Origin of the sequence: Pannonibacter carbonis (assembly GCF_003012935.1) — a bacterium.
Taxonomy (GTDB): domain Bacteria; phylum Pseudomonadota; class Alphaproteobacteria; order Rhizobiales; family Stappiaceae; genus Pannonibacter; species Pannonibacter carbonis.
This window is the reverse complement of the sequence record NZ_PUDR01000007.1, coordinates 57,672-114,410: the sequence shown is the minus strand read 5'-3', so window position 1 is coordinate 114,410 and position 56,739 is coordinate 57,672. Positions and strand designations below refer to the sequence as shown.

The window sequence follows — 56,739 nt, the reverse complement described above, 5'->3', positions numbered from 1 at the left end:
TGTTTGCCGCCGAGAAGGCCGACATGGGCACGTTGGAGCGCTTTGCCTTCTATGAGCGTGCGAAGAAGGCCTATGCCATCGTCCTGACCAGCGAACTGCGGCCCTACGGCAACTTCGTCATCCGCAAGGGCGTCATTTTCGGCTGATCCAGACACAAATCGGGCTGACAGGCGGCGGTCACCACCTGTCAGCTCAAAGACAACTCCTGGGCAACGCCCTGCAACCTGGCCAGTGCGTCCTCGATGCTGTCGCAGGCCTCGCCGGCGGGCCGGCCCAGATAGGGGCAGGTGATCACGGCAATCGCATCGCCGTTGGGATCGAGCACCGGCACGGAAATATCCCGCACGCCCAGCAACTGGCCACTGTCGCCGATGCGGTATCCGAGGGAGCGCACCTCGTCCAGTTCGGCGGACATGCGGTCGAGCCTGGCAAGATCCGCCGCACTGCTCAAGGCGCCAAGCGTTTCGGCCCGTCGCTCCGGGCTCTGGAAGGCGAGCAAGGCATGGCCGGACCCTGTCCCCAGAAGATCCAGCCTTGCGCCGACCCGGACCCGGAACTCCCAGCTGTCCATCGGGCTCGCCTGTGCCACGACCACGGCTGCGGCGCGTTCCGGCACCGCCATGTGGCAGGACTGCCGGCTGTCGCGGGCGAAAATGTCGAGCTTGGGCGTTGCCTGCGCCACCAGGCGGCGCAGGGGCGGATGCCGGTTGGCCAGGACAAACAGCTTCATCGACAGGAAGTAGCGATCGCCACCAGAGGACCGCACGACATAGTCGCGTGCCACCAGGCGTTCGAGCATGCGGTAGATCTCCGAGGGGCTGCGCCCCATCGCCTTGACGATCTCCGCCCGTGTCAGGCCGCTGGGTTGTTCCGACAACAGTTCCAGAATGTCGAGGCCCTTGTCGAGAGCCGGTGCGCGGTATCGGTCGCCAGTCACATCCACGTCGCTCATCAACTCTCTCCCAAGGCACCAGCCCCCGCATACCGGCGATTTGCCTGAAATCTCAATGCCCTTTGCGCGAGACGGTGAAGCTTGTCAAATTTCGGCAACACAGACTTGCATATCAGTTCATTCGTGAATAGAGTGTTTGTATATAAACAAGTCGTCGGATGCAAACCGGCGTCGCGGGATGGAAACAGGCGGGACCTCTGATCGGGAGTCCCGCCGGGACAGGGAGGTTCGAGATGCAGCAAAATGGCCAGCGTCTTTCCGGCAAGACGATCCTGATCACCGCCGCAGGGCAGGGTATGGGCCGTGCTGCGGCACTGGTTCTGGCTGCTGAAGGCGCCCGCGTCATCGCCACAGACCGGGATCAACGTCTGCTGACCGGCCTTGTCGGCATCGAGAGCCAGGCGCTTGACGTCACAGATCTGGCGGCGATCACGGCGCTCGCGGGGGAACTCGGACCAATCGACGGTCTTTTCAATTGCGCAGGTATGGTTCACCACGGCACCATCCTCGACCTGACCGAGGAGCAGTGGCAACAGGCGCTCGATGTCAATGTCACCTCAATGGTGCGCATGACCCGTGCGTTCCTGCCGGGCATGCTTATGCAGGCCGAGATCACCGGCACTGCGTCGATCCTCAACATGTCGTCGATGGCCTCATCCATCAAAGGCTTCATCAACCGCACGGCCTATGGCGCCACCAAGGCGGCCGTCATCGGTCTCACCAAGGCGGTCGCTGCCGATTTCGTGAAGCAGGGCATCCGATGCAACGCGCTGTGCCCGGGCACCGTCGATACACCGTCGCTGCGCGGGCGTATTGCATCGGCCGCCGATCCGGTTCAGGCGGAGAAGGACTTCATCGCCCGCCAGCCCATGGGGCGCCTCGCCACTGTCGACGATATCACGCCGCTGATTGTCTATCTGCTCAGCGATGAAAGCCGGTTTGTCACCGGTCAGGCGGTTTCCGTCGATGGCGGCGTGACGATCTGAGACAAGGCAGGCCAACCCGGTCTGCTGCACCAGATCCCACGACGCGGACGGGAGGCCGCTGATGGACAGACTAGATGCACATTGCCACTTCTGGCAGCCGGCGCGGGGCGACTACGGCTGGCTCGACACTGGTGGGCCGGAACTGGATCCGCTCCGGCGCGAGTTTCTGCCACCCGATCTCGCTTCACTGAATGGCGCGCGCCGTGTCATTGCGGTCCAGGCTGCCCCGAGCGAGGCCGAAACGCACTTTTTGCTTGGGCTGGCCCAGACCGCGCAGCAGGTCGTCGGTGTTGTCGGTTGGGTTGACCTGACCCAGGCTGAAGCCACCGGCAGGCTTGCCGCCCTGGCGCGAAATCCGCGCTTCAAGGGCGTGCGGCCCATGCTGCAGGATATCGCCGATGCGGACTGGATCGACACGGCGCCGGCACCGGAGGCCATCGCTGCCCTGGTGCGCCTTGGTTTGCGGTTTGATGCGCTGGTCAAGACGCGGCATCTTCCGGCCCTTCTGCGCTTTTGCGCTCGCTATCCGGAGCTTCCCGTCGTCATCGACCATGCGGCCAAACCGGATCTCCTCAACGGCATATCGCAGACCTGGCACCGGGACATGGCGCTGCTTGCTGCCGACGGAAAACTGCATTGCAAGTTGTCCGGCCTTGTCACCGAGATGTGCCCGAGCCGGCTTCTGAGCGTTGGCCTCGCCGTCGAAACCCTGAAGCCTGTGCTGGGCCGCTTGCTTGACTGGTTCGGGCCGCGACGGCTGATGTGGGGATCCGACTGGCCTGTCATTACCCTGGCTGTCAGTCACCGGTTCTGGGAAGAGGTCACGGAGCGGCTGCTCGCCGACCTGTCCGCAGCCGACAGGGCCGAGATCCTTGGTGGAACGGCTGTCCGCTTCTATGGACTGGAGGAGGCGGTTGATGCGTGACCTCGTGTGCATGGAACGTATCGAGAAGCGCTTTCCCGGCGTGCACGCGCTGAAGGGTGTCGGCTTTGATCTTCGGGCGGGTGAAGTCCATGCGCTCATGGGCGAGAACGGTGCGGGCAAGTCGACCCTCATGAAGATCCTGTCCGGGGTGTATCAGCCCGACAGTGGCCGCATTCTGGTCGAGGGACGCGAAGTTGTCCTGCCGTCGCCCAAAGCGGCGCAGGACAGGGGCATCGGCATCATTCATCAGGAACTGGCTCTGATGAAGGACCTGACGGTGGCGCAGAACATCTTCATCGGCCGCGAACCGCGCCTGTCCTTCGGGCGGATCGACGAGGCACGGCAGAACCGCGAAGCGGCAGAGTTGTTTGCATCGCTCAACATCGATATCGACCCGCGCCGGCCGGTGGAGGGCCTGTCGATTGCCCGCCAGCAGATGGTGGAGATCGCCAAGGCATTGTCGGCCCGCTCCAAGGTGCTGATCATGGACGAGCCGACGGCCGCACTGACGGACAGCGAGATCGCCGAACTTTTCACGATGATCGGGAAGCTCAAGTCTGAGGGTGTCGGCATCGTCTACATCAGCCACAAGATGGACGAGATCCGCCGCATCTCTGATCGGGTGACCGTGATGCGCGACGGCGAATATGTCGGCACCGTCGAGGCGGCAGACACGCCCATCGCCCGGATCATCGAGATGATGGTCGGGCGCAAGCTGGGGGATGAGACGGTCGACGTTCCCGATCTGCGCGATGCCGAAACGGCGCTTGAAGTGGTGGGTCTCACCCGGGGACGGGAGATCCGAGATGTCGGCTTTTCGCTCAAAAAGGGCGAAATCCTGGGCTTTGCCGGATTGATGGGGGCAGGGCGCACGGAAGTTGCACGGGCCATCTTTGGCGCCGATCCGCGCGAGGGCGGGGAGATTTTCGTCCATGGCCGCAAGGTGGATGTTCGCTCGCCTGCCGATGCCGTGAAGGCTGGCATCGGCTATCTCTCGGAGGACCGCAAGCATTTCGGGCTCGCCCTTGGCATGGATGTCTCTGACAACATCGCGCTGGCCAGTCTGTCCAGCTATGCCAATCGGGTCGGCCAGCTTGACGAGGGCGCGATGCGGCGGACGGCCCGCGATTTCATCGCCCGTCTCGGTATCCGTACGCCGTCGGACCGGCAAGAAGTCAGACTCCTATCCGGAGGCAACCAGCAGAAGGTGGTCATCGCCAAGTGGCTGCTGCGGGACTGCGACATTCTGATTTTCGACGAGCCGACCCGCGGCATCGACATCGGCGCCAAGTCGGAGATCTACCGCCTGCTTGCCGACCTTGCCGCAGAGGGCAAGGCGATCATCGTCATTTCGTCGGAACTGCCGGAGATCCTCAGGGTCTCGCACCGCATTGCCGTCATGTGCGAGGGCCGGCTGACCGGCGTTCTCCCGGGCGGGGCCGGCACCACCCAGGAACAGATCATGCAACTTGCCACCGACCGCAGCGGTCTGGGGCAGGCCACGCGTCAGGAGGAACCCGCGTGAACACTTCGCCTCAGAACAGCAAGGCTTCGGCCCCCCCGGCTTCTGTCCCGGCTCCTGTCCCGGCTCCGGCCCGTCTCGCGGGCGGTGCGCAGCAGAAACTGCTCGCTTTCGCCAGCCTGATCGTGCTGCTTGTCGGCTTCTCGCTCGCCTCGCCGAACTTTTTCCAGGTCTCCAACATCATGGCGATCCTGCAGGCGACATCGGTCAACGGGGTGCTTGCGGTGGCTGCGACTGCGGTCATCCTGACAGGGGGTATCGACCTGTCCATCGGTACCTTGATGACATTCTGTGCTGTCATTGCCGGTGTGGCGCTGACCTGGGCCGGATTGCCGCTGCCGCTCGGCGTGCTTGCGGCCATCGGCGCAGGGGCTCTCGCAGGTCTGGCCTCTGGAACCTTCGTCGCCAGGATGAAGATCCCGCCGTTTATCGCCACGCTCGGCATGATGCTGGTGCTGAAAGGCCTGTCGCTCATCATCACCGGCGCCCGGCCGATCTATTTCAACGACACGCCGGGCTATACGGACATTTCGCAGGGCTCTCTCATCGGCATGGTTCTTCCCGGCCTTCCTGTGCCCAATGGCGTGCTGGTGCTGTTCCTGGTCGCCGGCGGCATGGCCTTCGTGCTCTCGCGTACGGTTCTGGGTCGCTACACCTATGCGCTGGGATCGAACGAGGAGGCGGTGCGTCTGTCCGGGGTCAACACCAATGCCTGGAAGATGGCCGTCTATGCCTTGGCCGGCGCGATCTGCGGCATCGCCGGGATCCTTATCTCCTCGCGCCTCAATTCCGCCCAGCCCGCGCTCGGCCTTGGCTATGAACTGGATGCCATTGCTGCCGTGGTCATCGGCGGCACCTCGCTTTCCGGCGGGCGGGGCACCGTGCTCGGGACGCTCATAGGGGCGTTGATCATGTCGGTGCTGACCAATGGCCTGCGCATCCTGTCGGTTGCCCCCGAATGGCAGACCGTCGTCACCGGCGCGATCATTATTCTAGCCGTCTACGCCGACCAGCTTCGCCGCCAACGCGGCTGAGACCCAGAAAAGAAGGCCAAAGGCCCGAACCACCCATCATCTAAAGTGGAGGAAAGCATGATTACCCGTCGCATGATCCTCGGCACCTTGAGTGCCGCAGCCCTGCTGGCCAGCACCGGCTTCACGCTGGCCCAGGACAAGATGTATATTCCGCTGATTTCCAAGGGCTTCCAGCACCAGTTCTGGCAGGCCGTGAAGGCCGGTGCCGACAAGGCGGCCGCCGAGTTCGGCGTCGAGGTGACCTTTGAAGGCCCGGACAACGAGACCATGGTCGACCGCCAGATCGACATGCTGTCCGCTGCCCTTGCCAAGAAGCCGGCGGCCATCGGTTTCGCCGCCCTCGACAGCCAGGCAGCTACGCCCCTGCTGAAGCAGGCGGAAGCGGCCAAGATCCCGGTGATCGCGTTTGACTCCGGCGTCGACAGCGACATTCCGGCCGCAACCGCTGCCACCGACAACAAGGCCGCCGCGGCGCTTGCGGCTGAAAAGATGGCGGCACTCATCGGCGATGAAGGCGACGTTGCACTCGTCGTGCATGACCAGACCAGCCGCACCGGCGTTGATCGCCGCGACGGCTTTGTCGAGTGGATCGCGGCGAACAAGCCGAAGATCCAGATCGTGGCCATCGAATACGGCGGCGGCGATCATCTGAAGTCGACCGAGATCACCAAGACCCTGCTGCAGGCGCATCCGAACCTGAAGGGCATTTTCGGGTCGAACGAAGGCTCGGCCATAGGCGTGGCCAACGGCGCACGCGAGACTGGCAAGAAGGTCGTCATCATCGGGTACGACTCTGGCGCCGCCCAGAAGCAGGCGATCCGCGATGGCCTGATGGCCGGTGCGATCACGCAGAACCCGGTCGGCATCGGCTACGAGACCGTGAAGGCCGCCGTCATGGCCGCCAAGGGCGAGCCGATCATTCCGACCATTGATACCGGCTTCTACTTCTACGACAAATCCAACATCGACAGCCCCGAGATCGCGGCTGTCCTCTACGACTGATCCCAAGTCCGGAGCCGGACCTTGCGTCCGGCTCCGGTCCCTATCTGACGGAGACTTCCCATGAAATTGCTGCGTTATGGCCCGGCCGGCCAGGAGCGTCCGGGCTTGCTCGATGCCGAGGGCCGCGTGCGTGATCTCTCAGCCCATGTCGATGACATCGCTGGCGCCGTGCTGCTGCCGGAAGGCCTGGCAAGGCTTGCCGTGCTCGACCCGAACAGCCTGCCGCTTGTTGCCGGAACGCCCCAGGTGGATCTGCGTCTTGGTGCCTGCGTCGGCCAGATCGGCAAATTCATCTGCATCGGCCTGAACTACGCCGATCACGCAGCAGAAACCGGTGCTGCCATTCCTGCCGAGCCCATCGTCTTCAACAAGTGGACCTCGGCGGTTGTCGGTCCGGATGATGCCATCGAGATCCCGCGCGGGTCGCAGAAGACCGATTGGGAGGTCGAACTTGGCGTCGTCATCGGCAAAGGCGGCAAATATATCGAGGAGAAGGACGCCCTTGATCACGTTGCCGGCTACTGCGTCGTCAACGACGTGTCCGAACGCGAGTTCCAGATGGAGCGCGGCGGTACCTGGGACAAGGGCAAGGGCTGCGATACGTTTGGTCCCACGGGCCCCTGGCTTGTGACCCCTGACGAGATCGGTGACGTTGGCAACCTTGCCATGTGGCTCGAGGTCGACGGCAAGCGTTATCAGGACGGGTCCACCGCAACCATGATCTTCGGCGTGGCCCATATCGTCTCGTATCTCAGCCGCTTCATGTCGCTGCAGCCCGGCGATGTCATCTCCACCGGCACGCCTCCGGGGGTCGGACTTGGCCAGAAGCCGCCGGTCTATCTGAAGGGCGGCGAAACGGTTCGCCTCGGCATCGCAGGTCTTGGCACTCAAACCCAGAAGGTGGTCCGGGCATGACCAAGATCACCGGCCTGAGGACGGAAGACCTTCGCTTCCCGACCAGCCAACATCTGGACGGGTCCGACGCCATGAACCCCGATCCGGACTATTCCGCCGCCTATGTGGTTCTGGAAACGGACGGACCGCATGAAGGTCATGGCCTGACCTTCACCATCGGACGCGGCAACGAGATCTGCGTTGCCGCCATCAACGCCTTGCGGCCGCTGGTCGTGGGGCTCGACATGGACTGGGTTGCGGCAGACATGGGCCGCTTCTGGCGGCACATCACCTCCGACAGCCAGCTGCGCTGGATCGGTCCCGACAAGGGCGCCATTCACCTCGCCACCGGAGCTGTCGTCAACGCGGTCTGGGACCTCTATGCCAAGATCGAGGGCAAGCCGGTCTGGGCGCTCATTGCCGACATGAGCCCGCAAGAGCTCGTGCGGTGCATCGACTTCCGTTATCTGACCGACTGCATCACGCCGGAATGGGCGCTGGAGTTCCTGACCCGGCAGGCGGAAGGCAAGGCAGAGCGGCGAGCGATCCTCGAGCGGGAAGGCTATCCCTGCTACACCACCTCGGCCGGGTGGCTCGGCTATGATGACGAAAAACTCGCCCGTCTTTGCCGCGAGGCTGTCGATGCCGGCTTCCGCTACATCAAGATGAAGGTCGGGCGTGATCTTCAGGATGACATCCGACGGCTGACCATTGCGCGTGAAACGGTCGGTCCGGACATCAACCTGATGATCGATGCCAACCAGGTCTGGGAGGTCGATCAGGCCATCGACTGGGTCGGCAAGCTCGCCTTTGCCAAGCCGTGGTTCATCGAGGAACCGACCAGCCCGGATGACATCGAAGGCCATCGCAAGATCCGCGAAGGCGTCGCGCCGATTGAAGTGGCAACCGGCGAGATGTGCCAGAACCGCATCATCTTCAAGCAGCTCATCATGCGCGGGGCCATCGACGTGGTGCAGATCGACAGCTGCCGTCTCGGCGGCGTCAACGAGATCCTCGCCGTGATGCTGATGGCAGCCAAGCACGGGCTGAAGGTCTGTCCGCATGCCGGCGGTGTCGGCCTTTGCGAATATGTCCAGCACCTGTCGATGATCGACTATCTCTGCATTGCCGGCACTCGCGAGGGCCGTGTGATCGAGTATGTCGATCACCTGCACGAGCATTTCATCGATCCCTGCGTCATCCGCGATGCGGCCTACATGCCGCCGCAGCTGCCTGGCTTTTCGATTGAAATGAAACCATCCTCGATCGAGGCGTATCGCTTCGGAGGCAACTGATGGACCTTGGACTGACAGGCAAGATCGTGATTGTCACGGGCGGAGCGTCAGGCATTGGCGCCGCCGTCAGCGAGGTGCTGGCCGAGGAGGGCGCCGTTCCGGTCATCCTCGCCCGCCGGGATCCGGATCCGGCCTTTCTGGAAAGGCTGCAGGCGCTTGCGCCTGACGTCTGGTTCTTCAAGGCGGAACTGTCGTCGGACGACGCCTGCCGTCAGGCGGTCGATGCGGTGCGCAAGCGGTTTGGCCGCATCGATGGTCTCGTCAACAATGCCGGGGCCAATGACAGCGTCGGGCTGGATGCCGGTCCCGACGCCTTCCGCGCCTCGCTGGATCGTAATCTGGTGCATTACTACACCCTGATGCATCTGGCGGTCGCGGACCTCAAGGCAACGCGAGGGGCCGTGGTGAATGTGTCATCGAAAACGGCGGTGACGGGGCAGGGCGACACATCGGCCTATGTCGCGGCAAAAGCGGCGCAGCTTGGTCTGACGCGGGAATGGGCCGCAGCGCTTGCGAGGGATGGCGTGCGCGTCAACGCGGTTCTGCCGGCCGAAGTGATGACACCGCTCTACGCCAACTGGCTGCAGACCTTTCCGGATCCCGCCGCCGAGGAGAGGCGGATTGCTGCGCGCATCCCGCTGGGACACCGTATGACCACCGCGCGGGAAATCGCCGATACGGTCGTCTTTCTGTTGTCGCACAGGGCCAGCCACATCACGGGCCAATGGCTCTATCCAGATGGCGGCTATACCCACCTGGACCGGGCGCTGGATCGCTGATCCCGGCTCTGTCTCAAAGGGCAGAACGGGCCAGCCCGGGCATTCGGGCTGGCCTCGCTGCCGCATCAGCTCATCCGGGCTGCCCGGAAGGCTGCGGTGGCCTCGCCCATCCAGCCAAGACGCGGACGGGCAACGAGGCCATAGTTGTAGAAGTTAAGCCCGTCCGCTCCGGCCGTCGCACCGGCGATGGCGGCATGGCACAGGGCTTCCGCCGACGGGACGACGGACTGGAACGCAGACAGGCCAAGGATCAGTTTGGCGTCCGCGCCAAGACGGTTGCGCATGGCGCTCACAGTGGCGCCGGTCTCTTGCGGCGTCTGGCCATAGAGGCACAGGATCATGCCATCGCAGGCCGAGGCGAGGCGGTCGAAATCGACGCCGCCGCGCCAGGCCGCCGGACCGTCGACAAGGAGCACCTGGCTGTCCGGATGCGCAAGCTGCCGCATCTCGGTGATGAGGCTAATCACCGGATCCTGCCGCCAGACCAGATAGTCATGCAGCGCGGGAACGGAGGCGAAGGCGTCGATGCCCTTTTCCGGGAACTCGGGAAAACGGCTGACCGGCGTATCCCGGTCGCAGGCCGCGCAGATGATGTCGACAACGGCCTTGCGGGCCGCCTCGCCATCGACACCGGCCGCCTCAGCCCGGCCAAGGCAGTAGCGGCAGAAGCAGACCGAGAGCAGATAGGATTCGTCTGCCGTCAGGCTGACCCCGTCCTTCTCATGGTGGAAGCCGTGCTCCACTTCGAGGAAGCCAGGCGTTTCCAGCTCGATCCGTGCCGGGCGGAACCGGTGGGTAATCTCATGCACCATGGTGCGGGCATAGAACCGCGCCGCCGGGCTCGACGGGCACAGTCCGAACGCCAGCCGGTCGCCGAAGGCCGTGGTAAGGGCGTGGCCGGGGTAGAGGCTGGCCAGACGTGTATTGTGCAGGCACACCGTCCATGCGGACAGGCCGAGACCGGCGGCATCCTGCGCGGCCGACAGGCGCGCGACGAGGTCGGTGTCACGGGTGATGGCCGCCTGCCGGGGCGCAATCTCCGCGTCATTCCAGAGCGCGGCATCGGGTGCGTAATAGACCGTGCCGTCTTCAGGAAAGTAGATCTTCCGCCGGTTCGACCGCGGCTGGATGAAGCGTCCGGCGTGATAGGAGGTGGCAAGGCTGACATGGTTGGCGCCGGCAAGCGACGCCAGTTCGCCGGTCACATGCTCGACCCCGAGGTCGAGCATGTCCCAGGCATAGGTCCAGACGGAAACGTCCATGCGTGTCAGGCCTTCGGCATCAGGGGAACGATGGCGCTGAACCGGGCGAAGTCCTTGACCTTTTCCGGGCTCCACGCCGCTTCCGCGATGGCCGGAAGGCGCGGGAAGACCTGGTGGTTGAAACGTTCGCGCGAGGTGAGGTGCTCGCTCCAGATGCAGGCCTGAATGCCCTTGAGCTTGACCGCCAGATGCGGATCATCACCCTGCGCTTCGTAGCCATAAGAGGTCTCGACCGAGGTAACTCCGGCCCAGCTTGCGCCCGGCTCGTTCCAGTCACCCGACTGGACCATGTCAAGATAGTAGGTCTGGCCGGGGGACGACACGACGTCATAGCCGAGGGCTGCGAGTTCTGCGGTCTTCTCGCGCAAGGTCCATGCGAACAGGAGGCTGCGATCCGGCGAGACGCCGCCGCCATGGGCGACCTCTTCCCAGCCACCGGTGATGCGGCCATGGGCTGAGAGGAAGGCATGTACGCGCTTCAGGTAGTGTGCCTGCAGGCCATCGGTGCCGTTGATGCGCTCGCGCACCATCAGTTCCTGTGCCTTCGGCGATTGCAGCCAGGCTTCGGGGGCCACTTCGTCGCCGCCCACGTGGATGACTTCGAACGGGAACACGGCCAGCAGTTCTTCCAGAACCGTCTGGGTGAAGGTCCAGGTGGCGTCGAGCGCGGGGTTGAGCGCGTTGTTGCCGTAACCCTGGATCGACCAGTAGCTTTCCGGCTCATCGGGATCGACCAGATCCGGCAGCGAGGCGATCGCGGCGGCGCAATGGCCCGGCAGATCGATTTCCGGCATCACTTCCACGCCGACCGAGCGGCCATGGGCGACCACGGCGCGGGCCTGATCCTGGGTGTAGAACGTGCCATGGTCGAAGGGACCATGGCCGAGCTGCGGCAGGACGGGCCGGTTCAGGCCCGTGTGCGCGCCGATTTCGGTCAGCTGCGGCAGGCGCTTGATCTCGAGGCGCCAGCCTTCATCGTCGGTCAGGTGCCAGTGCAGGCGGTTGAGCTTGTGCCAGGCCAGGATGTCGACAAAGCGCAGGATGTCGGCGAGCGGATAGACCTGCCGCGACACGTCGAGATGCGACCCGCGCCAGACGTGACGCGGTGCATCCTCGATCCGGCCGGTATGCGGGAAGGCGAAGCGGTCTGCGTCCTCACGCGCGGCCATCATGCCCTGTGCCAGTGTCACGAGACCGTGGCGCAGGCCAAGATCGGTGCCGTAGGTCAGGACAATGTCCGAGCCGTTGAAATCGATCTGATAGGCTTCCTCGGCGAGAGCGGCGTTGGCGGCCAGGCGCAGCACGGCCGCACCTTCCGGTGCCATGAACACGAAGGGATTGGCGCGCAGGGTGAAGAGACGGCGGGCGAGGGCGTTGACGCCGCCAACCACGCGCTTCTCGGCGACCGAACCGCCTTCAAGCTTCAGGTGAACCGGTGCCTTGGCCATCCAGGACGCAACGGCGACGCTGGCCGGCTGCGGCAGGACGCCAAGCGTGAAGTTGGAGCGTTCCGCGCGGGCAGCCTCAAAGCCGGCGATCTGCATGTCGGCGACCGAAGCCTGTTCAGCAGTGCCGTCAGCGAAGATGACGAAGGCGCTCTTCGGGCCGTCGTTGGAATGCAGCGCCTTGCGGCTGAGCGAGGTCTCGACGAAGCGCCAGCTTTCGCCAGGTGCCAACGTCAGACCGGCCGGCGGGGCGTATTCATGGTAGTTGGCCTGGCGCCGGGTCATGGTGCCGTTCTGGCAGACCGACGGGCGAATGGTGCGGGTGATCGAGGTGTAGCCAACCGAGAAATCCGACAGGGGGCTGTCGGAGAGATTGGTCAGGGTCACGGCCAGCTCCCGGCCGTCGTTGGCGGTATCGGTCCAGATCACATCAAGATGGTACTTGGTCATGGCTGTCCTGGAAGTCTGCACGCGGGGTCTGGCTGAGCCATCCCGCTGATGGCGTCGGGAAATGGGGTGAGGCGTCGATATTTGACGTTACTGGTCCGGGGGCGGACCGGTGGGTGCATCAGCGCAGCAGGCCGCGATAGATGCCGGGCGTGGAATTGGGGATCTCGATTGCGCCGCAGGTCTTGACGTAGAAGTCGACCGGCCCGGCCGCACCGATCACGGCATAGGCAAAGCCGTCTGACTTCAGCGCATCAAGGGCGCGCAGCAGCAGGTGCCGGCCGATGCCGCGCCCCTGTTTTGCAGGATCGATACCGGTGGGACCGAAAAAGCCGCGCGCGGTGACATCGTGGCAGGCAAAGCCGGCCAGTTCGCCATTCTCGATGGCAATGAGGATGCGGGCGGGCCTTGCGGCCAGGGCAACGGTGCATTCGCTGACCCAGCCGGGGCTGAAGTGCTTGCCGACAAAGGCCGTCACCACATGGTGTTCCGGCGGCAGGGCGGGGCGCACGACCAGGCCCTCCGGCAAGGCCGGGGGCGTGGGCAGGGCGTAGAGAGGAACCAGCAAGTCGGACATCGCGCTCAACTCTCAGTGAAGGGCAAAGAAATGGCCGTTACCGGCGGTTGCCATTTCAACCACATCGCGGGCCGCGTCCGTCCGCACGACTGCCGAGCGCTCTGCGAAGCCGGTGGTGTCGCTGCCAAGACGCACCGCTGGATCGGGCACGGCAGCGCGCAGAAGCTGGGTGTAGGCATGGCGCGGCGCACCGACGACCTCGGCTGTCGGGCCCTGCTCGACGATCTGGCCGCGGAACATCACGGCAGTTTCCTCCGCCAGATACTGCGCGGTCGCAATGTCATGGGTGATGTAGAGGAGCGCCAGTCCGCGCTCGTCCTTCAGCCGCCGCATCAGGCCGAGCACCGACTTGCGGATCGAGACGTCGAGCATCGACGTCGGCTCGTCTGCAACGATCAGGCGGGCATTCACCGCAAGTGCGCGGGCGAAATTGACGCGCTGACGCTGTCCGCCCGAGAGCTCGTGCGGATACTTGTCCGGCGTCGACTTCGGGTCGAGTTCAACGTCGCCGAGAAGCTCAAGCATCGCCTGTTCCGGATCGCGGTCCGGTTGGTGCAGCCGCAGCGGACGGATCAGGTGGTGACGGATGGTGTGGGCCGGATTGAGCGCCGAGAACGGGTCCTGGAACACCATCTGCACCGAGCGCTGATAGGCCTTCTCCAGGGCCCGGCTGTGGTTCTGCTCGATATCCTGTCCCTCGAACAGGATGCGTCCGTCGGTCGGGGCATAGTGGCGCACGATCAGACGGCCAACCGTGCTTTTGCCTGAGCCGCTCTCGCCGACGAGAGCCAGCGCCTTGCCGGGCTGGATGGTCAGGGAAACGCGGCGCAGGGCCTCGACCCGGCGGGCCGGGCCAAACACGGGCTTGGTGATGAAGGTCTTGGAGACCTTCTCCAGCGCCAGGATGGGGGAGGTGTCAGCCATGGGCCAGCCCCTTTTCGGGTTGGGCGCTCAGGATCGGCATGGCCTCCCACAGGGCGCGCGTGTAGTCGTGGCGCGGGTCATTGACCATCTGCGCCGTTTCGCCGATCTCGACGATCTCGCCGCGCAGCATGACGGCGATCCGATCGGCGATCTGTGCCATCAGGGCCAGATCATGGGTGATGAACAACACGGAGAAGCCAAGCTTTTCCTTGAGCGCCACCACCTGTTGCAGGATTTCCCGCTGCACGATCACATCAAGCGCCGTCGTCGGCTCGTCCATGATGACCAGGCGCGGACGCAAGGTCAGCGCCAGTGCAAGGACAACACGCTGGCGCATGCCACCTGACAGCTGGTGCGGATAGCTGTCGAGCCGGTCAGCGGCGATGCCGACCATCGCCAGCATCTCCTCGGCGCGGGCGCGAATGGCCGCCTTGTCGGTGACGCCGTGGGCTTTCAGCATGTCGTTGAACTGCTGGAACACGGTCAGCACCGGGTTGAGCGAGTTCATCGCGCTCTGGAAGACCATTGCGGCCTTCGACCAGCGGAAGGCCCTGAGGTCCGCATCGCTCAGCGCCAGCACGTCCTCGCCATCAAAGCGGATCGAGCCTTCGGAAATGAAGGCCGGCGGCTTGTGCAGGCGCATCAGGGCGAAGGCGATGGTGCTCTTGCCGCAACCGCTTTCGCCGGCGAGCCCGAGGATTTCTCCCGGAGCGATCTGGAACGACACGCCTTTCACGGCGGTGAAGGCACCCGTCTGGGTCAGATAGTCGACCTTAAGGTTGCGGACGTCGATCAGCGCGGTCATTGGGCGGCCTCCTTCAGCCGGGCACGATCCAGTTCGCGCTGCAGTTTCAGTGCCTTGCCAATGGTGCCGAGCGTACGCAGGCGCGGGTTGGAGATCTCGTCGACGCCGAAGTTCATCAGCGACAGGCCGACACCGATGAAGACGATGGCAAGGCAGGGCGCTGCAACTTCCCACCAGGCACCGACCGTGATCGCCGACGAGGTCTGGGCGTTGTAGAGCATCGTGCCCCAGGAGAGGTTCAACGGGCTGCCAAGGCCCAGGAACTCAAGCGTTGCCTGGGTGATGATGGTGAAGATGATCGAGCCGATGAAGTTGAAGCAGATGATCGACAACAGGTTCGGCAGCATCTCGACCAGGATCATGCGCCAGGCCGGTTCTCCCAGCATGCGCGAGGCTTCGATGTAGTCGCGGGTCTTCAGTGTCAGCCCCTGGGCACGGGTCACGCGCGCGCCCCAGGCCCAGGAGGTCAGGCCGATGATCAGGGCGATCGACCACGGGCTGACCTGGCCAAGGAAGGCGGCCAGAACGAGCAGCAAAGGCAGCTGCGGCAGGACCAGAACCACATTGGTCATGAAGTTGAGAACTTCATCGACGACCCCGCCGAAATAGGCGGCGGTGATGCCGATGATGGTCCCGTTGATCGTCACGATCAGGCCGGCGACAAGGCCGACCATCAGCGATGTGCGGGTGCCCCAGACGAGCTGGGCGAATACGTCACGGCCCATACGGGTGGTGCCCAGCCAGTGATCCCAGGAGGGCGGCTGGTGCGGACGGGCGACACGGGCGAGTGGTTCATAGCCCGCGATCACCGGCGCCAGGAGGGCGATCATCACATAGAGCAGCACGATGGCGAGGCCGAAGGCCGCCTTGCGATTGCGCAGGAAGGAAGTGAGGAAACCGGTCATCAGGCTTTCCGAAGGCGCGGGTCAAGGAAGATGTAGGCGATGTCGACCGTGAAGTTCGCGGTCAGCATGGCCAGCGTCATGATCAGCAGCTGTCCCTGGATCAGCGGGAAGTCGCGCGCCAGGATGCCGAGGTAAAGCAGGTTGCCGACGCCGGGGTAATTGAACACCACCTCCGTCACCAGGGACCCGCCGAACAGCGCGCCAAAGGACAGGGCAAGCGCGGTCACCGACGGCAGCAGCGCATTGCGGGCCGCATAGGCGTAGCGGACGCGGGCATCCGACAGCCCCTTGGCCTCGGCCATGTGCACATGGTCTTCGCCAAGCTGGCCGATCATGTTGTTGCGCATCGTGACCAGATAGCCGCCCGTGAAAACGAGGCTCAGGGTCAGGACCGGCAGGATGGCGTGGGTCGCGACGGAGGCGATGAAGTCGACCGTGAAACCGCGATCCAGCGAGGGATCATAGGCGTAGCCGGTCGGCAGGATCTGGTTGCCGATGGCGAAGATGTAAAGGGTTGTCAGGGCAACCACCATCGCCGGGATTGACTGCATCGCCAGGGCAAGGGGCGACAGCACCATGTCGACGCCCTGGCCGCGGCGCCAGGCGGCAAGGATCCCCAGCAAGGTTCCGACCGAAAACGAGATCGCCAGCGCGGAGCCGGTCAGCAGCAAGGTCCAGGGCAGGGCCATCAGCAGCACATCGGTGACCGGAAGCGGGTAGAACTTGATCGAGGTCCCGAAGTCCCAAGTGAAGATGCTGGCGAGGTAGTTGCCATACTGGATGTGCAACGGCTCGTCGATGAAACCGAACGTGGCCTTCAGGGCTTCGCGCGCTTCGGGCGGGATCGTGCCATCGGCATGGGACAGCATGATGTCCGTCGGGTCACCCGGCATCATGCGCGGGATCATAAAATTGAAGGTCGCGGCCACCACGAAGGCGACAAGATAGAACGCGAGCCGTTTCAGCAGAAAATTCATGAAGCTGGTCCAATACACCGTCGCGCCCCGGCGCCGGCCTGGGGCGAGGGAAGCCGGCCAGGGGGTTCCTGTGGGGAATGCCGGTTGCCTGCCGTGCGTTCTGGCGCCTGCCTTCGGCCGCACGGAAAAAGGGGGCGGCCGAACAGGCCGCCCCGCAGAGGCATCAGGTCAGTTGACCGGACGCAGGGAGAGCAGGTGCAGCAGGCGCTCCGGCTGGTTGTCATGGACAACCGGGTTCGCAACCGGGTTTTCGGCGCTGAAGAAGCCGGTGAAGCGCTTGGTGTTGTACTGATACCAGCGCGGGTTGTTGAACACCGGGATCACGGGCAGGTTTTCACCGGCGATCATCTGGACCGTGTTGATCAGTTCCTTCTGCTTGGCCTGATCGGTGGTCTGGGTGAAGCCATCAAGGGCGGCCGACAGTTCGGCGTTCTTGAAGCGGCCGGCGCCAAAGCGGGTCACGCCCTGGTTCCGCTCGTGCAGGATCGTGTCAAAGTGCGTGTAGGGCGTCGGGCCGACGAAGGCCGAGTTCAGGGCCATGTCATACGTGCCCTTGATCAGGGCTTCGTTCCAGACGGCCTGTTCCGGCGTGCCGACCGAGGCCTTGATGCCGACCGCATTCAGGCCTTCGACGGCGATCTGTGCCGCGTTGACCCAGTCGGTCCAGCCGTTCGGGACGATGATGTCGAAACTGATCGGCTTGCCGTTCGGAGCCTCGACGAAACCGTCGCCGTTGGTGTCCTTGAAGCCATGCTCGGCCAGCAGGGACTTGGCGGCTTCCGGATCGTTCTGCATGTACTTGCCGAACTTCTCGTCCACGGCCGGGTTGTTCCAGGCGTGGTAAGCGCGGCCAAGACCGGACGGATACTGGTTGATGGTCGGGTAGCCGTAGCCGGCGATCTCGACCATCGCTTCACGGTCCAGCGCCATCGACAGGGCGCGGCGGAAATTGACGTCGGAGAAGGCAGCACGGTTGCCTTCGTTCGGCGATTCCGGGTTGACGTTGAACATCACGAAGGAGCCAGCCGGCAGCCAGTACTTGTGGTTGGCCGGGTCCTTGGCGACGTAGGTGTTCTCGATGTCCGGCAGGAACGAACCCATCCAGTCGAGGTCACCACGGGCAGCAGCTGCCAGCGCCTGATCGTTGTTGGCGATCTGCGGGAAGCGCATGCAGTCGACCTTCAGCGTCGCGGCATCCCAGTAGTTCGGGTTGCGGCACTGCAGATATTCCTGCTCTGTGAAGCGGCGGAAATCGGTCAGCGGGCCCGTGCCGACCGGCTTCGGATTGGTGAAAGACACCGGATCGGCGACCTTGGACCAGATGTGTTCTGCCACCACCGGAACGCGAACGATATCGTCCGCTGCCAGGCTGTTCACCTTCTTCAGGTTGAACTTGACGGTGAGCGGATCGATCACTTCGATGCTTTCGATGAGCTTTGCCATCGAGCGGGTGTCGAGAGCCGGGGTCTTCAGCACCATGTTGAAGGTGAAGGCGACATCATCGGCATTGAAGGGCTCGCCATCCGACCAGGTCACGCCATCACGCAGCTTGAAGGTCACCGACTTCAGGTCGCTGCCATACTCATAGCCGGTCGCCAGACGGAAGTTCGGCTCGCCGCTCTTCAGCGAGTTAAAGATCACCAGGGGCTCGTAGACGAAATCCTGGATCGAAGGCAGGCGGGTCGATTCGTTGAACGGGTTGTAGTTTTCCACCCAGGCGGTGCGCTGGACCGGAAGCGCGGTCAGCACGGCATCGGCAGCCAGGGCGGCGCCGGACGCGGAACCCAGAAGCGTGGCCGACATGAAGACGCCAGCCAGACGTGACTTGATCATTTGTATCCTCCCGAAGCAGGCGACTTCTCCGCGCCTGCAGTCTTGTGATGCCGCCTCGGATCGGAAGCAGGTGGTGGGACGAACGTCCGTCACTTCCCCGACACCGCTCCTCGCCAGCGATGCAGCACCGGCATCTTGCGCTCTGCAACAGGGTCAAAAGCCACCCGAAATTTCGTAAAGTTCGTCAAAATCGGAGAGCCACGAGATTGTGCCAGTCGAGGAAGTGGCAGTTATCTTATTATTTATCAGATGGTTATGAACTGCACTGAGGGCTCAGCGGGGGGGTTGCCGTGATCTATCCGGGATGAGGGTCTGCTGCGGCGGCTGCACTGTCACACCGGCGATGATATAGGCTCTGATACTGATCGATTGCTAAGCGTGACCCGGACCCGACATGACCTTTCTGCCGCAGGGCTTCCAGACCCGTGTCATGATCACGCTGATCCTGGCCTCCGTCCTACCACTGGCGCTCGGGGGCTGGGTCTTCTTCAATCTCGTCAACCGCAACATCACCGAGGAAACCTATCGTCAGGTCGCCTTTGCGCGTGATGCCAAGGGCAGCGAGGTGCTGCAGTACCTCGCCTTTGCCCGGCGTGAGGCCGAGAGCATCGGCCAGTCCGCCAATGTCCGCTATGCGGTCGGAGATTTTTACGGCTTCTCCTTCGCCTTTGGCCAGATGGCTGCCACGGAGGCCCAGTCCGGAGCAAGACTGCGCTTGCTGTTCGGTGTCGAACCCGGCGGGTCAACCATCATTCCGCCGCCGGCGCCCGTGGGGGAAGACATCCTGCTGCGCGAGGCCCTGGAATACGCCAATGCGCATCGACGGTTTCATCCCTCCTTTGCAGAATTCATCAGCGGGTCCGAGTACGACAATCTCTACCTCGTCAATACGCGTGGCCGGGTTGTCTATTCGGTCTCGAAGGACAGCTATCTCGGGCATGATCTCAACGGCATGAGCGGGCCGCTGGCCGATCTCTATCGCCGCCTCCGGGTCAATCCGCAGTCAGAAGCGCTGCTGCTCTCCGATTTTATTCGCGATCCGCTGACCGGGCAGTTCGTTGCCTATCTCGGGATGAATGTCAGGCTCTACGCCACGTCGAATGCGACCGTCTTCTTCCGTCTTCCGGCCGATGGGCTTGGCCGCCTGATGCAGGCGAGCAATGTGATGACGCTGATTTCCTCGACGGGCGAGGTGATTGCCGCGACTCGGGGAACTGGCATCAGCACTGCAAGCCCGGTGGTTGTGCCGGAGCAGATGCGTGCACCTCAAGGCATCGAAACGCTGGAAAAGGGCCTGATCGGGGTTCCGACCCTGTCGGCCTGGAAGCGGTTGATGGATCCAGCCCCGGGTTGGCTGGTCGTGGCCGAATCTGAACAGGCGCGCGCCTTTGCCACCTCGCGGCGGCTACGCGATGCGCTGCTGATCATCGGCATCGCGGCCATTGCAGCTTTGGTTCCGGCGGCTCTTGCGTTGTCACGCTCGATGACAAGTCCGATCCGCCGCCTCGCCCGCTCGGCAACGGCGGTTGCCAATGGTGCCCTTGAGGAGCCGCTGCCCGAGTATGCGAAGCCACTCGAGTATGCCGATCTGTCACGTGCGGTCAGTCAGATGCGGCGCTCCTTGCGTGACCAGCTCGAACTGATCAGCCAGAAAAACGCCCAGCTGGAACAGCATCTGAGCCAGATCGAGGAAAAGAACGCCGAGCTCGAGGAAGCGGACCGGATGAAGGATCGCTTCCTGGCGGCGACCTCGCACGAGCTGCGCACGCCCCTCAACGGCATCATCGGCATTTCCGAGACGCTTGGAGCCGGTGCGATGGGCGAGTTCGCCCCGGCGCAGAAGAGCCAGCTGCATCTGATCGCGCTGAGCGCCCGGCGTCTGTCCCGGCTGGTGGACGACCTTCTCGACATCTACCGCATCCGGGAAGGGCGGATGCGTCTGGACCTGCAGCCGCTCGATGTGGCGCAAAGCCTGCGCAACGTGCTGCAACTGGCCCGGCCGATGCTGGCCGGCGAACCGGTCACGTTACGGGTCGATGTTGACGCGGATGTGCCGGCGGTCCATGCCGATCCGGTGCGGTTTGAACAGATCCTCTTCAATCTGATCACCAATGCCGTCAAGTACGGCGGTGAAGGCCGCATCGAGATCACGGCCCGGATGCGCGAAATGGTTGACGGAAACCGGGTGGATATTGCGATCCGCGATTTCGGACCGGGCATCTCGCCTGACAGTCTTGAACGGATCTTCCATCCGCTGGAGCAGATTACCGGGTCCGGACCGCGCGCCGCATTGCAGGAAGGCATGGGGCTCGGGCTAACGATCGCCCGCAATCTCGCCGTCCTGATGGAGGGCACCATCGAGGTGACCAGTACGCTGGGCCAGGGATCGACCTTCACCGTCAGCCTTCCGGCATCCGATCGTCCGGCCTTGTCGACTGTGCGGTCCGAACTGCATGAGGTGATGGCGAGTGCGGACGGGTTGCTGATCGGGGCACAAGCCCTTGAAGACAGCAGCGCTCCATCGATCCTGCTCGTGGATGATGAGCCGATCAACCTGCAGGTCCTGCGCAATGTGCTGCTGCCGCGTGGCTACAGGGTCATCGATTGCGACAATGGGCCAGAAGCGCTGCGTCTCGTTGAGCAATACCAGCCTGATCTTGTCGTGCTGGATGTGATGATGGCGGGCATGAGCGGTCTGGAGGTCGCCCGCCATCTGCGCCGCCGGCACTCCTTGCTTGATCTGCCGATCATCCTGCTGACGGCGCGCGGGCGTACCCGCGACATGATCGCCGGTTTCGAGGTCGGCGCGAACGACTATGTCGTCAAGCCCTTCGTCAAGGACGAGCTCGTCAGCCGGATTGCCACGTTGCTGGAGGCTTCGCGCGCCAAGCGCCGCGCAGAAGAAAACAGCGAACTCAAACAGGAAATCGAGCGGCGGATCCAGGTGGAGGACGCGCTTCGGCTGTCGCAGCGCCGGATGGGGCAGTTGCTCGAGGCGCTCGAGGACGGGCTCATCTGCGCCAATCCAAAGGGTATTGTCACCTTCGCCAATCCGGCCGCAGAAAACTGGCTGGGCGAGAGCGCGGTGAGCGGCCAGACTGCGCTGGCTGACCTGCTGCCGGGCACCGCCTTGTCTGAGTTGTCCGGCCTGACCGGTGACGATGACACGCGGCGGATCGAGACCGAGATCAACGGGCGACGGCTGGTGCTGAATGCCTTTGCGCTTCTGCCGGACGCCGGCGGCGGCATTGCGTTGCTCGTCAGCGAATCCGGCCGCGAGGCGCCCGGCCTTGTCACATCCATTCGCGATGCCGTCGACAGTTCGCTGCCAGCTCTCGCCAGTCCGGTTGACGATGACATTGATGTCGTCAATCCCGATCCGTACCGAGGCCAGATCGTGGCGGTGATGGGGGAGGTGCTCAGCCTCTGGAAGCAACTCACTGGCAAGGGCAAGGTCGACTTTGCCGAGGTCAGCGGCATCTGGCGCGTCAGTCTCGATAAGTCGTCGCTGCAGACGCGCACGCTCGACAAGTATCTCATGCTCGAGACATTGCCGGTCAATCCGCGTTGGCGCGATGTGCTGCGCTCGGCCGATTTCCTGCTGGAACAGGCAGGAAGGGAGGGCGCGCTGGACACGCCCGCGATCCGTGAGGCGCGGGAACGTCTCGCCCGCGACCTCGCCGTGCTTCGCAAGATGGTACCTGCCGGATCCTGAATTTCAGTCCGGCAGCGCCTGCCAGGCGACACCGCCCGCCGGCAGTTCCATGCCATTGAAAACAACAGGATCCGGATTGTAGTTGAAGTAGAACCTGTGCGTCTGCGTGTCGCGCTGGCGCAGGCCCTCCGGCATCGCGGTCGTCGTGATCTTGGCCCGCGCAGTAGCCTCGGTCAGAACCCGGTTCAGAGCCGCTTCATCCGGCCAGCCAGCGAGATAGGTGAAGCAGCCTCCACGGACCACGGCTGGCTCGCCGTCGCTCGCCCGTACGACGACCTCCGCGCTGCCCTCCAGCTTCTCGCGCCAGCCAAGGAACGAGCCTCCCCCTTCCAGCGGGACCGGGGCAAAGGGCGGCAGGCTTTCGACCCGCGAAATCCGGCAATCGAGCCCGGGCAGGGCCGGAGGCAGCGGCACGGGGATCGCGAAGTCAGCCGTCTTGGAGTTCGTCCTTGGTCCGGCCACGACGTCGGCGCCGCTGGCCACAAGCGCGTTGGCGAGCGTCTCTGGCAGGGTGAAGAGACCGGGCACAAGGACAAGCCGGTATCCGGCAAAATCTTCCGTGCTGGCCGGAACGATGTCAACCGACAACCCGAGCTGACGCAGACCGCGATACATCGCGAAAGCCAGCCGGAAATAGTCAAAGTCCTTGCCTTGTGGCTGGATCTGCCAGGCCCAGGCGCTCGGGTAATCGAACACCAGTGCCACGGGTGCCTTTTTGATGTCGGTCGTCGGCATTGCCTTCAGCTCGGCAGCCACCTCTTCGGCAGCATGGAACGCCGGGGCAGGGGCGCTGTCGGGACGCAGCATCCCGGCATGCATCTGCTCCTGCGCAAACGGAGCCTGACGCCAGCGGAAATAGCAAACGGCCTCCGCGCCATGGGCAAAGGCCTCCCAGGCCCAGAGCCGTGCCATGCCGGGCAGGGGATCGGGATTGTAGGGCGCCCAGTTCACAGGGCCCGGCTGCTGTTCCATTACCCACCAGCGGCCGTGCCCGACACTGCGGTAAAGATCGTGGTGAAACGCCTGAAAATCGGGATGCCCCTGGCGCAGGAAGCGCCGCTTGAAGGTGTCGTCGACCTCCATCCGGTCGGACAGGAAGCCCAGGGGATAGCTGTCCCAGCTGGCGATATCGAGGTCAGCGCCGACGTCGAAATGATCGAAGTCGACGATCCGGCCCATGTAGTTATGGGCAATCGGCGCTTCGGTGTAACGGCGCAGGATGTCGACCTGCAGCCGGTTGAACAGCACCACCTGATCGGACGAGAAGCGGCGGAAGTCCATCACATGCGCCGGGTTCGGCTCGGTGACGGTCAGGTTCGGCAGGCCGACGTCCTCGAAACTGGCATAGTCCATCGACCAGAACACATTGCCCCAGGCCCGGTTCAGGGCCTGCGGCGACTGGTACTTGCGCGCCAGCCAGTTGCGGAAAGCGGTCAGCGCAGCTTCTGAATAGGAGACAGTCGTGTCGTGACAGCCATATTCATTGTCCGTCTGCCAGGCTGCGACATGCGGATTGTCGCCATAACGCTCGGCAAGCAGGGTGACGATGCGGGCGCATTCTGCTTTGTAGCCTTCATGCGAGAAGCAGTAATGCCGGCGCGATCCGAAACCGCGTGGACGACCCTCGGCATCGACGGCCAGCATGTCCGGGTGTTTCGTCACCATCCAGCGCGGCGGCGTGGCTGTCGGCGTGCCGAGCACCACTTTCAGTCCAGCCTGACCCAGGACCGCGATAGATCGGTCCAGCCAGTCCCAGTCCAGCTGTCCGGGCTCCGGTTCGATCCGGCTCCAGGCGAACTCGCCGATGCGCACATAGGTGAGGCCAACGGCGGCCATGCGGGCCGCATCTTCAGACCACTGGGTTTCGGGCCAGTGCTCGGGATAGTAGCAAACGCCAAGGCGGCGCAGAAGGTTGTCGGTCACAGGATCACCTGATGCTCTTGCTGGCCGCGCGCGACATTGGCGGCGGTGAAGGTCATGCCGGAAAGCGGAGCCGCAGCGCGGCCCGATGCGGTCAGGCCCTGCCGGGCGGATGCGCAGAAAAGGGTTGTCAGGTCCGGGCCACCAAAGGCCGGGCAGGTGGTGTGCGGCGCATCAACCGGAACGGTCCGCACCAGCGATCCGTCGGGCGCATAGGCGGCAACCCGTGACGAGCCCCATTCGGCCAGCCACATGAGGCCGTCGCGGTCGATCACCGCTCCGTCCGGCTCGCGGCCGGCGGGACCCAGATCAAGGAACACCTCCGGTTCCGAATTGGGCCAGCCATCCGCGTCCAGTGTCACGCGCATGACCTTGGCGACGGCGGAATCGGTGAAAAAGGCGGTGCGGCTGTCCGGAGCAAAGCTGATCGCGTTGGAGATCGTGATCGGCGCAAAGAGGCGCCGCAACTCGCCGCGATACCAGCGATAGATCGCACCGGCATCCTGTTCGGCGTTGCAACCCATGGTGCCAATCCAGAAACCGCCCTGGGGGTCCGCACGGCCATCATTCGAGCGCGTCACGGCATTGTCGGCCTCCAGCGGGCAGACATGGGTGTTGGTCCCGGAATTGAGGTCATGGATGAACAGCTCGCGCGCGCTGGCGATCATCAGCCGGTTCGCGTCGATCCATCCGGCCGCCGACACGAAAGTGTCGAAGCGCACGGCCTTTGTCTCGTCGTCCGTCTGTGTGTAGAGCGTGCGGCCGGTGATATCGAACCAGTAGAGCTGCTGGCGCAGCGGATGCCACAGCGGACCTTCTCCCAGTTCACAGACGGTTGCATCGAAAACGGATGTCATGCGGGCTCCTGGGTCTTCGCGGCATCGAAGGCGATCACCATGTCTCTGGCGCGCTGTTCGATTTCGGCAATGGCGAGGCCTGGAACATACAGCGATGTCCCGATCCCGAAACCGGTGATGCCGACCTTCATCCACTTGGCGAAATTGTCCGGACCAGCACCGCCAACCGCATAGAGCTGTGTCTCCTTCGGCAGGACAGCCCGGATCGCCTTGACGCCTTCGGGGCCAAGCAGTCCGGCGGGGAAGAGTTTCAGCCCGTCCGCTCCGGCTTTCAGCGCAGCAAAGCACTCGCTCGGTGTCATCACGCCGGGAAACGACAGCAGCCTTGCGGCCTTGGTGGCGCGGATCACGTCCGGGTCGCAGTTGGGCGACACGACAAGCCGTCCGCCGACATCGGCAAGACGCTGCACATCAGCCGCCTCCAGCACCGTGCCCGCCCCGATCAGGGCGCTGTCGCCGAAGTGCTTGACCATGGCCGCGATGCTGTTGAAGGGCTGCGGCGAGTTCAGCGGCACTTCGATGCGGGTGAAGCCGGCAGCGATCAGCCTTTCGCACACAGGCAGGCTTTCGGCCGGCGTCAGGCCGCGCAGAATGGCAATCAGCGGACGCATCACGCAGGTCTCCGGATGTCTTCGAGAATGGACTCCCTCGCCAGCGACAGTCCGGCAAGTGTCAGGTTGGCTCCGTCGACGATGCGCGGTTCGTAGCCCGCAATGACAAGCGCCGCCGCATAGAGCGCGCTGAGGCCGGGGGCACCCACGAGGGTGACCGGACCGTCGAGCCTGGACCGGAGTGCAGCCAGTTCATTGCCAATGAGCAGACCGGACAGCCGTGCCCGCGCCGCCTCGGCGGCCATTGCGTGCAGCAGCCCTTCCGCCCGCAGGCGGAACAGCCCGGCGGCAAGGCCTGCCGGTGCCTGCAACGCTTCCTCGACTGCCGCTTCAAAACTCGGCTGGTGCCAGTCGGATGTCGTGCCAAGGCCATGGCGGAGCACCGAGTGGCCGCTGATCAAGGCATAGAGCTCGCCTGTCATGAAGGTCGAGAACTCCAGCACCTTGCCGGCGCGCACGTTGGCCCATTTGGTGTGGGTTCCCGGCAGGCAGACGGTGCCCGAGAGGTCAGGGTCGGCAACCAGAAGGCCGGCTATCTGTGTCTCCTCACCGCGCATCACGTCCGCCGGCGCATCCTGGCGCAGGCCCGGCACCACCCAGACCGCGATCCTGGGATCGTGGCTGACCCCGCGCACCACATGGGCGGCACTCAGCGGCGGGCAGGGAACCGCCACATAGGGAGCCTCGATCCAGCCCTGCCGGCTGCCAACCATGCCACAGGCAATGACCGGTGTGACCTTGCCAGCCGAAAGCCAGCCGCCAACCAGCTTCAACAGCGCCGGTTCGAATCCGTCACGGCTCAGGCTCGCCATGCCATCGTCCGATGCGGCTTGCCTCAGGACCTGATTGCCTTGCATCGACCAGGCGCGCAGATGGGTTGTGCCCCAGTCGACGGCGATCCACTCCACATTGGCGCTTCCGGTTGGGGCCGGATCCTGTCTCTCCGTCATCCCGTCACCGCCACACCGCCGTCGATGACCAGCGCCTGACCGGTCATCATCTTCGATGCCTTCGATGCCAGGAACAGGCAGCCGCCGGCGATGTCCTCCGGGTCAATGGTGTCCTTCAGGCACTGGCGCTCGAGATGCGCGGCAAGGCCTTCGGGTGTCACCCACATGTCCTTCTGCTTCTGGGTCAGCACCCAGCCAGGCGCGAGGGCGTTGACGCGGATGCGGTCGGGGCCGAACTCACGCGCGAGACTGCGCGTCATCCCGTTGATGCCGGAATTGGCCGCGGTGTAGATCGGGTAGCCGGCGTTGCCCATCATGTAGCTGATCGACGAGAAGTTGATGATCGATCCGCCTCCGGCTGCCTTCATCCCCGGAACCACGGCCTGAATTGCGAAGAAATAGGCCTTCAGGTTGATCGCCATCGACCAGTTCCAGTAGTCCTCGGTCACGTCCAGGGTTGCGTGACGCTGGTCATTGGCGGCGTTGTTGACGAGGATTGTCACCGGCCCATGCGCCTCGGAGGCCTTCGCAATTGCGCCCTGAAGCGCCGCGATATCGGTGATGTCGCACGGCAGAAACAGTGGGCGGTTTGACGTCTTCTGCTGCATCTCGTCGCAAAAGGCCGATGCATCGGACCGCTGAACGAAGGCAACCTTGGCACCCTGCTTCAAAAATGCCTCTGTCAGCGACGCGCCAATTCCTGATCCGCCGCCGGTGATGAAGACCGAGGCACCAGATAGATCGGGGAAAACAGGAAGGGTCTGCATCAAATCTACTCCAGTTATCAATCCTTGCGAAAGATGCGCCTTACAGGCGCTCTCCTTCCAGCATGTAGAGGGTTCCAGGCCAGGCAACCGGCAGGGTCACGCCCTGGTGCATCAAGGCGGCGCCGGACAAGACCAGTGGCATCTCTTTGAGCGCGTTCGGCCCCCGCGATTGCGGCGGGATATCCTCCGGGTTGAGGAGGCTGATCCGGTAGCGGGCGGCGGGATCGAGCCCGGTCAGGGGCAGCGGGCGCGGTAATGCCTGGCGAGACGTCCCGGTCTGTCCAGCGAACACCACGAAGCGGCTGCCATCACGGGCCAGCTGCTGCTCTGCGGTCACGGCCGGATCCGCGCTGTCGAGCCGCAGGATGTCGGCGAAGGTCAGCCAGTCCCGGTTGGCCTTCCACCATGCGGTCACCGATCGCAGGCATTCGGCCTCCTCCTCGGTGAGCTCGGTGAGATCCATTTCGAACCCCATGTGCCGCTGCGCGGCCGTTCTGGCCCTGAGGCTCATGCTCAGCATGCGGCCGGATGTATGGCAGCGGCGCGGTCCGACATGGCTGCCAGTCACGGCGAGCGGCAGGAACAGGGCCGCATCATGCTGGATCCGGATCCGCTCCAGCGCGTCGTTGCTGTCCGACAGCCAGACGCGTTGGGTCTGGGCGAGAATGCCGGCATCGATCCGGCCGCCGCCCGAGGCACAGCTCTCGATTTCAACGCCCGGATGGGCGGCGCGCAGCCGCGTCAGCAGATCGTAGATGCCCCGCGTCTGGGCCGCATCGACAACGGGCAGCAGGCGGTTGTGGTCCCATTTCAGGTAGTCGATCCGGTGCTCGCTCAGCAGCGTGGACAGGCGGTCAAACAGGTGGTCGCGAACGTCCGCCCGCCCCATGTCGAGCACCAGCTGGTTGCGCCCGCGCGTCTGATCGGCCGGGCCAAGGATCCAGTCCGGATGGGCGCGGTAGAGATCGCTGTCCTCGCTGATCATTTCCGGTTCGACCCACAGGCCAAACCGCATCCCCTGTGCTTCGACAGCGCTGATCAGAGGCGCCAGCCCGTCGGGCCATTTGCGCCGATCGACCAGCCAGTCGCCGAGACTCGTCGTGTCGTCATCGCGGCGTCCGAACCAGCCATCATCGAGAACGAAGCGCTCTGCACCGAGCGCCGCAGCGCGTGCGGCCATGTCGGTGAGGGTTTCGAGCTTGTGATCGAAATAGACAGCTTCCCAGCAATTGTAGTGCACGGGACGGGGGCGGCTCGCCAGCGGCGTCGGCCAGCGGACGATCCGGTCGCGGATATCCCGCTGCATGGTCACGGCGACGCCGTTCAGGCCACGGGTCGAGACGCTGACGATGAGCTCGGCACTTTCGAAGCGCGTTCCTGCCACAAGCTCCGCCCTGCTGGCATGACCGAACTGGATCTGCCGCCGGCCATCCTGCAGTTCCTCGATGATCTGGCGATGTCCGCCGGACCAGGCATAGCTGAAGGCCCTCGCTTCGCCGGAGGTGTTGCGGCAGCCTTGGTCTGCCACCAGGGCAAACGGGGGATGTTCCTGCCCGGAGCGGCCTGTCCGGCTCTCGCGCAGACGGATGCCGGTCCGGATTGCCATGCGCTCCGGCTGCAACTCGCCGATCCAGCGGCCGGAGAAATCGATGCTGTCCTGCGCGCCTCCAGGCAGCGGCAGCACAGGTGCAGCAAGCCAGGTCAAGCGGACCGGTCGCTCCGAAGTCAGCGTAGTTTTCAGCACCAGGACGCCTGTCGGCTCCGTCCGGATCTCGTGGGTCAGCGTGAGGTCGCCATCGCGGCTGACGAGTTGCAGTGCATTGGCCGACGGCTGGGCGTGGTCAAACCGAAAGCGCGGTGCGCGCGGTGTGCCGCCGGCATCCGACACGACCAGTCCGGGTTGCCCCTGCCAGTCATCGGCCGGCATCGGACACAGGGTCAGATCCGGCAGGCGATCAAGCATGCCGCCGGTCAGATCCGCGCGGGCAGCCAGCGCGAACTGATCGAGATCCTCGTCCGCCGGCAGCGGCGGTCCCCAATAGAGCGCGGCAGGAATCGCTCCCTCGCTCGAAAGGACAAGGGTTTGCTGCGGCGTGTCGATGCGCCAGTGGGTCATTTCACAGCCCCGAGTGTCAGCCCGGCAATGAAGTGCTTCTGCATCAGGAAGAACATCAGGACCGGCGGCATGGCGGCGATGATCGAGCCGGCGGATACGAGATGCCAGGCAGCGACCCACTGGCCGTTGAGCGAGTAGAGGCCAGCTGTCACCGGCTGCGTCGCCGCACCGGTGGTCAGGACCGTCGCCCAGAAATAGTCGTTCCAGATGAAGGTGAAGATCAGAACCGACAGGGCAGCAATCGCCGGGCGCATCAGCGGCAGCACCACATACCAGAAGATCCGGATTTCACTGACGCCTTCAACCCGTGCGGCCTCGATCAGCTCATAGGGCAGGGCGCGGATGAAATTGCGCATGAACAGGGTGCAGAAGCCGGTCTGGAACGCGATGTGGAAAAGGGCGAGGCCCAGCGTCGTGTCATAGAGACCCATCTGCAGCGTCAGGTCTCGCACAGGAACCATCAGGATCTGGAACGGCACGAAGTTGCCTGCAACGAACAGGAAGAAGATCAGCACGTTGCCGCGGAACTTGTAAACCGCAAGCGCGAAGCCGGTCATGCAGGAGAGAGCCACGGCTCCGATCACGGTCGGGATCGTCACCTTGAAGCTGTTCAGGATGTAGCTGGCGATCGGCGAATTACGGAACACGGCCGCATAATTGTCGAAGGCGATGGCCGAGGGCAGGCCGAAATAGTTGCCGGCGGCCAGATCCGACGAGGGACGCAGCGAGGTCACGGCAACGCCGAGCAAGGGCAGCAGCCAGACGACCAGCGCGATTGGCAAGGCAACCTGGTAGAGGATCTGCGCCTGGCGGCTGGATTGCTGGATGGGACGGGGAAACATGCTCAGTGATCCTTCTCGTCGCGCCACATCTTCCAGATGAAGCCGGTGATGAAGACCATCATGATGGCGAAGAGCACGACGGCGATGGCCGCGCCATAGCCCATGCGGAAGCCGTATTCGGACAGGGCCTGCTCATACATGTAGAAGGACAGGACGCGCGAGGACCCATAGGGACCGCCGTCGGTCATGATCGAGACCAGGTCGAAGGATCGAAGCGCGCCGATGACGGTGACGACGACGGCGATGAAGGTCGCCGGCCGCAACTGTGGCAGGATGACGTACCACAGCATCTTCCAGCCCTTGGCGCCGTCGAGCCGCGCCGCCTCGATCTGGTCGGGGGCGACATTGTTGAGGCCGGTGAGATACAGGATCATCACATAGGCGATCTGCGGCCACAGGCCTGCGGCGATGATGCCGTAGGTGACATAGTCCTCATCAGCGAGGATGGCCACGCCCTTTCCGGTGACGGCTTCGATGAGTGTGTAGAGCAGCCCGAAATTCGGCGCGTAAAACCACGAGAACATTAGGCCGACGACGACCTGGCTGATGACAAAGGGAAAGAAGAACAGCGACTTGTAGGCCCGAATGCCCCAGACGGTCTGGTTCAGGAAGATCGCGATTGCCAGGCCGAAGGGGATCGCCAGCATGTAGAGAACAAGCCAGAGCAGGTTGTTCTTCAGCGAGATATAGAACGCGTCGTCGTCCAGCAACTCGATGTAGTTTCCGATCCCGACCCAGGTCGCCTCACCAAGGCCATCCCAGTCATAGAAGGACAGGGCCATGGATTCAAAGATCGGGGCGATGACATAGAACAGGAAAAAGGCAGCCCCAGGGGCCAGGAACAGCCAGGGTGCCAGACGTCGCTGGTGGGTCTTGAAGAAGGCCTGCATGGGGTCCTCAGCCGGTCGCGGCGGCAGACCGTTTCCGATCACGGACAACGGGCGCGCTGAACGGGACAGGTGACCCGGACGAAGCGGTGGGGCTTCGTCCGGGCCGGCCGGTTACTTGTAGATGCGCTGGCGCATCTTCTCGAGACGCTCCAGGATCGCATCGCGCCGGTCTGGCTTGATGGTGAACTCCTGGAAGCCTTCCATCCCGGCCTTGGCCATTTCAGCCGGGGCATCGCGGTCGAAGAACTGGGCAAGGCCGGCCGCGCTCGAAACCGTCTCGAAGCCAGCGGTCAGGAACGGATCATCGGCGTCAACGGCAGACTCCTTGTTGACCGGAAGCTGGCCGAGGGTCTTGTTCAGCGCGGTCTGGACGTCGGCGCGGGCCACGAATGCCAGGAACTTCTTGGCATCGGCGACATTCTTGGCGCCGGCAGGAATATGGATCGTGTCGGTCGGGGCTTCTTCGGCGCGCGGGATGCCGGCGGAGATCTCCGGGAAGACCATGAAGCCAAGGCTGTCATTGGTCATGCCGCCGTCCTTGAACACGGCAACGGCAAAGTTGCCCATGACATAATTGGCGGCCTTGCCCTGGACCAGCAGCGCGGCTGCATCCTGCCAGTCAATCGCAGCATGGTTGGCGGTCATGTAGCCCGGGCCGACCAGTTTCTCCCATTCGGTGAACGTGGCCTTGACCCGGTCATCGGTCCACGGAACCTCGCCGGCGGTAAGCTGCATGTGGAAGTCATAGCCGTTGGTGCGCAGGTTCAGGTAGTCGAAGATCCCGGCGATCGGCCACAGCGCCTTGGAGCCAGTGGTCACGCAATCGATGCCGGCGGCCTTGAACTTGGCGCAATTGGCAATGAACTCGTCCCAGGTCTTGGGCACATCGACGCCGACCTGCTTGTAGACGTCCTTGTTGTAGTAAATGCCCCACTGATAATAGGTGTAGGGGACGCCCCACTGCTTGCCGTCGATGGTCATCGAGGCCAGCGACGAAGACAGCTTGTCGGCGAGGCCATTTTCGGCCCACACGTCGCTGACGTCGGTGAACTGGCCAGCCTTGACGAAGGGGGCCATGCGGTTGCCGGCGTACCAGTTGGCAACATCGGGTGCGTCAGCGGTCAGGAAGTTGCGGATGGCAGTCTTGTAGCCTTCGTGGTCGAACATGTTAACCACGACGTCCACGTCCGGGTTTTCCGCTTCGAAGAGGGTGATCAGTTCTTCCATGGCGGCTTTCGGAGCCGGGTCCGAGGTGTCGGTGTTGAACACCAGTTTCCGCTTTTCGGCCATGGCCGAGCCAGACGACATGAGGACGGCAACCGCCAGCGCGGTTCCGCCAAGCAACTTGTAAATCATGCTCTCCTCCCAAGGATGTCACGATATTCGCCGCAGCATTTGCGCGGGTCGGACTTGCAAGTTTGTTCCAAATAATGGAACTTAGTCTTGCATATTGAAAACTATGCTGCGAAGCTTTAAGACTGTCAAGGCGCGAGACCGGAGAAACGGAATGAGCGAGGAAAAAGGCGACGGAACCGTCGGCAAGGCCCTGGATGTGCTGGACATGGTTGCCCGGCATGGGCGCCCTGTGCGGTTCACCGAGTTGCTCGGGCAGGGGGGCTATCCGAAGGCGACCCTGTATCGCTTCCTTCAGACCCTCACCAACCAGGGCATGCTGGCGTATGACCCGGAGGCGCAGGTCTATTCGCTGGGGGTTCGCCTCGTGCGGCTGGCCCATGCCGCCTGGGCGCAGAGTTCGCTCGCCCCCATCGCCCGGCCCTGGCTGGACCGGCTGTCGGAAGAGCTGGGCGAGACGTTGCATCTGGCCCAGCTCGACCAGGGGCAGGTGCTCTATGTCGACAAGCGCAACGCGGCGCGTCCGGTCGACATGTTCAGTCAGGCCGGTAAGGTCGGCCCGGCCTATTGCACCGGTGTCGGCAAGGCGATGCTCGCGTATTTGCCGGACGACAGGCTGGAGCAGGCACTTTCCCGCCAGTCGTTCCATGTCTTCACGCCGGCAACCCTTGCATCACGCGAGGCGCTGGTCGGTGAATTGAAGGCGATCCGGGCACGCGGCTATGCGTTCGATCTCGAAGAGCATGAGCCGGGCATCATTTGTATCGCCGCACCGATCCTGTCCGCGTCGGGCCGGGCCATCGGGGCGCTGTCGATCACGTCAACAACGCAGCGCAACTCATTGGGAGATCTGGAAGCCTTTGCCCCGCGCCTGTGCGAGGTGGCCGCTGCCATCGCCGCCGATGCGCAGGCCTGGCGCTTTCCGGAACAGTAACAACAAGGGACGGGAGGAACACAATGTCCGGCGTGGTGCTTAGCAATGTCGTCAAACGCTTCGGCGAAGTCGAGGTGATCCGCGGCGTGGATCTCACCGTCGATCACGGGGAGTTCTGTGTCTTCGTCGGGCCGTCCGGCTGTGGCAAGTCCACGCTGCTGCGTATGGTCGCCGGCCTGGAGGCGACGTCCGGCGGTTCCATCCGGATCGGCAGCCGGGATGTGACCGCCGCCGACCCGTCCGAACGCGGCGTTGCCATGGTGTTCCAGACCTATGCGCTCTATCCGCACATGACGGTGGCCGAAAACATGGGCTTCGGCCTGAAGATGACCGGTCATCCGAAGAGTGAGATCGACACGAAGGTTGCCGAGGCGGCGCGGATCCTCAAGCTCGACCCGTTGCTCGCCCGCAAGCCGAAGGCCCTGTCCGGCGGCCAGCGGCAGCGCGTTGCCATCGGCCGCGCGATCGTGCGCGGACCGGAGGTCTTCCTGTTTGACGAGCCGCTGTCGAACCTTGATGCGGAACTGCGCGTGGAGATGCGCGTCGAGATTGCCCGCCTGCACCGCGAGATCGGCGCCACCATGATTTACGTGACGCATGACCAGGTCGAGGCCATGACCCTTGCCGACAAGATCGTCGTGCTGAGGGCCGGCCGTGTCGAGCAGGTCGGCAAGCCGCTCGATCTCTATCATGATCCGGACAACCGTTTTGTCGCCGGCTTTATCGGTTCGCCGGCGATGAACTTTGTGGCGGCACGGATGAACGCGGACGGAACGCTGCTGGCGCCGGGCATCTCTGATGCACAGGTGCAGGGGCCAAACGTGTCGTCGCATGCCGGAAGCGTTGTCCTGGGCGTGCGTCCGCAGCACCTTTTGCTACAGGACGGAGCCAGCCACCGCGTCGACATGATCGAGGCGCTTGGCGGGGTGTCCTACATCCACCTCGTCGCATCGACGGGCGAAAAGATCGTCGTCGAACAGCGCGACGATGCCATCGCCCGGATCGGTGACAGCGTTGGCCTGCGCTTTGAGGCCGACAAGGCATTCCTCTTTGCCGCTGACGAGGCCGGTCTGCGCCTGCGCTGATCCGCGTCAACACCTGACAGCAGAAACGGCGGGCAGGGCCCGCCGTTTTTCGTTCTGTGCCTTGAACAAGTTCAGCGGATGCGCTGGCCGTTGGCGTCGAAGTGGTAGCAGCGGCTAGGCTCCGGCGTCACGAACACCGTTTCGTCAACGCTGAACTTGTGTTCGCCAAAGAGGCGCACGGTGACGAGACCGTGCTCGGCGTTGCGCACATAGACCAGCGTTTCGCCACCCAGATGCTCGACATGGCTGATCGTGCCCGGGATCTGTCCTTCGCTGCGGCTGATCGCAAGGTGTTCCGGCCGGATGCCCAGCGTTTCGCCGCGGCCGTCGAGCAAGTTGCCCTTCAGGAAATTCATCTGCGGCGAGCCGATGAAGCCGGCGACAAACACATTGTCCGGATCGTTGTAGAGCTCCATTGGCGCGCCGACCTGCTCGATGCGACCGGCATTCAGCACGACGATGCGGTCTGCCAGCGTCATGGCCTCGACCTGATCATGCGTCACATAGATCATGGTTGCCTTGAGGTCGCGGTGCAGGCGGGCGATCTCGATGCGGGTGTTGACGCGCAGCGCGGCGTCGAGGTTCGACAGCGGCTCGTCGAACAGGAAGAGCTTGGGTGTGCGCACCACGGCACGGCCGATGGCGACGCGCTGGCGCTGGCCACCCGACAGTTCCGCCGGCCGGCGTTCCAGCAGCTTGTCCAGCGACAGCATGGACGAGGCGCGCTGCACGGCCGTTTCGATTTCGCCCTTCGACGCTCCGGCTTGCTTCAGTGCCAGCGCCATGTTGCCCTTGACGGTCAGGTGCGGGTAGAGCGCGTAGCTCTGGAACACCATGGCGATCTCGCGCTTCGACGGCGGGGCGTTGGTGATGTCGGCGTCATCGATCCGGATCGAGCCGCTGCTGGCGTCTTCGAGACCGGCGATGATGCGCAGCAGCGTGGACTTGCCGCAGCCGGACGGACCGACGAAGACGCAGAACTCGCCGTCGTTGACGGTCAGGTCGACGCCCTTGATGACGTCGACTTTGCCGAAGGACTTGGTGATCTTGGTAAGGGACAGCGCGCCCATGATGTCTCCTGCTTACAGTTTGACCGGCTGGCCGGAACGCACGCTCTCATCCGCTGCCAGACAGACGGCGAGGGAGCGGACGGCATCGGACATGTGCCGGGTGAGGTCGAGATTTTCGGTGATGGCGCGGGCCACATAGGCCTGCTCGCGGGCGCACAAACCGTTGTGATCCGGTTCGTCTGCCATGTCGAGGTCCTGGTGGCCAAGGCCGGCCTTGTGCAGACGCAGTTTCGACGTCTGCGTATGGGTGTCGATGTCGTCAGAGCGCGCCGTATCCGGCATGCGGATCGATACGGCCCCATTCGGGCTGACCACATCCTTCACGAAGAAGGCCGTGTCCGACATCATCGGTCCCCAGCCAGCCTCGTACCAGCCAAGGCTGCCATCGGCGAAGAGCACCTGGAAATGACCGTAGTTGTACATGTCTTCGGCGATCTCGTCGCTGAGACGCAGGCCCATGCCGCGCACTTCGACCGGTGCGGCATCGGTGATCTGGCACATGACGTCGACATAGTGCACGCCACAGTCGACAATCGGCGGTGTCGTCTGCATCAAGGTCTTGTGCACTTCCCAGGTCGGGCCCGAGGATTGCTGGTTGAGATTGAGCCGGAAGACATAAGGGCCACCGAGGGCGCGCGCTTCGGCAATCAGCCGTTGCCAGCTCGGGTGATGGCGCAGGATATAGCCGACCACCAGCTTGCGGCCGGTTTCGACCGCCTTGGCCACGACCCGCTCGGCATCCTTCACATTGGTCGCGAGCGGCTTCTCGACGAAGACATGCGCCCCGGCATCCATCGCCGCACAGGCATAGTCGGCATGGGTGTCGGAATAGGTCGCGATGCAGACGAGATCGGGCTTCAGTTCGTTCAACGCGGCCATGTAGTCGGTGCGATGCGGATAGCTGGCAAGCGCCTCAGGCAGATTGGACGGCCATGACCGGCTGACCAGACCAACGATTTCGAAGGCAGGATCGGCGTGATAGGCGAGCGCATGGCTCAGCCCCATGTTGCCAAGTCCGACGACCAGGGTACGGATCATTTCACGGCTCCTGCGGTGATGCCACGGATGAGCTGGCGCGAGAAGATCAGGTACAGCACCAGCACCGGCAGGATGGCCAGCGACAGGGCGGCAAGAACGGCGTTCCAGTTGGTGACGAACTGGCCGATGAACACCTGGCTGCCGAGCGTCACCGTCTTTGTGGCTTCCGAGGGGGCCAGGATCAGCGGGAACCAGAGATCATTCCAGATCGGGATCATCGAGAACACCGCCACCGTCGCCATGGCCGGACGAACGAGCGGCAGCACCAGCGTCAGGAAGATCTTGTACTCGCTGAGCCCGTCGATGCGGCCGGCGTTCTTGAGGTCATCGGAAATGCCGCGCATGAACTCCGACAGGATGAAGATCGCCAGCGGCAACCCTTGCGCGGTGTAGACAAGGATCAGCGCCGTCAGCGTGTTGACCAGCCCGGAGGCGACCATCAGCTGCAGGATGGCGACTGTCCCGAGGCGGATCGGGATCATGATGCCGATGGCGAGATACAGCCCCATCAGCGTATTGCCGCGGAAGCGATATTCGGACAGGGCAAAAGCGGCCATGGCGCCAAACAGCAGTACGAAGAACAGCGAGGCGACGGTCACGACGAGGCTGTTCTGGAAGTAGAGGAAGAAATCTCCTTGCGCCAGAACAGTTGTGTAGCCGACCGGATCAAAGGTCGACGGCGTTGGTATTGCCAGCGGATCGCCGAAGATCGCCTTGCGGGATTTGAACGAGTTGATGACGACGACGAACACCGGAAACAAGGCGATCAGGGTGTAGAGCCCCAGCACCGAATGGGCGGCAACCGTGCGTCCGAGCGAAGAACGAGCCTTGGACATGAAGGTCTCCCTCAGAACTGGTAGCGGCGCAGCCGCGTCTGGATGGTGAACAGGTAGAAGCAGACGCCGACGAGAATGATGCCGAACATGGCCGCTGCGATCGTTGCCCCCATGTGCGGATCACCCAGTTGGAGCTGGAAGCCGAAGAAGGTGCGATAGAGGAAGGTGCCAAGGATGTCGGTTGCAAAATTCGGCCCGGCCAGCGCGCCCTGGGCGACATAGATCAGGTCGAAGGCGTTGAAATTGCCAACAAAAGTCAGGATCGAAATGATGCCGATCGACGGCAGGATCAGGGGCAGCTTGATTTTCCAGAACTGTTGGGCACCGGTGACGCCGTCTATCTCGGCGGCTTCCAGGATCTCGTCCGGGATCGTCAGCAGTGCAGCATAGATCAACATCATCGGGATGCCGACAAACTGCCAGACCGACACCAGCGCCAGGGTTGTCAGCGCGTAGGCTTCCTGACCCAGCCACGGAGCATAGAGCCACCTGAGGCCGACGGCATCCAGCAGGCCGGGGGCGATGCCCCAGATCGGCGACAGGATCAGTTTCCAGACAAAACCGACAATCACGAAGGACAGGATGGTCGGGATGAAGATCGCGGTGCGATAGAACGCCGCCATGCGCAGTTTCGGCGAAGACAGAAGGGCCGCCAGAAGCACGCCGATCGGGTTCTGAACCACCATGTGGATGAGGAAGAACCAGGCGTTGTTGCCGAGCGCGTTCCAGAACGCATCCGACCAGCGCGGGTCGCCGAACAGGGTCTGGAAGTTGGCAAGACCCACAAACTGGCTGACGCCATCCGCGCTGATGTTGAACAGGGCCATGTTCAGCGTGGCGAACAGCGGCAGGATCATGATCGCGGTGTAGATGATCACGGCCGGGGCGAGGAACACGCCGATATGCCAGCGGAACGGCCTTTTGCCAGCGATAGGGATGTCGGTCATTGGGAAAGCCTCTGCGCTTGGAGGAGGCCCGGATCTGGGCCTCCTCCATTGGTGCGATGGGGACTGTGCGAAGACTTTACGTGCTATTACACTGTAAAACTATGTGTCTATGCACATGGGATCATGGCCGCCGTGGCTTGCCATGATCCGTTGCTGAACTGGTCGACCGATTATTTCTGCGGCTCGTACCAGCTGGCAAGGCCCTTCTGCAGGCGCTCTGCGGCTGCTTCCGGGGTCTCTGCGCCGCGAATGACGTTCGCGGAGGCGTTCCAGGTTTCGTTCTCGAGGTTCGGCGTGCCGCGCGACAGGATCTGGTAGGTCGAGCGGATCGTCGGCTTGCAGGTCTCGCGCCAGCTGACGAATTCCTGGGCGAGCGGCTCGCTCAGTTCGATCTTGGCGTTGGACAGGGAGAAGAAGCCGGGCAGGGCGTTGGAGTAGAGTTCAGCGAACTCCGGCGAGCCAACCCAGTCGAGGAACTTCTTGGTTTCTTCCGGATGCTTGGTGCCTGCGTTCATGCCGAGTGCGATGTCGGTGTGGTCGGAGATGTAGCACTGGTCGCCTGCTGCCGGCACCGGCGGATAGAAGGCGCCGAGTTCAAAGCCGGCCTGCTGTTTGAAGCCGGCGATTTCCCAGGAACCGGCCGGATAGATGGCGGCGCGGCCGAGGGTGAACAGGTTCTGGCTGTCCGGATAGGACTGGGCTTCGTAGCCGTCACCCAGATACTGGCCCCACTTGGCGATGGAGCGGAACGGGGCCACCCACGGCTCGTCGGTTAGCTTGGCAGCACCGGCGATCAGTTCGGCGCGGCCGTCCTCGCCCTTCCAGTAGTTCGGACCAATGTTCTGGTAGGCCATGGTGGCAGCTTCCCACTGGTCAGCGGTGCCCATGGACATCGGGATGTACTTGCCGTCGGCCTTGATCTTGTCGAGGGCGGCAAAGAACTCGTCTTCAGTGGTCGGAACTTCGATCCCGACTTCCTTGAAGGCGTCCTTGTTGTAGATGAAGCCGTGGATGACCGAAGCCATCGGAATGCAGAATGTCTTAGCGCCATCATCGGTCGACCAGCCGGACTTGGCGACGGCCGAGAAGTTCTTCATGGCTTCCAAGGCGGTCAGGTCGGCCAGCTTGCCCTTTTCAAACAGGGTCAGCGAGGCGTCGAATGGGCGGCAGGTGATCAGGTCGCCGGCGCTGCCTGCATCAAGCTTGGAGTTCAGGATGGCGTTGTACTCAGCCGGTGCGGTCGGCGCGAACACCACCTTGATGCCCGGGTTCTTGGCTTCGAACGCCGGGATCAGGGTCTGCTGCCAGACGGTCAGATCGTCGTTGCGCCAGCTTTCAATCGTCAGTGTGACATCGGCGGCATGAGCTGCGCCGGCAAGCAGGGTGCCGGCGAGTAGCGCGCCCTGAAATTTCACAAGATTCATCGAACTGCTCCCGTTTATGGGCCTTTTTGGCCCTCTGGTTGATGCTTATGCGTCTTGTCGCAGTGCTCTGAGGGCCGGTCCCACATGACCCCCGGCTTCCGCGAGAAGCGAGTTGGCCTGCGCCACCGTGGCGCAGCAGGCAATCAGGATTGCAGGCTTCACCGCTCCGCCCGTCCGGGCAAGTGCGGCGCGTGCTGCGTCAATGTCGACACCGCTGAAGTCTGCCACCATGCCGGCGGCCCGGTCCAGAAGCTTGGCGTTATCCGCCATGACATTGACCATTCGCCCCTCGTGGACGTGTCCGAGACGGACACCTGCGAGGGTTGAAATCATGTTGAGTGCTGCTTTTTGTGCCGTTGCGGCGCCAAGCCGCGTCGAGCCTGCCAGAATTTCCGGCCCGGTATCCAGCAGCACCGGATAATCCGCGATTTGCAGCAAGGGCGTTGCTTCAGCGTTGGCAAGGCCGGCGATGCTTGCGCCGCGCACCTTGGCCGCCTTGGCGACGGCCAGGGTATAGGGCGTGGAGCCGGAGGCCGAGACCGCGATGATGAGGTCGCCAGGCCCGGGGGCAACCCGGGCCACATCTGCTGCAGCCAGATCCGCGTCATCCTCGACAGCGCCGGGCATATCGAGCAGGGCGGCTGCGCCGCCGGCAAACAGCATCGCAACCTGATGGCGCGAAACGCCGAATGTTCCTGGGATTTCGAGGCAGTCAGCCAGGGCCATCAGACCCGAGCTGCCGGCACCGACATAGATGACCTTGTGACCGGACGCGATGGCTGCGGCCATGGCAAGGCCTGTGGCGGCGATCACATCCCGCGCTGCGGAAGTCACATCAAGTGCAGCCGTTTGAGCTGTCAGGATTGCTGCAACGGCTTCCGCTGCGTCGCCTGAATGCAATCTGTCTGCCTCTGTGTGCCTTGCCTCTGTCCGTCGTGTTGTCATCTTGCCCTCCCCAACGTGATAATGCCAAAAGAATACCAATTGTAAAGTGGCAAATTCGCGCGATGGAATTTTATGAAGCGTTCCTTGGGCTTTTCAAGTCAGGATCCCCAGGCGTTTCACGATGCTGATGTTCTGGCAGGGTGGGGAGGCTTCTGATTAAGTATTTGAAATAAATATATATAATGTGGCTACCGACAAGATCGAAGGCGGCTTTTTCCGGCGGCGTGTAACTTCATAGATGGTTATCGGCGCTGGTCGGCGTCCAGGCTTCTGTCCGAAATCGCGCCTGTTTTCAAAACAGGGCTTTTCATTTGGTATGGCTTTGGTATCTTCCTTTCAAAGGGAGGAACAATGACGCGCTTTCTCGGGATTGATGGCGGTGGCACAGGGTGCCGGGCTCAGGTTGCGGATATCAGCGGCCGGATCTACGGAACTGCGTCCGCCGGGCCGTCCAATATCGTTTCCGATCCGGAGGGTGCGCTTCACAGTATCCTGTCCGCCGCGCGCGAGGCAGCGGGCGGAGAGGCGGCCCTTGGCGACCTTCACGCCGTGCTGGGGCTGGCTGGTGGCAATGTGCGCGAGGCGGTTGATCGTCTTGTGGCGCGCCTGCCTTTCGCTTCCGTGCATGTGGTCAATGACGGCGTTACGGCCGTAAAGGGCGCGCTCGGGGATGATGACGGCGTCATGGCGGCCATCGGCACCGGCTCGATCTTTGCGGTTCAGCGCAAGGGAGAGATCCGGGAGGTCGGCGGCTGGGGCTTCGTGCTCGGTGATGAGGCCTCCGGTGCCTGGATGGGGCGTCGTTTGCTGGCCATGGCCCTGCGGGCTGTCGATGGCTTTTTGCCAATGACCCCGTTGCTGTCAGACGTGCTTGCCGAGTTCGGTGGCCCGACCCAGCTTGTCGGCGAGGCCCCGGCGATGCGTCCGGCAGAGTTTGCACGCCTTGCTCCGCGTATCCTTGCGGCCGGGGATGCCGGCGATGCGGCTGCCGTTTCGGTGATCCACGACAGCGTTGCCGAGGTCACGGCGACCATCGAACTGCTGCAGGCCGGTGACACTCTGCCTGTTGTGTTTCTGGGCGGACTTGGACCTATGCACGCCAGTCGTCTTGCCGGTCGCTGGCCGCAGCGTGTGGCGCTGGGAGGCTCGGTCGAAGGGGCGGTTTTCATGGCTCGCCGCCGGTTCGAGGACGGTCTTTCAGGTGCCGTACCAGGAGGGCTGCGGCATGGATGAGCTGTTTTCTCCTGATGGGTTTGACGACGCCGGTCCTTTGTATCTGGCGCTGCACAGACGAATAGCCGATGCGATTTCCTCCGGTCAGTTGAAGCCGGGGGACAGCCTGCCGCCGGAGCGTGACATGGCCAGCAAGACCGGGCTGAGCCGAGTGACCGTGCGAAAGGCTGTACAGGCGCTGGTGACACAGGGGCACCTGGTGCAGAAGCGCGGGTCGGGGACCTTTGTCGCACCAAAGGTCGAGCGGCTCGAGCAGGCGCTCTCACTGCTCACATCCTTCTCGGAAGACATGGCCCGGCGCGGCAAGTCGGTCGATTCGGTCTATCTGTCGCGCGGCATTCATGCGCCGACACCGGAGGAAGTGATGGCCCTTGGGCTGAGTGCCCAGGAGCGGGTCTCCCGGCTCGAGCGCGTGCGCCAGGCCGATGACATCCCGCTGGCCATCGAACGGGCGGCGCTGTCGACATCGATCCTGCCCGATCCGTTCCGCGTCGACAAATCACTCTATGCCGTATTGGCCGAACTCGGGCGGCGGCCTGTGCGCGCGGTTCAACGCCTGTCGGCGACCAATCTGTCTCCCGCCGACGCAGATCTCCTTCATTTGCCGGCCGGCGCGGCCGGACTTCGGATCGAGCGTGTTTCCTACCTGCCATCCGGGCGGGTGGTGGAATTCACCCGCTCGCTTTATCGCGGCGATGCCTATGACTTCGCCGTTGAACTTCAGATCGCCCCGGATCCGTCCCGGGCGCCGACCGACAAGGACTGATCATGACCACCAAGACGCATATGGCCACCGAAGTTGCCGAAATTCCCGAGGCGGCCGCGCGGTTCCTTGCGGATGCACGCGCTCCCCTGGCTGCTGCGGCGAGCGCGATGCGCAGCCTTGATCCGCACACGATCGTCAGCGTTGCCCGCGGCTCGTCCGACCATGCCTCGACCTATTTCAAATACGCGGTCGAACTGGCCGCTGGTGTTCCGGTTGCTTCTGTGGGCCCGTCCATCGCGTCCATCTATGGCCGGACGCTGAAACTGAAGGGTGCAGCATGCGTCGGGGTTTCGCAGTCTGGCAAGAGCCCGGATATCGTGGAGATGATGCGGCTGGCCGGTGAGGGTGGCGCGCTGACCATCGCGCTGACCAACAACTCGGCCTCGCCGATGGCCGGCGTCAGTGCTCATACGTTGCCGCTGAGCGCAGGTCCCGAGCAGAGCGTTGCCGCCACCAAAACCTTCGTCAACTCTGTCGTGGCCGGTCTCGCCCTTCTCGCCGAATGGCTTGAGGACGAGGCGCTGCGGGCTGCCGTTGCCGGGCTCCCGGATGCCTTTGCCAAGGCGCTGGAGCAGGACTGGACGGCATTGTCGGACCGGCTCGTCCGGGCGCAGTCGCTCTATGTCCTTGGGCGCGGTCCGGGTTTTGCCATGTCCAATGAAATGGCCTTGAAATTCAAGGAAACCAGTGGCTTGCACGCAGAATCTTACAGTGCGGCTGAAGTTCTGCATGGCCCTGCGGCGATTGTCGGCGGCCGGTTCCCCGTGCTGGCACTGGGCGTTGACGATGCCGCATTGCCGCATGTGCGGGCGACGGCCGAGCGGCTGGTCGGGCAGGGGGCGGATGTCTTCGTCACGGGTCTCGAGGTTGCCGGCGCGACGACGCTGCCGACCGTTTCCGGCCTGCATCCGATTGTCGCCCCGCTGGTCCTGGGCGTCAGCTTCTACAAGTTCATTGAAGAACTGTCGCGCCGTCGTGGCTTCAACCCCGATGTGCCGCCGCACCTGAAAAAGGTCACGGAGACGGTCTGATGCGTCAGGTCTTTACCGGGGCCCGGTTGTTTGATGGCCGGCAGCTTCGCGAGGGCAAGGTCCTGCTGGTCGAGGACGGGGTGGTGCATGCCATCGCCGATCTCGGCTCTGCAATGGCCGGCGCCTTCGGCGGCGAGAAGATCGCGTTGTCCGGGGGCATCCTGTCTCCGGGCTTTCTCGATCTTCAGGTGAATGGCGGCGATGGCATTATGCTGGATGGCACGGCGGATATCGAAAAGATCCGCCGCATCTGTGCGGCCCATGCCCGCCTTGGTGCAACTGGCATCCTACCGACCTTGATCACAGATACGCCGCAGGCCACCCAAGCCGTCATTGCAGCCGGTGTGGCGGCGGCGCGGAACAAGGTGCCGGGCTTTCTCGGCCTGCACCTGGAGGGGCCGCATCTCGATCCTCGCCGTAAGGGCGCGCATGACCCGGCGTTGATCCGAGCGATGCAAGATGCAGACCTGGACCAACTGTGCCGGGCTGCGGCTGACTTGCCCGTGCTTCTGGTCACGCTGGCGCCGCAGGCGGTCACGCTTGAACAGATCAGCAGTCTTGTGCGCGCCGGGGTGATCGTCAGCCTTGGTCACACCGACAGCACGGCCAGCGAAGCCAAGGCTGCATTTGCCGCCGGGGCCCGGTGTGTCACGCATCTGTTCAACGCGATGAGCCAGCTTGGCAACCGCGAGCCGGGCATGGTCGGTGCTGCGCTTGACTGCGACGTTCATGCCGGGCTGATTGCCGATGGCGTGCATGTTGCCCCCGAGGGGCTGCGGATTGCCCTGGCCGCCAAGCAGGGCGCGGGGCTTTATCTTGTCTCCGATGCCATGGCTGCCGCTGGAACCGATGTGACCGAGTTCATGCTGGGAGACCGGCGGATCCTGCGGCGCGATGGCCGATTGACGCTCGAGGATGGCACGCTGGCCGGCGCTGATATCTGCCTGCCGCGTTCAGTCCGCTATCTGGTCGAGACTGTGGGCGCTCCGCTTGAACTGGCACTTGCCATGGCAACTAGCCGACCGGCCGCCTGTATTTCAGCGTCGGGACGGCTCGGGACGTTTGCTGCCGGTCGAAATGCGGACATTGTCCATCTGACCGATGACCTTGAATTGTCGGCAGTCTGGGTCGCAGGCGTTCAAGTTTCGAACTGAGGATCTGTTACCCTCCAGGTCGCCGCGCCTGGCTTCACGTTTTGACTTGATGGAGTGCCTGGGAAGCAGCATTGCCTCCCAGGCCTTTTTGTCTCAGCAGGCGGGGAATTCCTGGCGGATCTTTTTCACCTGCTCCTGCGTCAACATATCAAGGATGTTGTCGATTTCCGTGAGTTGAACGAACTTTGCTGCTTCCTCACTCCGGATGTATGTGCGCAGCGGCACCTTGTCCGGCATTGCCTTTGTCAGGCACCCACTGGAAACGCCCACTGACAGTTCGCCGGTGCCCACTCCTGCCAGTTTCAAGGTCCTGATTCGAGACTGCGCATCCCGGGCGCGGGCGAGATCCTCTTCGGCAATCCGCGCGATAAAAATCGCTTCTCCGGCATGCGGTTCAATGCTGTCGGTGCCTGTCGAGGCCGAGATTACCAGTTTGAATTCCTCAGAAACCACCGGAGCTGAAGTCTTGTCAGTCCGGTAGCTGATCGACAGTTTCGCATCGCCGGTACGCAGCCGAAATGCTTCGTCAACGCCGATTGCTGCCGTCAGTCTTGCCGGGTCGGTCTCGATGGGATCGAGACCTGCAACAGCGCGCATTCCGGCTGGGGTCAGCGATGAGCAGGCCGTGAGGCTGACCGTCAAAAGGGATGTTGCAAGGAGCTTGCGCATTCCGGATTCCTCGATTATCTAATTTCAAGAAATTATTGTTACGCATTAAAAATAGAAAGCTGCAAATGAAAAAATTAGCTCGAAGGCAGGCGACTTTCGGAGCGAACCGGGCGCTGGTTGGTCTCACGGCAGCAACCGGCTTTCTTGTGGGCCTGACGTTCTCGCTTTTGCTGTGGTCTGTCGCAGCACCCGGGTCCCTGGCAACTGTGATCGCCGCGCAGGTTCCCTATCCGGCATCTGATCTGGATGACTGGCAGGTGCAGGCGATTGCGGGAATCGTTCTGGGGCTGTTCGGCTTGTGGCTTCAAGGGCTTGCTGCCCTGCGCGAGCTTGTCTCGTTGCAGCGAGAGAACTCGCCGCCGCCGGCTTCTCTTGTTCGCTCGGCCCGCCGCCGTGCGATCTGGTTTGCGCTCGCGGCACTGGTTTGGTCCCTGGCCGGGCAGATCCCTGTTTCAGCGATTGCCACCAGCACGGACCCGCTTGGGCGGAGCGAGTTGTTCCTGCAGTTCGGGATGCCGACCTTTCTTTCTCTCGGGCTGTTCGGCCTGTGTCTTTTTGCCTTTCGTGACCTGAAACCAGATGGACTGCCGGACACCAGCCGGCTTTTGCCCCGGTTTTCGCGCCAGGACTGACTAAGGAACAATGTTATGACTCTTGGAATGATCAATCTGTCGGCCAGCCACTTGCGCGTTGCCATCTGTCTGGCTGCGGTCTGTGTGGTGCCAGCTTGCGCCCCGACTGTCCGACAGGCACCTGCGCCGATCCTCGCGGCAAACGGCATGTCACAGGGCACGCTGCATCTGACCCTGCAGCAAGGCAATGACATCTTCGATGACGTCAACCAGATCACCGCGACAGCAGTCACCAGTGACGGCGAAATGTTTACCGGCCGGGTTGTCCAGAACATCGAACGGACGAATTCCAGCAGTTCCGATACGATCTGGGACAGTTCGAAGAAGACCAAACATGGCTGGTCGACCCAGTTTCGCGATGGCACCGACACGTCGATCAGCTACCGCTCTGATGCCCAAGCTGTGCTGACCGGCAATCGGGGGCGTGCGATGACCTGTGACTTCCGTCTCGCCAACCCGGAGGCAGGCATTGGCGGCGGCGGTGTCGGTCAATGCCGGATCTCGGACGGCCGGCAGGTGCCGGTGCAGTTCTGAATGCGGGAGATGCCGGTCGCTCAGCCGGCCGGCGTTGACCTGATTGTCCAATGATTGCCAAGCCAGCGGTCGAACTCCTTCGGTTCAAACGCCTCGAAGCCGCCGCCCGGATACAAAGTCAGTTCGCCAATGTAGAGATGGTCACCAGTGTCATAGAAGTCGACCCGGACAAAATCCAGATCGCCAGCAACGGTTTCGGCTAGTTCTACCATCGTGGAAAGCGCAGTTGGAGCCGGAATATCTCCCTTATAGGGGGGGAAATAGTGTGGGTCATGAAATGGAAGACGCGACCAGTCTACCGAAAAATTGGCGCAGTATCCATGGTTGTCTTCGCGGACATCGACACTGACCAGGACCACTTTTCCATGAAAGACGAAGCAACGGTAGTCCCAGGGAACACCGCCGTCCCGCATCAACAGCGGTTCGATCATTGCTTGACGTGGAATATCAGAATAGGCCCATTCCCGATTGTAGCGAGCATGGTCAATCGCCAACCAATCAGTTACTGGATCGCACCGCATCAGATGCTCGATATCGGAATTGCCATGCAGGAAGTGTCCAAGTCCGCTGGTATGGTTGGGCTTAATAACCGCTGGAAGAGGGATGTCGTTCCAATTGATGTCCTCGAGCCGTGTCCCCGCCCATAGTGTCGGAATTGCGAAATCGGCCCCCACGCGTTGTTTGATGTAATTCTTGACTTCAATCTTGTCGGCCAGCTTTACATACAACGGATTTCGATCATGTATTTTGCGATATTGTATTTTCTCAGTAAAATTCTTCGGGTTCTTGATGTTTGGCCATTTTCTTTTTATTGATAAATACTTAATCTTGATGTAGAGGCTATCCGGAAGCGGTGCAATCAGTCTCCATGCAAGCCTCTGTAACTTTAGTATAAGCAGATTTTGCTGTTCCCCGGCTCTCAGGAAACTGTCCTTTTTCTTCTGCGCCATGCCCGCACTCCGCTTGCTTTGGCGAGTGCTTAACATCAGATTTTTAATTCGGTGTTACGGCCTGCAGGGTATAAGACACGCATGTCGCATCTCTTCGGTCGGTCTGTGCTCAATCTGCTGGCGTCTTTCGTCTCAATGGCGTCAGGTTTTGTTGTTGCCGTAATTATTGCGCGTGTGCTTGGGCCGGAGGGGTTGGGGGCGACCGCCTTCGCAATTTGGCTTACGACTGCATTGGCTGCGATCGTCGACAGGGGATGGCCCCAAACCGCCTTGCGCTTTGGGGCGATGTCTGATCCAGCGGAAAGACGTGCGACAATCGTCGGCATCCGACGACAATGGGCTCTCGGTTTGCTCTTTAGTGTCGTTGTTTTCGCTGGTGCCGCTGTTGTGTCAATGTTGTTTGCGACGCCAAATGCGCTGAGCGAGCCGCTTATCCTTCTCGCCATTTGTGTAGTGTACTCGACCGCAGGTTTCGCGGCCAGTTCTCGTCGGGCTTATGGCGATTTCCTGTCGCCAGCACGAAGCTCCATCATCGGTTCTCTACTTTATGTTCCGGGCTCTATTCTAGGTGCTTCGCTTGCGGGGGCTTCGGGTGCTGTCGCGGCTTTGCTGCTGCGGTCTATTCCCATGCTGCCTCTGCTTCGTATCCCCCCTCATTCCGATGGGGAAGAGCAAGAAAGGCAATTGAACCCTTCTCGTGAAGCAAAATCATATGCACTTCAAATTTGGATCAGCGACTTGCTTGATATACTCGTTTTGTCACGTGTCGAGTATTTGTTTCTAAGCTTAATTGCTACAAGCGCTGATCTCGGCTTATTTGCCGTGGCAATAGCTTTTGCTGGTCTTGTAGAACAGCTTTCGCTTCAAATTAGTGCGCCGCTCGTTGTTTCGTTTGCATCCCGGGTATCCGGTCAATTGCCGAATGAACACTACAACGACCACGCTCATGCGCAGCAGCTTATTTATGAACGTGCGGTTCTCGGGCTGTCGGTTGTATGCCTTCCGATCTGTTTCGGAGGGGCAGCAATCATGTCGCTGCTCTTGCCGCTGGTATACAGCGCAGCCTATGTCGATCTCGTGCCGATGGCCTCTATTTTGCTAGTCAGTTCTGCGTTAAGTGCGCTGTCGGTGCTGCCTTGGTCTGCTCTGTCTGCGTCTGGCCATGCCAATGTGATTACACGTAGCGTGCTCGTTCTTGCTGTCACAACGATTGTTGTCTTGCCTGTTGCCATTTTTATCTGGGGGCTATGGGGGGCAGTTATCGCCAAAAGTCTGCTTCAGATTGCAGGTTTCTTTTTGTTTCAGATACAGCTCGAGCGTTTGGGGGGAGCAAGGCTTCCAATCGCGCATTTGGCTCGCGTTCTGATATCCGCGACAGTGAGTGCCCTGTCGGCAATGGCCATTCTGCATGTCTTCCAGGCCAGCGTAGTCCTGGTGCTTGCTGTGGCTATCTGCGTGGCTGCGACCGTTTACGTGATCTTCTTGCGTATGACCTGTGCAATACCGAGGTCGCATTTCTCAGCTTTGGCATCTGCTCCAGATGTAAATGCACCTGCCTTGACCGGGCCACGCCGGGTCATGGCAAGGTTGGTATCACTGATTCTAAGCTAAGCTGTGAAAAGGATGCTCATTGATTCCAACCGTGGCGAGTGTCGCCAGAGCGTTCTGGCGCCAGCTCGGGATGCTGTACGAACCCAGACTTGACCTTCTGAACTCCAGGCACCTGTCTACAAGAGATCGTGCGTCAATCAGATTATTCGCATTATATTTTACTTCATTCCCGCGATCAACAGGTATGGAATCCGGCAATATTACTGGAAGTTGACAATGAGCATATTGCAAAAGCTTTAGGCTCGACTCTGCCAAGTATTGATCAGTCTCTGAAGTCGCATAGGCGGCGATTCCGAAATCGGCATGCCGTATGTAGGCTGCAAGTTGTTCAAAACCCACTTCACCATGGATGATCAGGTTGGCTGGTTTTATCAAGTCCCAGCTTGCCCCGAAAACATGAAAGCACACTTCTGGTGCCGCAGTTGCGAGCTTTGCGATGACTTGCCGATCGAGAAGCATATCTCCAGCCGAAACCGCATTCACTGTGCCGGTCGGATAGGGGCTTTTGTCGGTAGACCGGAATGGCTCGGGGTCAATGGCTTGCGGCACCACAGTGATGCGACCGGAAGCGGGGAGTAGATCCGCCAGACGTTGCGCGTGTACACAGACGCTGTCACTTTCGGCGATAATGCGTCTTTCTAGATCCTGAAGATATGTCGATGCCCGAATGGTCGGCATATGGTCCCGGCACAGGTAAATAAATTTTGCCGATCCCGATAGCGATTTGCAGAGATCGAAAAAGGCAATCGGGGTTCCTGTTTCAATTACAATCAGATCCGATCTTCTGATTGCCTCTCGTGCAAATTCGGGGAAATAAGATCCATAGATAGGGAAAAGTATTGAGCTCAATTTGTCAAAATAAAAATTTGTGCTGCTGAAGGCGTGAAGTGGTGCAATATAGACCCCCGCATTCAGATTTTCCTTAATTTGCTCAAACTGATTTCTTTGCGAAGATGATATTGCTGCGTAGCGCGGGCAGTTCTTCAGCTTTCGCAGCCATGAGTAACCAACAGAAATAAATTTTACGTCATGTCCGAGCGCGGCAAACTCGGTGGCGATGAAGTGAACACTGGTCTTGCGGATCTGTGGTGCGAAAATATGCGCGGAAATGAAACTTACTGTTTTCGCATTCCTCGCCATCATCCCCCCGCTCCGGCCAAAAAGGAGTAACAGTAGTGAATAGAATCGATTGATGCCATAGATCGTATTATGAGTTTAAGTGCAACTTACTAAATCTCCGTTGTCATGCGATGACCTGGAGCGTAAGTCAGCCGGACAGCGGTGATTGCAAAAGAGCCTGCCCAGGTTGTGCGGTTCATGACGAAGAGGGCCGCCCCTTGCGGGCAGCCGAAGAGGTCAGACATGACCCCATCGGCTTCGGTTGCGAAAAACTCGATGCCACCGCTCGAGAAGGACGCATTCTGGACCAGCCACTCGTTGGGGCTCATCTTTGAAAAGTCGGCGCTTTCCAGCCCCGGAACCGACAGGTTGATCCAGCGGTCCTCGTGGCAGAACGGGGCCCCATCGGCCTGGTGAAGCGCCGTGACATGCAGCAGCTCGCGCTCCGGCGGCAGGTCAAGCAGGCTCTGGACGGGCAGGGGGATCGGTTCGACCTCCTGGCTAAGGCGCTTGTAGCTGTAGGCCAGTCCCCGGCCTTCGATGTCCTGGCGGATGATCGGGATCTGGAAGGTTGCCCGCCGCACCGGGTTGAGTGGAACACGTGTGCCGGCCTTGCGGCGGCGTTCAAGAAGACCGAGTTCCGCCAGTTCCCGCAGGGCCCGGTTCACAGTCGCCCGGGCACAGCCGAATTCGGCCGCAAGCTGGGCTTCGTGAGGGATCTGCGCGCCGGGTTTCCACTCCCTGTCTCGGATGCGGCGCAGGGCCTCGGCCTGGATGGTCTGCCAGGTCACAGGGCCTGAGAGGGGCTTTGCCATGCGGTCGCGTCTCTTTTTTTGTTTTGTTTCAGCAGGTTGGCGGGTGCCGCCGTTTCACGCATCCTTGAGCCGCGACACCGTACGGATATAGTTGGCCGTGATGGTCTCGTGACGAATGTGCCGCCCCTCACGCACGACATGACGGCCCGCAGACCAGACATCGCGCACGAGGCGGTCATCGCCTGCAAATGCCCAAGCGTCAAGTGCAGTGTCGCCCTGACGGCCAGCCAGATGCACGGATTGGCTATCAAGTGCAACAAGATCAGCAAGTTGACCGGGCGTGATTGCACCTGACGGACGGCCGGCGGCCTGTGCGCCGCCCTTGACGACAGCTTCGAACAGCACCCGGCCTGTGGACTTGTCGGCAGTTGCCAGGACCGCGCGGGAGCGATCGCGCAGGCGCTGGGAATACTCGAGGGTGCGCAGTTCCTCCGACAGTGAAATGCGGATGTTGCTGTCCGAGCCGACGCCGATCACGCCGCCCGCGCCGAGATAGCGCACGCCGTCGAAGATGCCGTCGCCCAGGCTTGATTCGGTGATCGGGCAAAGGCCAGCGACCGCGCCGGTCGCGGCGAGGGAAAGTGTTTCGTTTTCAAGCATTTGCGTGCAGTGGATCAGGCACCAGCGCCGGTCGACATCTGCATTGCCGAGGAGCCAGTCGACGGGCCGGGCGCCGCGATGGGCGAGCACTTCCTCCACTTCCGCTACCTGTTCGGCGAGGTGCATGTGCAGGGGAGCATCCGGGCGAAGGCTGGCGGCGCGGGCGAGATCTTCCGCGGCAACGGCGCGCAGGCTGTGCGGGGCAACGCCGATCCGGGCATCCGCCGGAAGGGGGGCAAGGGCCTTTTCGGCAGCATCGACGAGATCGGCGAAGCGGCTGATATCATTACCGAAACGGACCTGTCCTGCGCCAAGCGGGCGCTTGTCGCAGCCGCCATACTGGTAGAACACCGGCAGCAGCGTCAGACCAATCCCGGTCTGCGACGCGGCAGCGGCGATGCGGTCCGACATCTCGCCGAGATTGGCGTAAGGCAGGCCGCCCGGCTGGTGGTGCAGGTAGTGGAACTCGACGTTGGTGGCGTAGCCGGATTCGAGCATTTCCATCTGCACGAAGGCGGCAATCGCCTCGACATCCTCGGGGGTCAGCTGGTCGAGGAAGCGGAACATCAGTTGACGCCAGGTCCAGAAGCTGTCGCGCGGGTCGGGGCCGCGCCGCTCGGTCAGACCGGCCATGGCGCGCTGGAAGGCGTGGGAATGGAGATTGGCCGGGGAGGGGAGGAGAAGGCCGGTACGGGTTGCCCCTGCGGGCACGGAAGTCCCTGGCCGGACAGCCGAAATCCGGCCATCGGCGCTGAGCTCCACGGTGACATCCGCTGCCCAGCCCTGAGGCAGCAATGCCTCTTTTGCCCACAGGACCGCTGCCGTTGCTGCCGGTGCTGCGGGGGAATTCGCCAGGTCGCCTGCGTTTGCGCTGCTCATTCTTTCGCCGCCTTCCTCGATTGACACGATTAATATGTGCAGACAAAATACGCCCATCTGGGGAGGAAACCAAGATGGAACTTGATCAGCCGATCATCCTGACCAACGCGACGCTTGCCACTCTGGCGGGGCAGACGGGCTATGGCCTGATCGAAAACGGCGCTGTGGTCGTGGACGGACAAACCATCGCCTTCGTCGGACAAAGCGACGCCATTCCGGGAGAATTTGCGACCCTGCCGCGCCTCGATCTGGACGGCCGTCTGGTGACCCCCGGTCTCATCGATTGCCACACCCACATCGTCCACGGCGGACACCGGGCGCGCGAGTTCGAGATGCGTCTTGACGGCGCGACCTACGAAGAAGTGGCAAGGGCGGGGGGCGGCATCGTCTCCTCGGTCCGCTCGACCCGCGAGGCCAGCGAGTCCGACCTCGTTGCCTCCGCGCTGCCGCGTCTTGATGCGTTGATCAGCGAGGGGATGACTGCAATCGAGATCAAGTCCGGCTACGGACTGGAGATCGAGACCGAGCTGAAGATGCTGCGGGCCGCCCGGCGGCTGGGCCGGGAGCGCAAGGTGCGCGTCCGGACCACCTACCTCGGCGCCCACGCGGTGCCGACCGAGTACAAGGGCCGGACGGAGGCCTATCTGACCGAGGTCTGTCTGCCGGGGCTGGAGGCTGCGGCGGCCGAGGGCCTCGTCGATGCGGTTGACGGGTTCTGCGAGGGCATTGCCTTCTCGGTCGAGGACATGACCCGGGTGTTTGATGCGGCGAAGCGTCTTGGTTTGCCGGTGAAGCTTCATGCCGAACAGCTGTCGCGCATCGGCGGCACCCAGCTTGCCGCCCGTTATGGCGCGCTGTCGGCCGACCATGTGGAATATGCAACCGACGAAGATGCGGCCGCTCTGGCGAAGGCTGGAACTGTGGCCGTGCTGCTGCCCGGCGCATTCTATGCCATCCGCGAGACGCAGGTTCCCCCGGTTGCCGCCTTCCGCGCGCATGGGGTGCTGATGGCGCTCGCAACCGACTGCAATCCCGGCACCTCACCGCTGACCTCGCTGCTCCTGACCATGAACATGGGCTGCACCTTCTTCCGGCTGACCGTCGAGGAGGCATTGCGCGGCGTCACCGTCAATGCTGCCCGGGCCCTTGGCCTTGAGGACTGCGGCCGCATCGTCCCCGGACTCAGGTCCGATCTTGCCATCTGGAATGCAACGACGCCGGCGGAGCTTGTCTACCGCTTCGGCTTCAATCCCCTTCACGCCCGAGTTTTCGGAGGTTCGCAATGACCGTTGTTCTCCAGCCCGGCCGCGCCACACTGGCCGACCTTGAACAGATCTGGCGCGATGGGCGCGCGGTCCGCCTTGATCCCTCGGCGCGTCCGGCGGTCGACCTGGCGGCGGCCCATGTGGCGGCGGCGGCCAATGGCGATGCCGGCCTCTACGGCGTCAACACCGGTTTCGGCAAGCTGGCCTCGGTGAAGATTGCGCCGAAGGACACGGCGACGCTGCAGCGCAACCTGATCCTGTCGCATTGCTGCGGCGTGGGCGAGCCGCTGGACCGTGCGGCGACGCGGCTGATGATGGTGCTGAAGCTCCTGAGCCTCGGGCGCGGCGCGTCGGGCGTGCGCTGGGAGGTGATCGCGCTCATTGAGGCGATGCTCGAAGCTGGCGTGACGCCGGTCGTTCCCTCGCAGGGCTCCGTGGGGGCTTCCGGCGATCTGGCGCCGCTGGCCCACATGACGGCGGTGATGATCGGGGCCGGTGAGGCGATCTATGGCGGCGAGCGGCTGGCGGGCGGCGACGCGCTGAAGATGGCGGGTCTGACCCCGGTCGTGCTTGGCCCCAAGGAAGGTCTGGCACTCATCAACGGCACGCAGTTTTCCACCGCGCTGGCGCTGATCGGCCTGTTCGAGGCCTGGACCAATGCGGCGGCCTCGCTGGTGATCTCGACGCTGTCGACCGATGCCATCATGGGATCGACCGCACCGCTGCAGCCGGAAATCCATACGCTGCGCGGCCATCGCGGCCAGATCGAGGTTGCCGACCTGATGCGGGCCATCATGGAGGGCTCGGAAATCCGCGAGAGCCACCGCGAGGGCGACACGCGCGTGCAGGATCCCTATTGCATCCGCTGCCAGCCGCAGGTGCTGGGGGCGGCTGTCGACCTGTTGCGCTTTGCCGGCTCGACGCTGGAAATCGAGGCCAATGCGGTCACGGACAACCCGCTGGTGCTGGGCGAGGGCCGGATCGTGTCCGGCGGCAATTTCCACGCCGAGCCGGTGGCCTTTGCCGCCGACCAGATCGCGCTGGCGGTGGCGGAAATCGGTGCGATTGCGCAGCGGCGCGTGGCGCTAATGGTCGATCCGACGCTGAGCCATGACCTGCCGCCGTTCCTGACCCCCGATCCAGGCCTCAACTCCGGCTACATGATCGCGGAAGTCACGACGGCTGCCTTGATGAGCGAAAACAAGCACCTGGCAACGCCGTGCTCGACGGATTCGACGCCGACCTCGGCCAACCAGGAAGACCATGTGTCGATGGCCGCCCATGGCGCGCGCCGGCTGCTGCGGATGAATGCCAACCTGTCGGTGATCCTCGGTGTTGAGGCGCTCTGTGCGGCGCAGGGCATCGAGTTCCGCGCTCCGCTCAAGACCTCTGGTCCGCTTCAGGCGGTGATTGGACGTCTGCGCGGTGTTGCTTCCGCGCTGAAGGAAGACCGGTATCTGGCCCCCGACATCGAGGCGGCATCTGCGCTGGTGCGCTCGGGCGCGTTTGCGGCTGCGGCGGAGATCGGGTCGTTCAAGGTCTGAGGTGGAGTTTTTCGGGTGTCATCCCGGTTTGCCGTGTGGCGGCAAGACCGGGATCCAGTAACCCGGGGACTGATTACGACGAAGACAGGGGGTACTGGATCCCCGCCTTCGCGGGGATGACAGTTGAAGGCGGGGCCTCTCCGCGCCCCTCCCCCTCGTGGGGAGGGGGTAGGGGTGGGGGGCTCGGAGGTTGAATTTGGGCTGGGCTGCTCAGTGCGCGCAGGGGGCTGGTTGGTCGGACAGGTTGGGCTGGCCACCTTGCGAGCGCAGTCTTGCTGGTGGCGCTGTGGGCCCCCCCCCCCCCCCCCCCCGGGGGAGGGGGGCGGAGAGGCGGTGCGTCCTGGGATGGGTGATGCTGGGTGACAAAGGATTCAAGTCAGATGACGCGTGACGATCAGATTGGGCCGGTGACGGTGACGCGGGGCGACAGTCCGGTGGTGCTGGGGCTGCCGCATTCGGGCACGCATGTTCCCGCCGGCATCCGGGCGAAGCTGAATGGGCGCGGGCTGGTGCTCAGCGACACCGACTGGCATGTGGACCGGCTCTATGACGGGCTGCTGCCGGGGGCGACGACCGTGGCCGCGACCTTCCACCGCTATGTCATCGACGCCAACCGGCCGCCGGACGGGGCAAGCCTCTATCCGGGCCAGAACACCACCGGGCTGGTGCCGCTGACCGATTTCGATGGCCAAAACATCTGGCTGGATGCCCCGGATGCGGCCGAGATCGAACGGCGGCGGCTCGCCTTCCATGCGCCTTATCATGCGGCGCTCGAAGCCGAACTTCGGCGGGTGCATGCGATCCACGGGTTTGCCGTGCTCTACGATTGCCACTCAATCCGCTCCAACATCCCTTTCCTGTTTGACGGCACGCTGCCGGATTTCAACATCGGCACGGTGGAGGGCACGTCCTGCGCGCCCGGTCTGGGCGAGGCGGTGGCCGGCATCTGCCGGGCGGCGGCGGGCTACAGCACGGTGGTCAATGGCCGCTTCAAGGGCGGCTGGACGACCCGCCACTATGGCCGGCCGGCGGAAGGCTATCACGCCATCCAGATGGAGCTGGCGCAGGCGACG

Annotated in this window: 51 protein-coding genes (2 of these 51 running past the window's edge); 22 read left to right on the top strand and 29 right to left on the bottom strand. The window is 62.9% G+C overall.

The genetic code is table 11. The annotated features are described in order from the left end of the window. Positions 1 to 146: the end of an RbsD/FucU family protein gene (locus tag C8348_RS11375; RefSeq protein ID WP_106753458.1), read on the top strand. It extends 289 nt beyond the left edge of the window; only the last 146 of its 435 coding nucleotides appear in the window; the start codon falls outside the window, past its left edge; it ends in the stop codon at positions 144 to 146. Positions 147 to 187: 41 nt separating this feature from the next. Here the strand turns inward: C8348_RS11375 and C8348_RS11370 are convergent, their stop codons facing one another. After that, on the bottom strand, positions 188 to 952 hold the full coding sequence (locus tag C8348_RS11370; protein ID WP_106753457.1) for an IclR family transcriptional regulator: 765 nt from the start codon (positions 950 to 952) through the stop codon (positions 188 to 190). Positions 953 to 1,185: 233 nt separating this feature from the next. Here C8348_RS11370 and C8348_RS11365 point away from each other — a divergent pair, with 233 nt between their 5' ends. The 8 genes from C8348_RS11365 (at position 1,186) to C8348_RS11330 (ending at position 9,389) form a co-directional block, all read left to right on the top strand. Continuing rightward, on the top strand, positions 1,186 to 1,938 hold the full coding sequence (locus C8348_RS11365) for an SDR family oxidoreductase (RefSeq protein ID WP_106753456.1): 753 nt from the start codon (positions 1,186 to 1,188) through the stop codon (positions 1,936 to 1,938). Positions 1,939 to 1,999: 61 nt separating this feature from the next. Beyond that, positions 2,000 to 2,863: an amidohydrolase family protein gene (locus C8348_RS11360; protein WP_198647019.1), complete on the top strand. Its 864-nt coding sequence runs from the start codon at positions 2,000 to 2,002 to the stop codon at positions 2,861 to 2,863. After that, on the top strand, positions 2,856 to 4,388 hold the full coding sequence (locus tag C8348_RS11355; protein WP_106753454.1) for a sugar ABC transporter ATP-binding protein: 1,533 nt from the start codon (positions 2,856 to 2,858) through the stop codon (positions 4,386 to 4,388). Before C8348_RS11360 ends, C8348_RS11355 begins: the two co-directional genes overlap by 8 nt. Further along, positions 4,385 to 5,419 (top strand): ABC transporter permease, encoded by a 1,035-nt coding sequence (locus tag C8348_RS11350; protein ID WP_106753453.1) that lies wholly within the window; start codon positions 4,385 to 4,387, stop codon positions 5,417 to 5,419. Before C8348_RS11355 ends, C8348_RS11350 begins: the two co-directional genes overlap by 4 nt. A gap of 57 nt (positions 5,420 to 5,476) precedes the next feature. Then, positions 5,477 to 6,421, top strand: a complete 945-nt coding sequence (locus C8348_RS11345; protein WP_106753452.1) for an ABC transporter substrate-binding protein — start codon at positions 5,477 to 5,479, stop codon at positions 6,419 to 6,421. A gap of 60 nt (positions 6,422 to 6,481) precedes the next feature. Beyond that, positions 6,482 to 7,336 (top strand): fumarylacetoacetate hydrolase family protein, encoded by an 855-nt coding sequence (locus tag C8348_RS11340; protein WP_106753451.1) that lies wholly within the window; start codon positions 6,482 to 6,484, stop codon positions 7,334 to 7,336. Further along, on the top strand, positions 7,333 to 8,610 hold the full coding sequence (locus C8348_RS11335; RefSeq protein WP_106753450.1) for an L-fuconate dehydratase: 1,278 nt from the start codon (positions 7,333 to 7,335) through the stop codon (positions 8,608 to 8,610). The genes C8348_RS11340 and C8348_RS11335 overlap by 4 nt, the downstream gene beginning before the upstream one ends. Next, positions 8,610 to 9,389, top strand: a complete 780-nt coding sequence (locus C8348_RS11330; protein ID WP_106753449.1) for an L-fucose dehydrogenase — start codon at positions 8,610 to 8,612, stop codon at positions 9,387 to 9,389. Before C8348_RS11335 ends, C8348_RS11330 begins: the two co-directional genes overlap by 1 nt. 65 nt (positions 9,390 to 9,454) lie before the next feature. Here C8348_RS11330 and C8348_RS11325 read toward each other — a convergent pair whose 3' ends face one another. From C8348_RS11325 to C8348_RS11290, 8 genes are all read right to left on the bottom strand, one after another. Beyond that, positions 9,455 to 10,651 (bottom strand): hypothetical protein, encoded by a 1,197-nt coding sequence (locus C8348_RS11325; RefSeq protein WP_106753448.1) that lies wholly within the window; start codon positions 10,649 to 10,651, stop codon positions 9,455 to 9,457. A gap of 5 nt (positions 10,652 to 10,656) precedes the next feature. After that, positions 10,657 to 12,546, bottom strand: a complete 1,890-nt coding sequence (locus C8348_RS11320) for a beta-N-acetylhexosaminidase (protein ID WP_106753447.1) — start codon at positions 12,544 to 12,546, stop codon at positions 10,657 to 10,659. Between the two features lie 118 nt (positions 12,547 to 12,664). Continuing rightward, entirely contained in the window at positions 12,665 to 13,120 is a 456-nt protein-coding gene (locus C8348_RS11315) for a GNAT family N-acetyltransferase (RefSeq protein ID WP_106753446.1), read from the bottom strand. A gap of 12 nt (positions 13,121 to 13,132) precedes the next feature. Then, positions 13,133 to 14,044, bottom strand: a complete 912-nt coding sequence (locus C8348_RS11310; RefSeq protein ID WP_106753445.1) for an ABC transporter ATP-binding protein — start codon at positions 14,042 to 14,044, stop codon at positions 13,133 to 13,135. Next, positions 14,037 to 14,849 (bottom strand): ABC transporter ATP-binding protein, encoded by an 813-nt coding sequence (locus C8348_RS11305; RefSeq protein ID WP_106753444.1) that lies wholly within the window; start codon positions 14,847 to 14,849, stop codon positions 14,037 to 14,039. Before C8348_RS11305 ends, C8348_RS11310 begins: the two co-directional genes overlap by 8 nt. Then, entirely contained in the window at positions 14,846 to 15,754 is a 909-nt protein-coding gene (locus C8348_RS11300; protein WP_106753443.1) for an ABC transporter permease, read from the bottom strand. The genes C8348_RS11305 and C8348_RS11300 overlap by 4 nt, the downstream gene beginning before the upstream one ends. Continuing rightward, positions 15,754 to 16,731 (bottom strand): ABC transporter permease, encoded by a 978-nt coding sequence (locus C8348_RS11295; protein ID WP_106753442.1) that lies wholly within the window; start codon positions 16,729 to 16,731, stop codon positions 15,754 to 15,756. Before C8348_RS11295 ends, C8348_RS11300 begins: the two co-directional genes overlap by 1 nt. 168 nt (positions 16,732 to 16,899) lie before the next feature. Then, positions 16,900 to 18,564: an ABC transporter substrate-binding protein gene (locus tag C8348_RS11290; RefSeq protein WP_106753441.1), complete on the bottom strand. Its 1,665-nt coding sequence runs from the start codon at positions 18,562 to 18,564 to the stop codon at positions 16,900 to 16,902. Positions 18,565 to 18,958: 394 nt separating this feature from the next. Here C8348_RS11290 and C8348_RS11285 point away from each other — a divergent pair, with 394 nt between their 5' ends. Further along, positions 18,959 to 22,279, top strand: coding sequence for a response regulator (locus C8348_RS11285; RefSeq protein WP_106753440.1), 3,321 nt, complete (start codon positions 18,959 to 18,961; stop codon positions 22,277 to 22,279). Between the two features lie 3 nt (positions 22,280 to 22,282). On the opposite strand, the gene C8348_RS11280 is transcribed toward C8348_RS11285, so the two are convergent. From C8348_RS11280 to C8348_RS11240, 9 genes are all read right to left on the bottom strand, one after another. Beyond that, complete coding sequence (locus C8348_RS11280; protein WP_106753439.1) at positions 22,283 to 24,202, bottom strand: beta-galactosidase; 1,920 nt, start codon at positions 24,200 to 24,202, stop codon at positions 22,283 to 22,285. Continuing rightward, positions 24,199 to 25,056, bottom strand: a complete 858-nt coding sequence (locus tag C8348_RS11275) for an SMP-30/gluconolactonase/LRE family protein (protein ID WP_106753438.1) — start codon at positions 25,054 to 25,056, stop codon at positions 24,199 to 24,201. Before C8348_RS11275 ends, C8348_RS11280 begins: the two co-directional genes overlap by 4 nt. Next, positions 25,053 to 25,667, bottom strand: a complete 615-nt coding sequence (locus C8348_RS11270; protein ID WP_208983717.1) for a 2-dehydro-3-deoxy-6-phosphogalactonate aldolase — start codon at positions 25,665 to 25,667, stop codon at positions 25,053 to 25,055. The genes C8348_RS11275 and C8348_RS11270 overlap by 4 nt, the downstream gene beginning before the upstream one ends. After that, positions 25,667 to 26,617: a 2-dehydro-3-deoxygalactonokinase gene (locus C8348_RS11265; protein ID WP_106753436.1), complete on the bottom strand. Its 951-nt coding sequence runs from the start codon at positions 26,615 to 26,617 to the stop codon at positions 25,667 to 25,669. Before C8348_RS11265 ends, C8348_RS11270 begins: the two co-directional genes overlap by 1 nt. Then, a complete protein-coding gene (locus C8348_RS11260) occupies positions 26,614 to 27,384 on the bottom strand; it encodes an SDR family NAD(P)-dependent oxidoreductase (protein ID WP_106753435.1) in 771 nt (256 codons plus the stop codon). Before C8348_RS11260 ends, C8348_RS11265 begins: the two co-directional genes overlap by 4 nt. A 40-nt stretch (positions 27,385 to 27,424) precedes the next feature. Further along, positions 27,425 to 29,500, bottom strand: a complete 2,076-nt coding sequence (locus C8348_RS11255) for an alpha-galactosidase (RefSeq protein ID WP_106753434.1) — start codon at positions 29,498 to 29,500, stop codon at positions 27,425 to 27,427. Next, positions 29,497 to 30,342 carry a carbohydrate ABC transporter permease gene (locus tag C8348_RS11250; RefSeq protein WP_106753433.1) on the bottom strand — a complete coding sequence of 282 codons (846 nt, stop codon included), beginning with the start codon at positions 30,340 to 30,342 and terminating at the stop codon, positions 29,497 to 29,499. Before C8348_RS11250 ends, C8348_RS11255 begins: the two co-directional genes overlap by 4 nt. A 2-nt stretch (positions 30,343 to 30,344) precedes the next feature. Beyond that, on the bottom strand, positions 30,345 to 31,232 hold the full coding sequence (locus C8348_RS11245) for a carbohydrate ABC transporter permease (RefSeq protein ID WP_106753432.1): 888 nt from the start codon (positions 31,230 to 31,232) through the stop codon (positions 30,345 to 30,347). Positions 31,233 to 31,343: 111 nt separating this feature from the next. Further along, positions 31,344 to 32,588, bottom strand: a complete 1,245-nt coding sequence (locus C8348_RS11240) for an ABC transporter substrate-binding protein (RefSeq protein WP_208983709.1) — start codon at positions 32,586 to 32,588, stop codon at positions 31,344 to 31,346. A gap of 151 nt (positions 32,589 to 32,739) precedes the next feature. Here C8348_RS11240 and C8348_RS11235 point away from each other — a divergent pair, with 151 nt between their 5' ends. Both C8348_RS11235 and C8348_RS11230 read left to right on the top strand, forming a co-directional pair. Then, positions 32,740 to 33,519 carry an IclR family transcriptional regulator gene (locus C8348_RS11235; RefSeq protein WP_106753431.1) on the top strand — a complete coding sequence of 260 codons (780 nt, stop codon included), beginning with the start codon at positions 32,740 to 32,742 and terminating at the stop codon, positions 33,517 to 33,519. 23 nt (positions 33,520 to 33,542) lie between these two features. Further along, the gene (locus C8348_RS11230) at positions 33,543 to 34,604 is read left to right on the top strand and encodes an ABC transporter ATP-binding protein (RefSeq protein WP_106753430.1); all 1,062 of its coding nucleotides are present in this window, start codon (positions 33,543 to 33,545) and stop codon (positions 34,602 to 34,604) included. 71 nt (positions 34,605 to 34,675) lie between these two features. Here the strand turns inward: C8348_RS11230 and C8348_RS11225 are convergent, their stop codons facing one another. The 6 genes from C8348_RS11225 to C8348_RS11200 all read right to left on the bottom strand — a co-directional run bounded on the left by C8348_RS11225 (position 34,676) and on the right by C8348_RS11200 (position 40,864). Next, positions 34,676 to 35,674 (bottom strand): ABC transporter ATP-binding protein, encoded by a 999-nt coding sequence (locus C8348_RS11225; RefSeq protein WP_106753429.1) that lies wholly within the window; start codon positions 35,672 to 35,674, stop codon positions 34,676 to 34,678. A 12-nt stretch (positions 35,675 to 35,686) separates the two neighbouring features. Next, the gene (locus C8348_RS11220) at positions 35,687 to 36,712 is read right to left on the bottom strand and encodes a Gfo/Idh/MocA family protein (protein ID WP_198647018.1); all 1,026 of its coding nucleotides are present in this window, start codon (positions 36,710 to 36,712) and stop codon (positions 35,687 to 35,689) included. Continuing rightward, positions 36,709 to 37,548 (bottom strand): carbohydrate ABC transporter permease, encoded by an 840-nt coding sequence (locus tag C8348_RS11215; protein ID WP_106753428.1) that lies wholly within the window; start codon positions 37,546 to 37,548, stop codon positions 36,709 to 36,711. Before C8348_RS11215 ends, C8348_RS11220 begins: the two co-directional genes overlap by 4 nt. An 11-nt stretch (positions 37,549 to 37,559) precedes the next feature. Continuing rightward, positions 37,560 to 38,495: a carbohydrate ABC transporter permease gene (locus C8348_RS11210; protein WP_198647017.1), complete on the bottom strand. Its 936-nt coding sequence runs from the start codon at positions 38,493 to 38,495 to the stop codon at positions 37,560 to 37,562. Between the two features lie 170 nt (positions 38,496 to 38,665). Beyond that, entirely contained in the window at positions 38,666 to 39,919 is a 1,254-nt protein-coding gene (locus tag C8348_RS11205; RefSeq protein ID WP_106753427.1) for an ABC transporter substrate-binding protein, read from the bottom strand. Positions 39,920 to 39,964: 45 nt separating this feature from the next. Next, complete coding sequence (locus C8348_RS11200; RefSeq protein WP_106753426.1) at positions 39,965 to 40,864, bottom strand: N-acetylmuramic acid 6-phosphate etherase; 900 nt, start codon at positions 40,862 to 40,864, stop codon at positions 39,965 to 39,967. A 351-nt stretch (positions 40,865 to 41,215) separates the two neighbouring features. Between C8348_RS11200 and C8348_RS11195 the strand changes: the two genes are divergently transcribed. The 4 genes from C8348_RS11195 to nagA are packed head-to-tail and all read left to right on the top strand — an operon-like array spanning position 41,216 to position 45,048. Beyond that, positions 41,216 to 42,097, top strand: a complete 882-nt coding sequence (locus tag C8348_RS11195; protein WP_106753425.1) for a glucosamine kinase nucleotide-binding domain-containing protein — start codon at positions 41,216 to 41,218, stop codon at positions 42,095 to 42,097. Next, on the top strand, positions 42,090 to 42,863 hold the full coding sequence (locus C8348_RS11190; protein ID WP_106753424.1) for a GntR family transcriptional regulator: 774 nt from the start codon (positions 42,090 to 42,092) through the stop codon (positions 42,861 to 42,863). The genes C8348_RS11195 and C8348_RS11190 overlap by 8 nt, the downstream gene beginning before the upstream one ends. Next, positions 42,863 to 43,894, top strand: coding sequence for an SIS domain-containing protein (locus tag C8348_RS11185; protein ID WP_244293995.1), 1,032 nt, complete (start codon positions 42,863 to 42,865; stop codon positions 43,892 to 43,894). Before C8348_RS11190 ends, C8348_RS11185 begins: the two co-directional genes overlap by 1 nt. Continuing rightward, positions 43,894 to 45,048, top strand: a complete 1,155-nt coding sequence (gene nagA, locus C8348_RS11180) for an N-acetylglucosamine-6-phosphate deacetylase (RefSeq protein WP_106753422.1) — start codon at positions 43,894 to 43,896, stop codon at positions 45,046 to 45,048. The genes C8348_RS11185 and nagA overlap by 1 nt, the downstream gene beginning before the upstream one ends. Before the next feature lie 93 nt (positions 45,049 to 45,141). Here the strand turns inward: nagA and C8348_RS11175 are convergent, their stop codons facing one another. Beyond that, a complete protein-coding gene (locus tag C8348_RS11175) occupies positions 45,142 to 45,717 on the bottom strand; it encodes a putative periplasmic lipoprotein (RefSeq protein WP_106753421.1) in 576 nt (191 codons plus the stop codon). Here C8348_RS11175 and C8348_RS11170 point away from each other — a divergent pair. Together C8348_RS11170 and C8348_RS11165 are read left to right on the top strand one after the other, a co-directional pair. Continuing rightward, the gene (locus tag C8348_RS11170; RefSeq protein ID WP_157950424.1) at positions 45,696 to 46,349 is read left to right on the top strand and encodes a hypothetical protein; all 654 of its coding nucleotides are present in this window, start codon (positions 45,696 to 45,698) and stop codon (positions 46,347 to 46,349) included. The genes C8348_RS11175 and C8348_RS11170 overlap by 22 nt on opposite strands. Positions 46,350 to 46,364: 15 nt before the next feature. After that, entirely contained in the window at positions 46,365 to 46,883 is a 519-nt protein-coding gene (locus C8348_RS11165; protein WP_106753419.1) for a hypothetical protein, read from the top strand. Positions 46,884 to 46,903: 20 nt separating this feature from the next. Here C8348_RS11165 and C8348_RS11160 read toward each other — a convergent pair whose 3' ends face one another. Beyond that, a complete protein-coding gene (locus C8348_RS11160; RefSeq protein WP_106753418.1) occupies positions 46,904 to 47,833 on the bottom strand; it encodes an ATP-grasp fold amidoligase family protein in 930 nt (309 codons plus the stop codon). Between the two features lie 81 nt (positions 47,834 to 47,914). Between C8348_RS11160 and C8348_RS11155 the strand changes: the two genes are divergently transcribed. Then, positions 47,915 to 49,444 (top strand): oligosaccharide flippase family protein, encoded by a 1,530-nt coding sequence (locus tag C8348_RS11155; RefSeq protein WP_106753417.1) that lies wholly within the window; start codon positions 47,915 to 47,917, stop codon positions 49,442 to 49,444. Here the strand turns inward: C8348_RS11155 and C8348_RS21950 are convergent. The 3 genes from C8348_RS21950 to C8348_RS11145 all read right to left on the bottom strand — a co-directional run bounded on the left by C8348_RS21950 (position 49,436) and on the right by C8348_RS11145 (position 52,857). Next, complete coding sequence (locus C8348_RS21950; RefSeq protein ID WP_157950423.1) at positions 49,436 to 50,587, bottom strand: GumK N-terminal domain-containing glycosyltransferase; 1,152 nt, start codon at positions 50,585 to 50,587, stop codon at positions 49,436 to 49,438. The two genes, C8348_RS11155 and C8348_RS21950, sit on opposite strands and share 9 nt — an antisense overlap. Before the next feature lie 86 nt (positions 50,588 to 50,673). After that, positions 50,674 to 51,378, bottom strand: coding sequence for a GntR family transcriptional regulator (locus tag C8348_RS11150; RefSeq protein WP_106753416.1), 705 nt, complete (start codon positions 51,376 to 51,378; stop codon positions 50,674 to 50,676). 54 nt (positions 51,379 to 51,432) lie between these two features. Continuing rightward, entirely contained in the window at positions 51,433 to 52,857 is a 1,425-nt protein-coding gene (locus tag C8348_RS11145; protein WP_106753415.1) for a formimidoylglutamate deiminase, read from the bottom strand. Between the two features lie 74 nt (positions 52,858 to 52,931). On the opposite strand from C8348_RS11145, the gene hutI reads away from it, so the two are divergent. From hutI to hutG, 3 genes are all read left to right on the top strand, one after another. Beyond that, a complete protein-coding gene (hutI, locus tag C8348_RS11140; protein WP_106753414.1) occupies positions 52,932 to 54,143 on the top strand; it encodes an imidazolonepropionase in 1,212 nt (403 codons plus the stop codon). Beyond that, on the top strand, positions 54,140 to 55,666 hold the full coding sequence (hutH, locus tag C8348_RS11135; RefSeq protein ID WP_106753413.1) for a histidine ammonia-lyase: 1,527 nt from the start codon (positions 54,140 to 54,142) through the stop codon (positions 55,664 to 55,666). The genes hutI and hutH overlap by 4 nt, the downstream gene beginning before the upstream one ends. Before the next feature lie 380 nt (positions 55,667 to 56,046). After that, positions 56,047 to 56,739, top strand: the 5' portion of a protein-coding gene (hutG, locus tag C8348_RS11130) for an N-formylglutamate deformylase (protein WP_106753412.1). Its footprint extends 114 nt past the window's final position; only the first 693 of its 807 coding nucleotides appear in the window; the start codon lies at positions 56,047 to 56,049; its stop codon lies beyond the right edge, outside the window.

Excerpts from the sequence above, each read along its gene's own strand:
- C8348_RS11325 (WP_106753448.1), bottom strand. The coding sequence starts at position 10,651 with ATGGACGTTTCCGTCTGGACCTATGCCTGGGACATGCTCGACCTCGGG.
- C8348_RS11265 (WP_106753436.1), bottom strand. The coding sequence starts at position 26,617 with ATGACGGAGAGACAGGATCCGGCCCCAACCGGAAGCGCCAATGTGGAG.
- C8348_RS11260 (WP_106753435.1), bottom strand. The coding sequence starts at position 27,384 with ATGCAGACCCTTCCTGTTTTCCCCGATCTATCTGGTGCCTCGGTCTTC.
- C8348_RS11305 (WP_106753444.1), bottom strand. The coding sequence starts at position 14,849 with ATGACCGCGCTGATCGACGTCCGCAACCTTAAGGTCGACTATCTGACC.
- C8348_RS11160 (WP_106753418.1), bottom strand. The coding sequence starts at position 47,833 with ATGGCGCAGAAGAAAAAGGACAGTTTCCTGAGAGCCGGGGAACAGCAA.
- C8348_RS11340 (WP_106753451.1), top strand. The coding sequence starts at position 6,482 with ATGAAATTGCTGCGTTATGGCCCGGCCGGCCAGGAGCGTCCGGGCTTG.
- C8348_RS11200 (WP_106753426.1), bottom strand. The coding sequence starts at position 40,864 with ATGACAACACGACGGACAGAGGCAAGGCACACAGAGGCAGACAGATTG.
- C8348_RS11155 (WP_106753417.1), top strand. The coding sequence starts at position 47,915 with ATGTCGCATCTCTTCGGTCGGTCTGTGCTCAATCTGCTGGCGTCTTTC.
- C8348_RS11215 (WP_106753428.1), bottom strand. The coding sequence starts at position 37,548 with ATGTCCAAGGCTCGTTCTTCGCTCGGACGCACGGTTGCCGCCCATTCG.
- C8348_RS11275 (WP_106753438.1), bottom strand. The coding sequence starts at position 25,056 with ATGACATCCGTTTTCGATGCAACCGTCTGTGAACTGGGAGAAGGTCCG.
- C8348_RS11270 (WP_208983717.1), bottom strand. The coding sequence starts at position 25,667 with ATGCGTCCGCTGATTGCCATTCTGCGCGGCCTGACGCCGGCCGAAAGC.
- C8348_RS11220 (WP_198647018.1), bottom strand. The coding sequence starts at position 36,712 with ATGATCCGTACCCTGGTCGTCGGACTTGGCAACATGGGGCTGAGCCAT.
- C8348_RS11210 (WP_198647017.1), bottom strand. The coding sequence starts at position 38,495 with ATGACCGACATCCCTATCGCTGGCAAAAGGCCGTTCCGCTGGCATATC.
- C8348_RS11360 (WP_198647019.1), top strand. The coding sequence starts at position 2,000 with ATGGACAGACTAGATGCACATTGCCACTTCTGGCAGCCGGCGCGGGGC.
- C8348_RS11315 (WP_106753446.1), bottom strand. The coding sequence starts at position 13,120 with ATGTCCGACTTGCTGGTTCCTCTCTACGCCCTGCCCACGCCCCCGGCC.
- C8348_RS11145 (WP_106753415.1), bottom strand. The coding sequence starts at position 52,857 with ATGAGCAGCGCAAACGCAGGCGACCTGGCGAATTCCCCCGCAGCACCG.
- C8348_RS11230 (WP_106753430.1), top strand. The coding sequence starts at position 33,543 with ATGTCCGGCGTGGTGCTTAGCAATGTCGTCAAACGCTTCGGCGAAGTC.
- C8348_RS11225 (WP_106753429.1), bottom strand. The coding sequence starts at position 35,674 with ATGGGCGCGCTGTCCCTTACCAAGATCACCAAGTCCTTCGGCAAAGTC.
- C8348_RS11165 (WP_106753419.1), top strand. The coding sequence starts at position 46,365 with ATGACTCTTGGAATGATCAATCTGTCGGCCAGCCACTTGCGCGTTGCC.
- hutI (WP_106753414.1), top strand. The coding sequence starts at position 52,932 with ATGGAACTTGATCAGCCGATCATCCTGACCAACGCGACGCTTGCCACT.
- C8348_RS11330 (WP_106753449.1), top strand. The coding sequence starts at position 8,610 with ATGGACCTTGGACTGACAGGCAAGATCGTGATTGTCACGGGCGGAGCG.
- C8348_RS11285 (WP_106753440.1), top strand. The coding sequence starts at position 18,959 with ATGACCTTTCTGCCGCAGGGCTTCCAGACCCGTGTCATGATCACGCTG.
- C8348_RS11205 (WP_106753427.1), bottom strand. The coding sequence starts at position 39,919 with ATGAATCTTGTGAAATTTCAGGGCGCGCTACTCGCCGGCACCCTGCTT.
- nagA (WP_106753422.1), top strand. The coding sequence starts at position 43,894 with ATGCGTCAGGTCTTTACCGGGGCCCGGTTGTTTGATGGCCGGCAGCTT.
- C8348_RS11240 (WP_208983709.1), bottom strand. The coding sequence starts at position 32,588 with ATGATTTACAAGTTGCTTGGCGGAACCGCGCTGGCGGTTGCCGTCCTC.
- C8348_RS11175 (WP_106753421.1), bottom strand. The coding sequence starts at position 45,717 with ATGCGCAAGCTCCTTGCAACATCCCTTTTGACGGTCAGCCTCACGGCC.
- C8348_RS11300 (WP_106753443.1), bottom strand. The coding sequence starts at position 15,754 with ATGACCGGTTTCCTCACTTCCTTCCTGCGCAATCGCAAGGCGGCCTTC.
- hutH (WP_106753413.1), top strand. The coding sequence starts at position 54,140 with ATGACCGTTGTTCTCCAGCCCGGCCGCGCCACACTGGCCGACCTTGAA.
- C8348_RS11170 (WP_157950424.1), top strand. The coding sequence starts at position 45,696 with ATGTTGCAAGGAGCTTGCGCATTCCGGATTCCTCGATTATCTAATTTC.
- C8348_RS11245 (WP_106753432.1), bottom strand. The coding sequence starts at position 31,232 with ATGCAGGCCTTCTTCAAGACCCACCAGCGACGTCTGGCACCCTGGCTG.
- C8348_RS21950 (WP_157950423.1), bottom strand. The coding sequence starts at position 50,587 with ATGATGGCGAGGAATGCGAAAACAGTAAGTTTCATTTCCGCGCATATT.
- C8348_RS11250 (WP_106753433.1), bottom strand. The coding sequence starts at position 30,342 with ATGTTTCCCCGTCCCATCCAGCAATCCAGCCGCCAGGCGCAGATCCTC.
- C8348_RS11190 (WP_106753424.1), top strand. The coding sequence starts at position 42,090 with ATGGATGAGCTGTTTTCTCCTGATGGGTTTGACGACGCCGGTCCTTTG.
- C8348_RS11255 (WP_106753434.1), bottom strand. The coding sequence starts at position 29,500 with ATGACCCACTGGCGCATCGACACGCCGCAGCAAACCCTTGTCCTTTCG.
- C8348_RS11370 (WP_106753457.1), bottom strand. The coding sequence starts at position 952 with ATGAGCGACGTGGATGTGACTGGCGACCGATACCGCGCACCGGCTCTC.
- C8348_RS11355 (WP_106753454.1), top strand. The coding sequence starts at position 2,856 with ATGCGTGACCTCGTGTGCATGGAACGTATCGAGAAGCGCTTTCCCGGC.
- C8348_RS11345 (WP_106753452.1), top strand. The coding sequence starts at position 5,477 with ATGATTACCCGTCGCATGATCCTCGGCACCTTGAGTGCCGCAGCCCTG.
- C8348_RS11295 (WP_106753442.1), bottom strand. The coding sequence starts at position 16,731 with ATGAATTTTCTGCTGAAACGGCTCGCGTTCTATCTTGTCGCCTTCGTG.
- C8348_RS11365 (WP_106753456.1), top strand. The coding sequence starts at position 1,186 with ATGCAGCAAAATGGCCAGCGTCTTTCCGGCAAGACGATCCTGATCACC.
- C8348_RS11310 (WP_106753445.1), bottom strand. The coding sequence starts at position 14,044 with ATGGCTGACACCTCCCCCATCCTGGCGCTGGAGAAGGTCTCCAAGACC.
- C8348_RS11290 (WP_106753441.1), bottom strand. The coding sequence starts at position 18,564 with ATGATCAAGTCACGTCTGGCTGGCGTCTTCATGTCGGCCACGCTTCTG.
- C8348_RS11195 (WP_106753425.1), top strand. The coding sequence starts at position 41,216 with ATGACGCGCTTTCTCGGGATTGATGGCGGTGGCACAGGGTGCCGGGCT.
- C8348_RS11150 (WP_106753416.1), bottom strand. The coding sequence starts at position 51,378 with ATGGCAAAGCCCCTCTCAGGCCCTGTGACCTGGCAGACCATCCAGGCC.
- C8348_RS11320 (WP_106753447.1), bottom strand. The coding sequence starts at position 12,546 with ATGACCAAGTACCATCTTGATGTGATCTGGACCGATACCGCCAACGAC.
- C8348_RS11335 (WP_106753450.1), top strand. The coding sequence starts at position 7,333 with ATGACCAAGATCACCGGCCTGAGGACGGAAGACCTTCGCTTCCCGACC.
- C8348_RS11235 (WP_106753431.1), top strand. The coding sequence starts at position 32,740 with ATGAGCGAGGAAAAAGGCGACGGAACCGTCGGCAAGGCCCTGGATGTG.